48 protein-coding genes and 1 pseudogene (1 of these 49 running past the window's edge) are annotated in these 57,671 nt (G+C 71.4%); 27 read left to right on the forward strand and 22 right to left on the reverse strand.

What is annotated here, in order from left to right:
* Positions 1-730: pseudogene (locus AC1DE0_RS19525) on the forward strand (HNH endonuclease signature motif containing protein); the annotation flags it as partial.
* Positions 731-751: 21 nt separating this feature from the next.
* Here AC1DE0_RS19525 and AC1DE0_RS19530 read toward each other — a convergent pair.
* Positions 752-1,210, reverse strand: coding sequence for a hypothetical protein (locus AC1DE0_RS19530; RefSeq protein ID WP_478104454.1), 459 nt, complete (start codon positions 1,208-1,210; stop codon positions 752-754).
* A gap of 86 nt (positions 1,211-1,296) precedes the next feature.
* A complete protein-coding gene (locus AC1DE0_RS19535; RefSeq protein WP_478104458.1) occupies positions 1,297-2,562 on the reverse strand; it encodes a DUF4921 family protein in 1,266 nt (421 codons plus the stop codon).
* Positions 2,563-2,593: 31 nt separating this feature from the next.
* On the opposite strand from AC1DE0_RS19535, the gene AC1DE0_RS19540 reads away from it, so the two are divergent.
* Genes AC1DE0_RS19540 through AC1DE0_RS19550 form a run of 3 tightly spaced genes read left to right on the forward strand, consistent with a single transcriptional unit; the run spans position 2,594 to position 6,710 of the window.
* On the forward strand, positions 2,594-4,915 hold the full coding sequence (locus AC1DE0_RS19540; RefSeq protein WP_478104462.1) for an exo-beta-d-1,3/1,6-glucosidase: 2,322 nt from the start codon (positions 2,594-2,596) through the stop codon (positions 4,913-4,915).
* The gene (locus AC1DE0_RS19545) at positions 4,915-5,883 is read left to right on the forward strand and encodes an NADPH:quinone oxidoreductase family protein (protein ID WP_478104466.1); all 969 of its coding nucleotides are present in this window, start codon (positions 4,915-4,917) and stop codon (positions 5,881-5,883) included. The genes AC1DE0_RS19540 and AC1DE0_RS19545 overlap by 1 nt, the downstream gene beginning before the upstream one ends.
* A 32-nt stretch (positions 5,884-5,915) precedes the next feature.
* A complete protein-coding gene (locus tag AC1DE0_RS19550) occupies positions 5,916-6,710 on the forward strand; it encodes an SDR family NAD(P)-dependent oxidoreductase (protein WP_478104471.1) in 795 nt (264 codons plus the stop codon).
* 4 nt (positions 6,711-6,714) lie between these two features.
* Here AC1DE0_RS19550 and AC1DE0_RS19555 read toward each other — a convergent pair whose 3' ends face one another.
* Together AC1DE0_RS19555 and AC1DE0_RS19560 are read right to left on the reverse strand one after the other, a co-directional pair.
* Positions 6,715-7,221, reverse strand: coding sequence for a TY-Chap domain-containing protein (locus AC1DE0_RS19555; protein ID WP_478104474.1), 507 nt, complete (start codon positions 7,219-7,221; stop codon positions 6,715-6,717).
* On the reverse strand, positions 7,218-7,694 hold the full coding sequence (locus AC1DE0_RS19560; protein ID WP_478104478.1) for an acyl-CoA thioesterase: 477 nt from the start codon (positions 7,692-7,694) through the stop codon (positions 7,218-7,220). The genes AC1DE0_RS19555 and AC1DE0_RS19560 overlap by 4 nt, the downstream gene beginning before the upstream one ends.
* A gap of 67 nt (positions 7,695-7,761) precedes the next feature.
* Between AC1DE0_RS19560 and AC1DE0_RS19565 the strand changes: the two genes are divergently transcribed.
* From AC1DE0_RS19565 to AC1DE0_RS19575, 3 genes are all read left to right on the forward strand, one after another.
* A complete protein-coding gene (locus AC1DE0_RS19565; RefSeq protein WP_478104483.1) occupies positions 7,762-11,199 on the forward strand; it encodes a DEAD/DEAH box helicase in 3,438 nt (1,145 codons plus the stop codon).
* Between the two features lie 43 nt (positions 11,200-11,242).
* Positions 11,243-11,713, forward strand: a complete 471-nt coding sequence (locus tag AC1DE0_RS19570; RefSeq protein WP_478104487.1) for a heme-degrading domain-containing protein — start codon at positions 11,243-11,245, stop codon at positions 11,711-11,713.
* A gap of 129 nt (positions 11,714-11,842) precedes the next feature.
* Positions 11,843-12,487 (forward strand): superoxide dismutase, encoded by a 645-nt coding sequence (locus AC1DE0_RS19575; RefSeq protein WP_478104491.1) that lies wholly within the window; start codon positions 11,843-11,845, stop codon positions 12,485-12,487.
* A 339-nt stretch (positions 12,488-12,826) separates the two neighbouring features.
* Here AC1DE0_RS19575 and galK read toward each other — a convergent pair whose 3' ends face one another.
* Genes galK through AC1DE0_RS19595 form a run of 4 tightly spaced genes read right to left on the reverse strand, consistent with a single transcriptional unit; the run spans position 12,827 to position 17,884 of the window.
* Positions 12,827-13,984, reverse strand: coding sequence for a galactokinase (gene galK / locus AC1DE0_RS19580; RefSeq protein WP_478104798.1), 1,158 nt, complete (start codon positions 13,982-13,984; stop codon positions 12,827-12,829).
* Complete coding sequence (galT, locus tag AC1DE0_RS19585) at positions 13,984-15,111, reverse strand: galactose-1-phosphate uridylyltransferase (protein ID WP_478104495.1); 1,128 nt, start codon at positions 15,109-15,111, stop codon at positions 13,984-13,986. Before galT ends, galK begins: the two co-directional genes overlap by 1 nt.
* Positions 15,108-15,887 carry a DeoR/GlpR family DNA-binding transcription regulator gene (locus AC1DE0_RS19590; RefSeq protein WP_478104497.1) on the reverse strand — a complete coding sequence of 260 codons (780 nt, stop codon included), beginning with the start codon at positions 15,885-15,887 and terminating at the stop codon, positions 15,108-15,110. Before AC1DE0_RS19590 ends, galT begins: the two co-directional genes overlap by 4 nt.
* 2 nt (positions 15,888-15,889) lie before the next feature.
* Positions 15,890-17,884, reverse strand: coding sequence for a beta-galactosidase (locus tag AC1DE0_RS19595; protein ID WP_478104499.1), 1,995 nt, complete (start codon positions 17,882-17,884; stop codon positions 15,890-15,892).
* 358 nt (positions 17,885-18,242) lie between these two features.
* Between AC1DE0_RS19595 and AC1DE0_RS19600 the strand changes: the two genes are divergently transcribed.
* From AC1DE0_RS19600 to AC1DE0_RS19615, 4 genes are read left to right on the forward strand one after another with little or no spacing between them, the layout of a single operon-like run.
* Positions 18,243-19,595: an ABC transporter substrate-binding protein gene (locus tag AC1DE0_RS19600; RefSeq protein WP_478104502.1), complete on the forward strand. Its 1,353-nt coding sequence runs from the start codon at positions 18,243-18,245 to the stop codon at positions 19,593-19,595.
* 13 nt (positions 19,596-19,608) lie between these two features.
* Positions 19,609-20,502: a carbohydrate ABC transporter permease gene (locus tag AC1DE0_RS19605; protein ID WP_478104504.1), complete on the forward strand. Its 894-nt coding sequence runs from the start codon at positions 19,609-19,611 to the stop codon at positions 20,500-20,502.
* Position 20,503: 1 nt separating this feature from the next.
* The gene (locus AC1DE0_RS19610; RefSeq protein ID WP_478104506.1) at positions 20,504-21,439 is read left to right on the forward strand and encodes a carbohydrate ABC transporter permease; all 936 of its coding nucleotides are present in this window, start codon (positions 20,504-20,506) and stop codon (positions 21,437-21,439) included.
* 1 nt (position 21,440) lies between these two features.
* Positions 21,441-23,642 (forward strand): alpha-galactosidase, encoded by a 2,202-nt coding sequence (locus AC1DE0_RS19615; RefSeq protein WP_478104509.1) that lies wholly within the window; start codon positions 21,441-21,443, stop codon positions 23,640-23,642.
* On the opposite strand, the gene AC1DE0_RS19620 is transcribed toward AC1DE0_RS19615, so the two are convergent.
* The 5 genes from AC1DE0_RS19620 to AC1DE0_RS19640 form a co-directional block, all read right to left on the reverse strand.
* Positions 23,615-23,872: a hypothetical protein gene (locus AC1DE0_RS19620; RefSeq protein ID WP_478104514.1), complete on the reverse strand. Its 258-nt coding sequence runs from the start codon at positions 23,870-23,872 to the stop codon at positions 23,615-23,617. The two genes, AC1DE0_RS19615 and AC1DE0_RS19620, sit on opposite strands and share 28 nt — an antisense overlap.
* A 75-nt stretch (positions 23,873-23,947) precedes the next feature.
* Positions 23,948-24,445 (reverse strand): Fur family transcriptional regulator, encoded by a 498-nt coding sequence (locus AC1DE0_RS19625; protein ID WP_478104518.1) that lies wholly within the window; start codon positions 24,443-24,445, stop codon positions 23,948-23,950.
* 46 nt (positions 24,446-24,491) lie between these two features.
* Entirely contained in the window at positions 24,492-25,181 is a 690-nt protein-coding gene (locus AC1DE0_RS19630) for a response regulator transcription factor (protein WP_478104523.1), read from the reverse strand.
* Positions 25,178-26,914: a sensor histidine kinase gene (locus tag AC1DE0_RS19635; protein WP_478104527.1), complete on the reverse strand. Its 1,737-nt coding sequence runs from the start codon at positions 26,912-26,914 to the stop codon at positions 25,178-25,180. The genes AC1DE0_RS19630 and AC1DE0_RS19635 overlap by 4 nt, the downstream gene beginning before the upstream one ends.
* 71 nt (positions 26,915-26,985) lie before the next feature.
* Positions 26,986-29,502: a hypothetical protein gene (locus tag AC1DE0_RS19640; protein ID WP_478104531.1), complete on the reverse strand. Its 2,517-nt coding sequence runs from the start codon at positions 29,500-29,502 to the stop codon at positions 26,986-26,988.
* 193 nt (positions 29,503-29,695) lie between these two features.
* Between AC1DE0_RS19640 and tdh the strand changes: the two genes are divergently transcribed.
* Together tdh and AC1DE0_RS19650 are read left to right on the forward strand one after the other, a co-directional pair.
* Positions 29,696-30,733, forward strand: coding sequence for an L-threonine 3-dehydrogenase (tdh, locus tag AC1DE0_RS19645; RefSeq protein WP_478104535.1), 1,038 nt, complete (start codon positions 29,696-29,698; stop codon positions 30,731-30,733).
* 11 nt (positions 30,734-30,744) lie between these two features.
* A complete protein-coding gene (locus AC1DE0_RS19650; protein ID WP_478104539.1) occupies positions 30,745-31,416 on the forward strand; it encodes an alpha/beta fold hydrolase in 672 nt (223 codons plus the stop codon).
* A gap of 29 nt (positions 31,417-31,445) precedes the next feature.
* On the opposite strand, the gene AC1DE0_RS19655 is transcribed toward AC1DE0_RS19650, so the two are convergent.
* Positions 31,446-31,823, reverse strand: coding sequence for a hypothetical protein (locus AC1DE0_RS19655; protein WP_478104543.1), 378 nt, complete (start codon positions 31,821-31,823; stop codon positions 31,446-31,448).
* A 144-nt stretch (positions 31,824-31,967) separates the two neighbouring features.
* Between AC1DE0_RS19655 and AC1DE0_RS19660 the strand changes: the two genes are divergently transcribed.
* Positions 31,968-32,522: a dihydrofolate reductase family protein gene (locus AC1DE0_RS19660; RefSeq protein ID WP_478104547.1), complete on the forward strand. Its 555-nt coding sequence runs from the start codon at positions 31,968-31,970 to the stop codon at positions 32,520-32,522.
* A gap of 40 nt (positions 32,523-32,562) precedes the next feature.
* On the opposite strand, the gene AC1DE0_RS19665 is transcribed toward AC1DE0_RS19660, so the two are convergent.
* The gene (locus AC1DE0_RS19665; RefSeq protein WP_478104551.1) at positions 32,563-32,967 is read right to left on the reverse strand and encodes a TIGR03668 family PPOX class F420-dependent oxidoreductase; all 405 of its coding nucleotides are present in this window, start codon (positions 32,965-32,967) and stop codon (positions 32,563-32,565) included.
* A gap of 76 nt (positions 32,968-33,043) precedes the next feature.
* On the opposite strand from AC1DE0_RS19665, the gene AC1DE0_RS19670 reads away from it, so the two are divergent.
* Positions 33,044-34,237: a glycine C-acetyltransferase gene (locus AC1DE0_RS19670; protein WP_478104554.1), complete on the forward strand. Its 1,194-nt coding sequence runs from the start codon at positions 33,044-33,046 to the stop codon at positions 34,235-34,237.
* A gap of 204 nt (positions 34,238-34,441) precedes the next feature.
* Here the strand turns inward: AC1DE0_RS19670 and AC1DE0_RS19675 are convergent, their stop codons facing one another.
* Positions 34,442-34,900 (reverse strand): pyridoxamine 5'-phosphate oxidase family protein, encoded by a 459-nt coding sequence (locus AC1DE0_RS19675; RefSeq protein ID WP_478104556.1) that lies wholly within the window; start codon positions 34,898-34,900, stop codon positions 34,442-34,444.
* Between the two features lie 193 nt (positions 34,901-35,093).
* Here AC1DE0_RS19675 and AC1DE0_RS19680 point away from each other — a divergent pair, with 193 nt between their 5' ends.
* Both AC1DE0_RS19680 and AC1DE0_RS19685 read left to right on the forward strand, forming a co-directional pair.
* Complete coding sequence (locus tag AC1DE0_RS19680) at positions 35,094-37,136, forward strand: NAD(+) synthase (protein ID WP_478104558.1); 2,043 nt, start codon at positions 35,094-35,096, stop codon at positions 37,134-37,136.
* 10 nt (positions 37,137-37,146) lie between these two features.
* On the forward strand, positions 37,147-37,647 hold the full coding sequence (locus AC1DE0_RS19685; RefSeq protein WP_478104562.1) for an N-acetyltransferase family protein: 501 nt from the start codon (positions 37,147-37,149) through the stop codon (positions 37,645-37,647).
* Positions 37,648-37,660: 13 nt separating this feature from the next.
* On the opposite strand, the gene AC1DE0_RS19690 is transcribed toward AC1DE0_RS19685, so the two are convergent.
* Both AC1DE0_RS19690 and AC1DE0_RS19695 read right to left on the reverse strand, forming a co-directional pair.
* The gene (locus AC1DE0_RS19690; protein ID WP_478104566.1) at positions 37,661-39,814 is read right to left on the reverse strand and encodes a DEAD/DEAH box helicase; all 2,154 of its coding nucleotides are present in this window, start codon (positions 39,812-39,814) and stop codon (positions 37,661-37,663) included.
* A gap of 249 nt (positions 39,815-40,063) precedes the next feature.
* Positions 40,064-40,801 (reverse strand): VIT1/CCC1 transporter family protein, encoded by a 738-nt coding sequence (locus AC1DE0_RS19695; RefSeq protein WP_478104569.1) that lies wholly within the window; start codon positions 40,799-40,801, stop codon positions 40,064-40,066.
* Positions 40,802-40,894: 93 nt separating this feature from the next.
* Here AC1DE0_RS19695 and AC1DE0_RS19700 point away from each other — a divergent pair, with 93 nt between their 5' ends.
* Positions 40,895-44,137: a response regulator gene (locus AC1DE0_RS19700; RefSeq protein WP_478104572.1), complete on the forward strand. Its 3,243-nt coding sequence runs from the start codon at positions 40,895-40,897 to the stop codon at positions 44,135-44,137.
* Positions 44,138-44,252: 115 nt separating this feature from the next.
* Here AC1DE0_RS19700 and AC1DE0_RS19705 read toward each other — a convergent pair whose 3' ends face one another.
* Positions 44,253-45,056: a hypothetical protein gene (locus AC1DE0_RS19705; protein WP_478104574.1), complete on the reverse strand. Its 804-nt coding sequence runs from the start codon at positions 45,054-45,056 to the stop codon at positions 44,253-44,255.
* Between the two features lie 140 nt (positions 45,057-45,196).
* Between AC1DE0_RS19705 and AC1DE0_RS19710 the strand changes: the two genes are divergently transcribed.
* From AC1DE0_RS19710 to AC1DE0_RS19725, 4 genes are all read left to right on the forward strand, one after another.
* Positions 45,197-45,934 (forward strand): response regulator transcription factor, encoded by a 738-nt coding sequence (locus AC1DE0_RS19710; RefSeq protein ID WP_478104576.1) that lies wholly within the window; start codon positions 45,197-45,199, stop codon positions 45,932-45,934.
* On the forward strand, positions 45,912-47,651 hold the full coding sequence (locus AC1DE0_RS19715; RefSeq protein ID WP_478104578.1) for a sensor histidine kinase: 1,740 nt from the start codon (positions 45,912-45,914) through the stop codon (positions 47,649-47,651). The genes AC1DE0_RS19710 and AC1DE0_RS19715 overlap by 23 nt, the downstream gene beginning before the upstream one ends.
* A gap of 235 nt (positions 47,652-47,886) precedes the next feature.
* Positions 47,887-49,890, forward strand: a complete 2,004-nt coding sequence (locus tag AC1DE0_RS19720; protein WP_478104580.1) for an ArnT family glycosyltransferase — start codon at positions 47,887-47,889, stop codon at positions 49,888-49,890.
* An 8-nt stretch (positions 49,891-49,898) separates the two neighbouring features.
* Positions 49,899-50,369 carry a GtrA family protein gene (locus AC1DE0_RS19725; protein ID WP_478104582.1) on the forward strand — a complete coding sequence of 157 codons (471 nt, stop codon included), beginning with the start codon at positions 49,899-49,901 and terminating at the stop codon, positions 50,367-50,369.
* Positions 50,370-50,524: 155 nt separating this feature from the next.
* Here the strand turns inward: AC1DE0_RS19725 and AC1DE0_RS19730 are convergent, their stop codons facing one another.
* Together AC1DE0_RS19730 and AC1DE0_RS19735 are read right to left on the reverse strand one after the other, a co-directional pair.
* A complete protein-coding gene (locus AC1DE0_RS19730; RefSeq protein WP_478104584.1) occupies positions 50,525-51,622 on the reverse strand; it encodes an MBL fold metallo-hydrolase in 1,098 nt (365 codons plus the stop codon).
* 124 nt (positions 51,623-51,746) lie between these two features.
* On the reverse strand, positions 51,747-53,063 hold the full coding sequence (locus AC1DE0_RS19735; RefSeq protein WP_478104585.1) for an MBL fold metallo-hydrolase: 1,317 nt from the start codon (positions 53,061-53,063) through the stop codon (positions 51,747-51,749).
* 115 nt (positions 53,064-53,178) lie between these two features.
* Here AC1DE0_RS19735 and AC1DE0_RS19740 point away from each other — a divergent pair, with 115 nt between their 5' ends.
* The 5 genes from AC1DE0_RS19740 to AC1DE0_RS19760 all read left to right on the forward strand — a co-directional run bounded on the left by AC1DE0_RS19740 (position 53,179) and on the right by AC1DE0_RS19760 (position 56,106).
* Positions 53,179-53,730, forward strand: coding sequence for a toxin-antitoxin system HicB family antitoxin (locus tag AC1DE0_RS19740; RefSeq protein ID WP_478104589.1), 552 nt, complete (start codon positions 53,179-53,181; stop codon positions 53,728-53,730).
* Positions 53,731-53,813: 83 nt separating this feature from the next.
* Positions 53,814-54,683, forward strand: coding sequence for a DUF4097 family beta strand repeat-containing protein (locus tag AC1DE0_RS19745; RefSeq protein ID WP_478104593.1), 870 nt, complete (start codon positions 53,814-53,816; stop codon positions 54,681-54,683).
* Entirely contained in the window at positions 54,680-54,967 is a 288-nt protein-coding gene (locus tag AC1DE0_RS19750; RefSeq protein ID WP_478104597.1) for a hypothetical protein, read from the forward strand. The genes AC1DE0_RS19745 and AC1DE0_RS19750 overlap by 4 nt, the downstream gene beginning before the upstream one ends.
* Positions 54,968-55,055: 88 nt before the next feature.
* Entirely contained in the window at positions 55,056-55,679 is a 624-nt protein-coding gene (locus tag AC1DE0_RS19755; protein ID WP_478104600.1) for an FMN-binding negative transcriptional regulator, read from the forward strand.
* A gap of 118 nt (positions 55,680-55,797) precedes the next feature.
* Positions 55,798-56,106 (forward strand): hypothetical protein, encoded by a 309-nt coding sequence (locus tag AC1DE0_RS19760; protein WP_478104604.1) that lies wholly within the window; start codon positions 55,798-55,800, stop codon positions 56,104-56,106.
* Positions 56,107-56,112: 6 nt separating this feature from the next.
* On the opposite strand, the gene AC1DE0_RS19765 is transcribed toward AC1DE0_RS19760, so the two are convergent.
* Positions 56,113-57,671 carry the 3' portion of an NAD(P)/FAD-dependent oxidoreductase gene (locus tag AC1DE0_RS19765; RefSeq protein WP_478104608.1) on the reverse strand. 127 nt of this gene lie beyond the right edge of the window, so the window shows 1,559 of its 1,686 coding nt (coding positions 128-1,686); the start codon falls outside the window, past its right edge; the stop codon is at positions 56,113-56,115.

Consider the following 57,671-nt stretch of genomic DNA (forward strand, 5'->3'; position numbering starts at 1 on the left):
GTGTCTGAGCTTGACGGCCGATGCGGGCACGGTCGCGGCGATCCTGGACCGGCTCGACACCCGTGCTCGCGCCGCGCGAGGCGGAGGAGACTCGCGGACCCTGGACCAGCTGCGCTGCGACCTGGCCACCGAGGCCCTGCTGCGTGACGTCCTCGCCGATGCGTGTGACGGGCCTGCGCCTGCGCCGGCCACCGGTGATGCGGCGGCGCGGGTGTGGCTCGTCGTGCCGTTCGAGGTCGCCATCGGGGACTCGGACGCGGGGTGTGAGCTGCCCGGGCACGGTTGGGTCACCGCCGCCCACGCCCGCGAGATCATGACCCGCCCGGGCTCGGTCTGGCAGACCCTGCCCGTCGACATCCGCGACGGCCACGCGATCACCCGCCCCACCAAGAGCTACCGGCCCACCAAAGCGATGGTCGAGCACGTCCAGGCCGTCGACGGCACCTGCCGCGGCCCCGACTGCCACGTCCCCGCCACCCGGTGCGACCTCGACCACGAGATCCCGTGGCCGGCGGGCGAGACCTGCGTCGACAACTTCTACGCCAAGGAGCGACGGCACCACAACGTCAAGACCCACGGCATCTGGACCAGCACCCCCGTCGCCGACGACGGCCTCGAGTGGACCACGCTGCCCGGCCGCAGCTACACCACCTACCCCAAGGACTGGCGCGAAGCACTCGGCCCGCCACCGGATCCCGCGCCACCAGAGAGTGACCCACCGCCGTTCTAGACGATCGTCACGGGGCCGGGGTCACGGGACTGGAGCGGCCGTAACGGCGTAGTCGAGCTGGCGATCGGGGTTGTCGTCACGAGGGCCCACGAGGAGGCGCTCCGTCGACGGCGGCTGTCCAGGCAGCTCGTAGCGGACCTCGACCGACCACCACACAGCGGAGACCATCATCTCGACGCTCACCGTCGTCGCCGTCGACGGTCGCCCGGCGTGACGTGCGACGAGCGCATCGTGCGTGGGCCCCTCCGCGACCACCGACTCGAGGGCGTCACGGTCGCCGGCGCCGACGGCCGCGGTGTAGCTGTCGATCGCGGACCAGAGCGTCGGGTGGTCGGCCGCCCATGCGCGCCAGGTGACGGCAGCGGCACCCGCCAGCACGATCACGGCAATGACGAGGCCGGCGACGAGCACCTGAACGCGCCGGCGCCGCAGCGTGGGCGAGGTGACCCCGTCCTCATTCTCGACGGTCGGTGTCGTCACGGGGACATCATGCTCGCTGCGTGTGCGACCGGCGTGAAACGACGCGAACCCCGCCGGCGTCGTCCGGAGTGGCCCGAGCGCCGCGCTCAGCCGATCGTGATCCGGGCAGAGACGAGACCAGCATCGGCGAGCTCGCGCAGTCGCGTCACGGCCCGCTCGCGCACCGTCCACGGGTCGATCGTGTTGACGTAGATGTTCGTGCCGCCCTCGAAGCCGGCGAGCGTCGAGATGCGCCACTTGAGCACCGCCCGCAGCGGCATCGGCTGGTCGACCGACGGTGGCCGGTGGTGCCACTCCTCGTTCGACGGCACGTGGACGCCCGTCGCGGCGTGGCAGGCGTGCACGAGGTCCGAGAAGTCGCGCACCTGATCGGGGCTCAGCTCCCACGGGCAGCCCTCATCGTCGGTCACGTGCACGACGAGCGCGGGGTAGCGGTGGCCGACGCCTGCGAACGCCACCGCGTGCTCGGTGCGCGCGACCACGAGACCCTGCTCGGCGGCATACCGGAGACCCCAGCGCGCGTACATGTCGGGCTCGGTCCGCAGCCGTTCGATCTCGCCTTCCTTCTGCGCGCCGAGCTCGTCGATCGCGACGATCTGCTTGTGCAGGTGGTCGAACGACGCGCCGGACGCCGAGAGCCAGTTCTGGAAGACGGACACGTAGCGCGTGCAGTCGTTGTCGCGGTAGAGGTCGCGCATCGCGCGGATCGTGAGCTCGGTGAACGCCCGGTGCTCGTCGGGGGTCAGCGTGCCCGACCCCGCGAGCTGCGTGTCGTCGGTGGCGTCGTCGACGTAGTGGCGTCGGGCGATGACGACCTGGTGGTTCCCGGCGAACAGTCCCACCGCCTCGCGCGAGAGGTCCGTCTCGGCGAGCGGCTCGGCGTCAGCACCGGCAGCGCCGCGGGCTCGCATCCTGATGCGGGCGAGGGTCGTGAGGTGCTCACGGCCCTGCGGCGTGCCGAGGTATGCCGTCCGGTGCGCCTGCGACGCGGCCGTCGGTTCGAAGCCGTGGCTGAGGTGCCAGTAGTCGTAGCTGAGGATCTCGAAGAGGTTCGGGATGAGCCGGAACTCCGGCACGGTCTGCTCGAGGGACTCCGCGAGCACGCCGCGGAGGTCGCGCCAGCCGTCACCGTCGTGGATGACGCGCGCGATCTCCGGGGTCGTCTCGAGCATGCGGGCCCAGCAGAAGGCGCAGTGCCGGTCGTGGTCGTCGGGGTCGAGGGGCAGCGGGTGGTGGCTCGGCAGCCCGAAGGGCCTCGCCGCCCGTCCCGGCAACGTCCAGACCTTCGTCCCGGTGAGCGGGTTGACCTGTTTGATGGTGCCGTCGGGCAGGCGGACCAGGGGCTCGACCACGCTCCCAGCCTAGGTGGGTTAGCGTCGCACCGTGGCCGATGACGACACTGCCGACCTTCCCTTCCGCGACTCGACGCGGCCGGTCGAGGAGCGCCTCGAGGACCTCCTCGCCCGCATGACGCTGCCCGAGAAGGTCGGGCAGATGCTCCAGCTCGACGCCCGCGGCGACCTCGACGACATCGTCAGCGCCAAGCTCGCCGGCTCGATCCTGCACACGGCCCCCGAGGACATGCCGCGAGCCATCGAGCTCGCCGCCGCGACCCGCCTCGGCATCCCCCTGCTCACCGCCGACGACTGCATCCACGGCCACTCGTTCTGGCCCGGCGCGACGATCTTCCCGACCCAGCTCGGCATGGCCTGCGCCTGGGACCCCGACCTCGTCGAGAAGGCCGCTCGCGTCACCGCAGTCGAGGTCTCGGCCACGGGCATCCACTGGACCTTCTCGCCCGTGCTCTGCATCACCCGTGACCTGCGCTGGGGCCGTGTCGGCGAGACCTTCGGCGAGGACCCCCACCTCATCGGTGAGCTCGGCGCCGCCATGGTGCGCGGCTACCAGGGCGAGGGCCTCGCCGACCCGACCGCGATCCTCGCCTGCGCGAAGCACTTCGCCGGCTACTCCGAGACGCAGGGCGGCCGCGACGCGAGCGAGGCCGACCTCAGCCCTCGCAAGCTGGCCTCGTGGTTCCTCCCGCCGTTCGAGCGCGCGGTGCAGGAGGGCTGCCGCACCTTCATGCTCGGCTACCAGTCCATCGACGGCGTCCCGGTGACCGCCAACGGCTGGCTGCTCGACGACGTGCTCAAGCAGCAGTGGGGCTTCACCGGCACCCTCGTCACCGACTGGGACAACGTCGGCCGCATGGTGTGGGAGCAGAAGGTCTGTGCCAACGACGTCGAGGCAGCCACCGTCGCCGTCCGTGCCGGCAACGACCTCGTCATGACGACGCCGGCCTTCTTCGAGGCGGCGCAGGAGGCCGTGGCCCGAAACCTGTTGGACGAGAAGCAGATCGATGAGGCCGTGCGGCGCATCCTCCGGGTCAAGCTCGAGCTCGGGCTCTTCGAGAACCCGCGCCCGCCGGACCCCGACCGCCAGGCCGCCGTCGTCGGCTCGACCGGGCACGCCCAGCTCAACCTCGACGTCGCGCGCCGGTCGCTCGTCCTGCTCACGAACGACGGCACCCTCCCGTATGCCGCAGGCCCCGCCGATGCGTTCGACGCCCCCGCCCGCGCGGTTGCCGTGATAGGGCCCAACGCCGACGACCCGCAGGCCAACCTCGGCGACTGGGCGGGTGCGTCCGGCCAGGTCGACTGGATGCCCGACGGACACCCGCGCGAGACGGTCGAGACGGTGCTCGACGGCTTCCGGGCCCTCGTCCCGGACGGCTGGGCCGTCACCCCCGCCCGCGGCGCCGAGATCGAGCGGCTCGTGCCCGACCCCGACGGTCCGCTCCTCCCCGACGGGCAGCCGCGACCGCCGGTCTCGGTCCCAGCCCCCGTCGACGCCGACCAGCTCGCGGAGGCCGTGGACGCCGCCAGCGCCGCCGACCTCGCCGTCGTCGTGCTCGGCGACACGATGGCGCTGACAGGAGAAGGCTGCTCGACCGCGTCGCTCGAGCTGCAGGGCGGTCAGGTCGCCCTCCTCGACGCGGTGGTCGCCACGGGCACCCCCACCGTCGTGGTCCTCCTCCACACCAAGCCCGCCGTCCTGCCACCCAGCGCCCTCGCGGCAGCCGCGGTCATCGAGGCCTTCAGTCCGGGCATGCGGGGCGGTCGCGCGGTCGCCGAGCTCGTGCTCGGCCACATCGAGCCGTCCGGCCGCCTGCCGCTCTCGATCCCGCGGCACGTCGGACAGCAGCCCACCTACTACAACCAGGTGCGGGGCCAGCACGGCCACCGCTACGCCGACCTCACGCAGGAGCCGCAGTTCGTCTTCGGCGAGGGGCTCACCTACACGACGACCACGTGGTCCGACCTCACCCTCACCGGCGGCGCCGACCTTACCGAGGCCGACACCGTTCGGGCGCAGGTGACCGTCACCAACGAGGGCGAGCGTCCCGCGCACGAGGTCGTCCAGACGTACGTCCACGACGTGGTCACCAGCGTCACGTGGGCGACCAAGGAGCTCAAGGCCTTCCGCCGGGTCGTCGTGCCACCCGGCGAGTCGGTCACCGTCGAGATCGAGGTCCCGGTGGCCGCCTGCACGATCGTCGACGCCCAGGCGCGCCGCGTCGTCGAGCCGGGCGAGTTCGAGCTGCTCGTCGGCCCGAGCTCGCGCGACGCCGACCTCCTCCGAGTCCCGTTCACCGTCCGCCACGCCACCCGCCACCCCACCCGCCACCCCACCCCAGGAGCATGATGCGCGCAGCACGAGTCACCTCCCTCGACGGGCCCGGCAGCCTCGTCGTCGAGGACGTGCCCGAGCCGACCCTCGAGCCGGGCCACGTGCTCGTCGACGTCCACGAGGCCGGGGTCAGCTTTCCCGACGTGCTGATGAGCAAGGGGCTCTACCAGATGCGCCCCGACCTGCCGTTCGTGCCGGGGGCCGAGTGCGCCGGTGTCGTGCGCGAGGCAGTCTCCGGCAGCGCCTTCCGCCCCGGCGACCGCGTCGCTGCGTTTCCGGTGCTCGGCGCCTTCGCCGAGACGGTGGCTGTGCCCGAGGCGATGGTCTTCCCGCTACCCGATGCCGTGTCGTTCGCGGCCGGCGCGGCGCTCCCGATGAACTACCTGACCGTCCACTTCGCCCTGACCCGCCGAGGCCAGCTCGACCGTGGTGAGGTCGTGCTCGTCCACGGTGCCGCAGGCGGCATCGGCACGGCCGCGATCCAGCTCGCGAGAGCCATGGACGCCCGCGTGATCGCCGTCGTCTCCTCTGCCGATAAGGTCGCCACGGCCGAGGCAGCCGGTGCCCACCACGTGGTGCTCGCCGACGAGTTCCTCACGCAGGCCAAGCAGCTCACTGACGGGTGCGGAGTCGACGTCGTCGTCGACCCCGTCGGCGGCGATCGCTTCACCGACAGCCTGCGCAGCCTCGCCCCCGAGGGCCGGCTCCTCGTCATCGGTTTCACCGCAGGCCAGATCCCCGAGGTCAAGGTCAACCGCCTGCTGCTGAACAACATCAGCGTCGTCGGCGTCGGCTGGGGTGCCTTCTGGATGCCCGACCCGAGCTACCTGCGCACCCAGTGGGACGCGATCCTCCCGCTCCTCGAGAGCGGCGCACTCGACCCGCCGATCGGAACCCGCCACCCGCTCGACGACGTCACCGCGGCCCTCACCGAGATCGACGAGCGTCGCGCGCACGGCAAGGTGACGCTCACGCTCCGGTGAGGGCAGTCCCCGCACCCCCTAGGGTCAGCCGTATGCCGCCTCGTTCCCCCAGCCGTGTCCTCGTCACCGGTGCCGCGTCGGGTCTCGGCCTCTCCCTCGTGCGCGCCTTCGTCGCCCGCGGCGACCACGTGCTCGCGACGGACGTGCCGGCCGAGAGGCCGGACGTGCTCCCAGCCGCTGCCGCCTACCTGGCCCTCGACGTGCGCAGCGACGAGGCGTGGGCGGCGGCCCTCGCCCACGTGCAGCAGACGTGGGGCGGTCTCGACCTGCTCGTCAACAACGCCGGTGTCGCGGCCGGAGGGCGCATCGACGTCGCGAGCATGGACGAGTGGCACTGGATCGTCGACGTCAACCTGCTCGGCGTCGTGCGCGGCTGCCGCACCTTCACGCCCCTCCTCAAGGAGCAGGGCAGCGGCCACATCGTCAACACGGCCTCGCTCGCCGGGCTCGTGCACGCCCCGGGCATGTCGGCCTACAACACGGTCAAGGCCGGGGTCGTCGCGCTGAGCGAGACGTTGTCCCACGAGCTCGCACCGCACGGCGTCGCCGTCTCGGTCGTCTGCCCGTCGTTCTTCCGGACCAACCTCGGCGCCTCGTTCCAGGGCGCCGACACCGAGATGGAGGACGCCGGCAAGAAGATGGTGAGCGGCTCGCGGCGTTCGGCCGACGAGGTCGCAGCCGTCGTCGTGCGCGGCATCGACGCCCGCAAGGACGTCATCCTCACTGATCGGGACGGTCAGATCGCTTGGCGGGCAAAGCGGTTCGCGCGACCTGTCTACACGGCGGTCATGAAGCGGGCAGCCCGACGGGTCGCGCAGGGACGCTGACCCGCTAGCGGCGCGGTGCCCGCCGCACGTCGACCTCGGCAGGCGTGGGCGCGCCCAGCACGCCCTCGAGGGTCGCCCGCAGCAACCGCGCGGCGCCGGCGTCGTCGAGGTCGAAGGTGCGGCTGAGATCTGGGTCGTCGTCGGCCTCCCAGCCGAGCTCGACGAGGGCCCGCTGCTGCTCGCGGGTCAGGTCGGTGAGGCCCTCGAACTCCGTGTCGGCGATGCACTCGAGGGCGACGACGTCACCGAGGCGGCGGGCCTGAACGAAGATGTCGGGCACCCGCGCCGGCTGACCGTGCGGCGTGGCCACGCGTGGTGTGAACACACGGCGCCACCCGTGCGGGCTCGAGCGAGACCGATCGTGCTCAGCGGCATACCTGCTCGATGCCTGCGACTGCAGGTGGACAGTGAAGGTCACCCACTCCTCTTCGTCGAGCGCGGCGAGGTCTGCGGCCACCCGGGTGGTCCACGCCTCCCACGTCTCATCGAGGGGATCGAGCGGGTCGGTCATGCCGTCACCGGCACCGCGGTCTCCATGAGGGCACGCAAGTGGTCCGGGATGGGGGTGGAGCGGCGCGTCGTGGCGTCGATCTCGACGTGGACCCAGTGGCCGAGCGCCTTGATGGACGCGTCGGTGGCGGCCCCGCCGGCCTGGTCCGGGTCGACGAACAGGCCGAGCTGGTAGGTGACGCTGCTCGTGCCGATGCGCGTCACCCGGATGCCGACGACGAGCGGTGCCGGGAAGGCGACCTCGGCGTAGAAGGCGCAGCCGGACTCGGCGACGACGCCCTGGGTCGCGTCGTTCAGGGGGTCGACCGTCACGTGCTCGGCCTGCCAGCCGTTGATCGCCGAGTCGAACAGCTCGTAGTAGACGGCGTTGTTGAGGTGGCCGTACATGTCGTTGTCGGACCACCGGGTCGTGACCTGCCGGTGGACCGGGAAGTCCGCGAGCGTCAGGTCGCGGGGGTCGGGCGCGCTGGGCATGCCCCCATCCTGCCCGAGCCTGTGGACGAGGCCCGGCCGTGTCGGTGCGCGAACGTAGAGTTCAGAAGTGGCGTGGAGCGTGGGGCGGGCGACGTGGGTCGGTGAGGTCACCGATCCCGACATCTCGCAGCAGGTCGGCACGCGCACCTTCGATCGCGGCCAGGCGTATGCCGCCGAGCGCCGGGTGCGCTCGCTGGCCACCCGGCCCGACGGGCTGATGCTCCTCGGTACCATCGAGGGCAGCGGGTCCGAGACCTACCAGACGATCATCGAAGCCCGTCCCCATCCCAAGGGACGCGCCCACCTGTGGAACGGCCGGTGCAGCTGCCCGGTCGGCACCGACTGCAAGCACGTCGTCGCCCTGATGCTGACCGCCCGCGACGTCGCGCGGGGCGTCGTCGTGGGGCCACCCGAGGAGGCGGCGGCCGCCGATGACGCCGCCCTCGCCGTGCAAGCGGTCAGCTCACCCGGCGTCCCGGTGCCCCCGCACTGGGCCGACGTGCTCGGCCACATCCGGCCGCGGCGCGCCGAGCCCGAGCCGACCGGCTCGCGCCCCGAGCCGCGGGGCGACCTCATGCCGGCGGGCCTGTTCGTCGACACCGTCTACCGCGACCCGCGTGGGCGTCGCGGCGTGCCCGAGCTGAGCTACGGCCTGCGACCCACGCGCTGGACCCGCGCCGGCACGTGGCACCGCACCCTGTCCTGGCACGACGCGCTGCCCCAGTGGCGCCCCGGCATCCGCTTCCTGCCCGAGCACGAGCGCATCATGGGCCGGCTGCACGACGTCGCCCGCCACGGCTCCGGGGGCACCACCTACTTCTCCGCAACGCCGCCCCTCTCGCTCGACGCGAGCCCCGAGGTCTGGCCGCTCCTGCGCGAGGCGCGCGCCGTAGGCATCGAGATCCTGCCGGGCGAGGGCGTCACGGGCCCGGTCCACCTCGTCGACGACGCCGCGACCCTCGTGCTGCACGTCAGACGCGCGGCCGACGGCACGGGCGACCTCGACCTCGACGTCGAGATCGACGGGCTCCCGCCCGAGGCCACCGGCGAGCGGCTCCTCCTCGGCGACCCCGTGCACGCCCTGGCCGTCGAGGGGGAGGACGGCGAGCTCACCTTCGTGCCGCTCGAGCAGGAGCTCGACCTCGGTCCGGCCGCGCTCGAGTCGGCGCTCGCCGGCTTGCGGGTGCCCGCCGACGAGCGTGCTCGCTTCCTCCGCTCGGTCGTGCCCGGCCTGCGGCAGCGGCTGCGCATCCGTTCCGAGGTGCCGCTGCCGGCGCCCGAGGTGGCCGAGGCGGCCGCCCCGGAGGTGGTGACGGTGCACGTCCGCGTCGTCAGCGACGTGCCGGGCGAGGTGCGCCTCGACCTCGGCCATGCCTACGACGGACGCCCGCGGCCCTTCACGACCGCGCGTTTCGGCACGGTCGGGGGTCGCGACCGCGACGCCGAGGCAGCGGCAGTGCGGGCGGCGGCGTCCTTGCGCCAAGTGCCCGGCGCGCTGCGCTCCGACCTCGGCGGTCACCCCTACCTCGTGCCGCGCGTCGTGCTCACCGGACTGCAGGCCGCGCGCTTCGTCGGCGACACCCTCGCCGAGCTCGAGTCCGACGAGCAGGTCACCCTCGAGGTCGACGGCGAGCTGCCGCCCTACGAGGAGGTGACCTCCGCACCCGTCGTGCGTCTCGGCACCGGCGAGCCGGAGAAGGAGCCGAGCTCGGACCCCGGCGACTGGTTCGACCTGCACGTCTCGGTCGAGGTCGACGGCGAGGACGTCCCCTTCGAGCCGCTCTTCGCCGCCATCGCCCGCGGCGACGAGATCATGCTCCTCGACTCGGGCTCCTTCTTCCGGCTCGACCGGCCCGAGCTGCTGCGGCTGCGCGACCTCATCGAGGAGGCCCGTGAGATCGCCGATCCCGAGACCGGAGAGCTGCGCCTCAGCGCGCACCACGCCGACCTCTGGGACGAGCTCGTCGCGCTCGGTGTCGTCGACGAGCAGAGCGCGCGGTGGGCCGCCAGCGTCGAGGCGCTCGGGTCGCTCGAGTCCGGACCCCTCGCCGACGTCCCGCCCGACCTCAGGGCCACTCTGCGCCCCTACCAGCTCGACGGCTACCGCTGGCTGGCCCGTCTGTGGGACGCCCGCATCGGCGGCATCCTCGCCGACGACATGGGCCTCGGCAAGACGCTCCAGGTCATCGCGACGCTCGTGCGTGCCCACGACCGTGGCGAGCTCGGGTCGACCGGCACCGGCGCAGGTGCTGACGCCCGCGGCCCCGTGCTGGTCGTGGCCCCGACGAGCGTCGTCGGCACGTGGATGGGTGAGCTGGAGACCTTCGCCCCCCACCTCTCGGCGGTGGCCGTCACCGCGACCGAGCGCAAGCGCGGGGTGCCGCTGGCCGACCTCGTCTCCGGCGCCGAGGTCGTGATCACCTCGTATGCCGTGCTGCGCCTCGACGAGGCGGCGTTCCGAGGCGTGCGGTGGGGTGGCGTCGTGCTCGACGAGGCCCAGTTCGTCAAGAACCGCCAGGCCAAGACCCACCTCGCGGCGCGACGGCTCGGCGCCCCGTTCACCATCGCCGTCACCGGCACGCCGCTCGAGAACTCCCTCATGGACCTCTGGTCGCTGCTGTCGCTCACGGCCCCCGGCCTGTACCCGCGACCCGACGTCTTCACGAAGAGCTACCGCAAGCCCATCGAGTCCGGTGAGCGGCCCGAGCTGCTCGACCTGCTGCGCCGGCGCATCCGCCCGCTGATGCTCCGCCGCACCAAGGAGCAGGTCGCGATCGACCTGCCGCCCAAGCAGATCCAGGTGGTGGCGCTCGACCCGCACCCGGTCCACCGCCACATCTACGACCAGCACCTGCAGCGCGAGCGCCAGCGGGTGCTCGGCCTGCTCGACGACCCCGAGTCCAACCGTGTCGCGATCCTCGCGGCGCTCACCCGTCTGCGGCAGCTCGCCCTCGACCCCGTCCTCGTCGACGAGGTGCACGCGGGCAAGGGCACGGCCTCCAAGATCGAGTTCCTCGTGGACCAGCTGCGCGAGCTCGCCGCCGAGGGCCACCGGGCGCTCGTGTTCAGCCAGTTCACCGGGTTCCTGCGCATCGTCGAGAGCGCGCTGACCCGCGCCGGCATCGACACGGCATACCTCGACGGGTCCACGACCGACCGGCAGTCTGTCGTGCGCGGCTTCCGCGAGGGTGATGCGACGGCGTTCCTGATCAGCCTCAAAGCCGGCGGCTTCGGGCTCACGCTCACCGAGGCCGACTACGTCTACGTGCTCGACCCCTGGTGGAACCCTGCCGCCGAGGCCCAGGCCATCGACCGCGCGCACCGCATCGGCCAGAACCGCCCCGTCACCGTCTACCGCCTCGTGTCGGCGGCGACCATCGAGGAGAAGGTCGTCGCCCTGCAGGAGCGCAAGCGCGACCTGTTCCAGCGGGTCGTCGACGAGGGCGGGTCCCTGTCAGGCGCCATCACCGCCGACGACGTGCGCGACCTGCTCGGCCTGCCCTGAGACGCATGGCGCGCCTCCCCGCGCGAGGGGGAGAATCGGGGCCGTGACCCAGAACTTCACCCTCGACGAGCTCGCGGCCCACGAGTCCACCCTCGTCTTCGACCGGTTCGACGACGACACCGCCTGGCGCCTCGGCGTCGCCCTGCGCGACGCGGCCGCTGCGGCCGGCCACCCGGTGGCGATCTCGATCCGTCGCAACGGCCAGCGCCTCTTCCACGCGGCGCTGCCGGGCGCCTCCGCCGACAACGACGGCTGGCTCGAGCGCAAGAGCGCGGTCGTCGACCGCTACGGCCAGTCGTCCCTGCGCGTCGGAGAGGGGTTCCGGGCAAGGGGCAAGTCGTTCGAGGAGGACTCGCGCCTCGACCCGCGCGCGTATGCCGCCCACGGCGGGGCGTTCCCGGTCACCGTGCGCGACGTCGGCTGCGTCGGCACCATCGCCGTGTCCGGCCTGCCACAGGTCGACGACCACCGCCTCCTCGTCGAGGTGCTGCGGGCGTTTCTCGAGAAGGCCTGAGCCACAAGGATTTGACCTCAAGCAGGGTTGAGGTCCGACGGTGGAGAAGTGGGTACGTGACCCACAGCCCGTGCTCGCGGACACCCCTGTCGACGGCAGTTTGCCCCGGCATAGAGTGGGCGGAGCCGGATGGTCTCCAGAAAGGAACGACAAGTGGCTTACACGCTTCCCGATCTCGACTACGACTACGCAGCCCTCGAGCCCCACATCAGTGCTCGCATCATGGAGCTGCACCACAGCAAGCACCACAAGGCCTACGTCGACGGCGCCAACGCCGCGGTCACCAAGCTCGAGGAGCTTCGCGAGTCGGGTGACTACGCCGCCCTGAACGGCGTCGAGAAGAACCTCGCCTTCCACCTCGGTGGGCACACGAACCACTCCGTCTTCTGGAAGAACATGAGCCCCGACGGTGGCGGCCAGCCCGAGGGCGAGGTCAAGGCCGCGATCGACGAGTACTTCGGCGGTTTCGAGAAGTTCCAGGCGCACTTCAACGCCAACGCCAACGCGATCCAGGGCTCCGGCTGGTCGATCCTGGCCTGGGACACCATCTCCGCGCGGCCGCACATCATGCAGCTGTTCGACCAGCAGGGCAACATCCCCGTGGGCCAGATCCCGCTGCTGCAGCTCGACATGTGGGAGCACGCCTTCTACCTGCAGTACGAGAACGTCAAGGCCGACTACGTCAAGGCCTGGTGGAACGTCGTCAACTGGGAGGACGTCTCGGCCCGCCTCGAGCGCGCCAAGGCGACGTCGGGCCTCATCGTCCCGGCCTGAGCCAGGTAACCAGCAGGACGCACGACAGCTGAGGGCGGCCACCCGATCGCGGGTGGCCGCCCTCCGCCGTGCTCAGGACATCGCGTCGAGGCAGGTCACCGGACCCCGTCCACGAGACGCGGTCCCAGGTGGTCGAGACCTTGCCCTCGTCGGTGTGGCTGACCGGGACCATCGCCGCCCTGCCAGTCGTGGTGCGGTCGGTGTTGGTGAGAGCCACCGTGCGCGAGTGCAGGCCCGCAAGCAATGGCCGACCGCGGCGAGGCCAAGGGCCCGCCTCCAGTTCCCCCTGTGTCTGCGTCATCCGGTGACCCAACGCAGAGGGGCAGCGGGACGGGGCAGTCAGCGGTCTCGGGCTGCCGGCCCCGACGCGGTCACCGTGAACGACGCGGGTGCCGTGAAGCCGGCTTCGGCGAAGGCGGCATCGATGGCCGCGGCCACTGCATCGGCGCGCTCGGCCGGGACGAGCGCGATGCACGAACCGCCGAAGCCACCGCCGGTCATGCGAGCGCCGAGAGCCCCGTGGGCGCGGGCGGTCGCGGTCGCCACGTCGAGCTCGTCGCACGACACCTCGTAGTCGTCGCGCAGCGAGGCGTGCGATGCGTCGAAGAGCCGCCCGACCTCGGTGAGGTCATCGGCCTCGAGGGCACGCACGGCGGCTTCGACCCGCTCGATCTCGGTGACGACGTGGCGCACACGTCGACGCACCTCGTCGGAGCCGAGACGTGCCAGCGCGGCGTCGAGCCCCGACGGGTCGATCTCGCGCAGCGTCTCGACGCCGAGGTCTCGCGCGGCCTGCTCGCACGCGTCGCGGCGCGCGGCGTACTGGCCGTCGACGAGGGCGTGCTCGGCCCGGGTGTCGGTGACGAGCAGCACGTGGCCTTCGCCGCCCAGGTCGAAGGGCACCTGACGCGTGTCGCCCGAACGGCAGTCGAGCAGCAGCGCTGCCCTCTCGTCGCAGAGCAAGGAGGCGGACTGGTCCATGCCCCCGGTCGGGGCGCCGGCGATGGTGTTCTCGGCCACCACGCAGCGCGCGGCGAGGCGGGCTCGACCCTCGGCGGAGTCGAGCAGCCCGAGCTCGAAGAGGTCGCTCGCGGCGGCGGCGACGGCGCACTCGAGCGCAGCGGAGCTGGACAGCCCGGCCCCGAGGGGCACGGTCGAGTCGACGAGCACGTCGAGGCCGCCGACCGGCAGGCCGTCCTTGGCGAGCGCCCACAGCACTCCGGCGACGTACGCGCTCCAGCCCCCGGGCCGTTCGGGCGAGATCTCGTCGAGCGACACCTCGACGACACCGTCCTGCTGGGCGGAAGCCATCCGGAGGACGCTGTCGTCGCGACGGGACACAGCGGCATACGTCCTCTGCGGCAAGGCGATCGGCAGGCAGAGGCCACCGTTGTAGTCCGTGTGCTCACCGATGAGGTTGACCCGGCCGGGCGCCGACCACACCCCGGTCGGGGCGGCGCCGAAGGTGCGCTCGAAGTCGGCTGCCAACCGGTCGATCACGACGCGAGCTCGCGCAACCGGGCGGCCGCGCGCTCGGGCGCGACGTCGTTGACCCAGCCCCCGACGCCCGACTCGGAGCCGGCGAGGTACTTCAGCCGACCCGGGCCGCGAAGCACCGACATCAGCTGCAGGTGCAGGCGCGACACGTCACGACCGGTCTTGGCCGGGGCCTGCTGCCAGGCGGCGATGTACGGCAGCTTCACAGGCGACCCGTCCTCGGCGACGTAGTAGCGGTCGAGCCGCCCGAGCAGGTCGCGGTAGATGACGGCGAGCTCGTCACGCTCGTCGTCGTCGAGGGCGACGAGGTCGGGCACGTCGCGGTGCGGGGCGAGGTGCACCTCGACCGGCCAGCGCGCCGCGAAGGGCACGTAGGCCGTCCAGTGCGTCCCCGAGACGACGACGCGCGAGCCGTCGGCCTGCTCCGCGGCGAGGATGTCGGCCCCGAGCAGCCGGCCGGTGCGCTCGTGGTGGCGACGGGCCGCCTCGAGCAGCGCCTTGGTGCGGTCGGGCACGTACGGGTAGGCGTAGATCTGGCCGTGCGGGTGGGGGAGCGTCACCCCGATCTCGCGGCCGCGGTTCTCGAACGCGAACACGTGCTCGACCTCGGGGATGGCGCCGAGGGCCTCGGTGCGCTGGGCCCACGTGTCGATGACGGTGCGCACGCGCTCGACCGGCAGGTCCTTGAACGAGGCCTCGTGGTCGCTCGTGAAGCAGACGACCTCGCACCGCCCGACGGCGGGGCGGGTGCCGAAGATGCCCGAGGGGTCGGGCACGTCGGCGCCGAGGGAGGTGACGGCATACGACGGGAAGCGGTTCTCGAAGACGACCACCTGGTAGTCGCTCTCGGGGATCTCCGACGGCACCGAGCCGTGGCCGGCGGGGCAGAGGGGGCACTCGTCCTTGGGCGGCATGAAGGTGCGGTGCTGGCGGTGGGCGGCGACGGCGACCCAGTCGTCGACGAGGGCGTCGTGCCGCACCTCTCCCGACTGCACGCGCGGCTCGACGGGACGCTGGTCCTCGGCGGTGCGCTCCGCGGTGCCCGGGTCGTCGACGTAGATGATCTCGCGCCCGTCGGCGAGGTGCCTCGTCGTCATGCGGCTCGACGTGCGGCTCGGGCTGGTCATGAGGCCTCCACGGTCTCGAGGGAGCCGACCGACTCGCGCAGGGTCTCGCGGGCCCGGCCGGGGAGCCCGACGTCGGTGACGAACAGGTCGACCTCGGTGAGGTCGGCAAAGGTGCTGAGGCCCACGGTCCCCCACTTCGAGGAATCGGCGAGGACGCAGACGTGGCGGGCGGACGCGACGAGCGCACGGTTGGTCTCGGACTCGACGAGGTTGGGGGTGGTCAGGCCGCTGCGGTCGTCGACGCCGTGGGCTCCGAGGAAGAGCAGGTCGACGTGGAGCGCGCGAAGAGCGGCGACGGCGACGGGCCCGACGAGAGCGTCGGACGGGGTGCGCACGCCGCCGGTGAGGATCACGGTCTGGCCGGGCGCGCCCGACTCGTGCAGCAGCTGCGCCACCGGCACGGAGTTGGTGACGACGGTCAGCTGCGGCACGTCCTTGACGGCGCGGGCGAGCTCGTAGGTCGTGGTGCCGGCCGAGATGCCGATGGCGCTGCCGGCCTCGACGCGACGCGCCGCGGCCCTCGCGATCGCCTGCTTCTGCGCGAGCTGCAGCAACGACTTGGCGGAGAAGCCCGGCTCCTCGCTGCTGCGGGAGTCGCCCAGCGCGAGAGCCCCCCCGTGGACGCGCTCGAGGAGCCCGTCGCTCGACAGACGCTCGATGTCGCGGCGGATCGTCATGTCGGAGACGCCGAGACGCTCGACGAGGTCGGAGACCTTGACGGCGCCTGACTCCTCGACGAGCTCGAGGATGACCGAGCGTCGTTGGCTGGCAAGCATTTTCACTCCTGCCTGATGACGGCGGTGGCTCCGGCGGCAAGCCGGATGGAGCCGTCGACTGCGGCATCCGTGATGAGGTCGTACCCACTGGCCTCCACGTTCTGCTCCGACTCGGTGTGGTTGAGCAGGAAGAGCCAGGACCTGGTGCCGTCGCTGCGACGGGTCGCCTCGACGCCGAGCGGGAGATCGGCCACGGCGGGCTCGACGGCGGCCGCGGAAAGGACGTCGTCGAGGAGCGCCCCGAGCGTGGCGTCGTCGGGCAGCGTGCTGAGGTACCACGCAGCACCGCCGCCGGTGACGTCGCGACGGGTGACCGCGGGGCGCCCCGCGAGCGGGCCGGCGGCGTACGTGCTCACCACCTCGGTGCCCGGCAGGGTGGTCACGTCCTCACTCCACCACGTCCCGGTGCCGTCGGAGAGGGCGACGTCGGCCCCCGGGCCGAGGGGGAAGAACTCCTCGACGCGGACGCCGAGCAGGTCGCGGAACGCGCCCGGGTAGCCGCCGAGGCGCACGTGGTCGTGCTCGTCGCTGATGCCGGAGAAGTACGTGACGACGACCTGTGCGCCGGCCTCGGCGGCAGCCGCGACTGCGGCCGCGTGGGCGTCGGTGACGAGGTAGAGCTGTGGCACGACGACGACGGAGTATGCCGTGAGGTCGGCTGACGGGTGCACGACGTCGCAGGTGACGCCGCGGTCGTGGAGCAGCCGGTGGGCCGTGTGCGCCGCCTGCTGGGCGTCGAGCTCGGAGCTCGGCATGCACGGACCCTCCGCGGCCCAGATCGCCTGGTAGTCATGGAGGATCGCGACCTTCGCGTCGACGCGGCTGCCGACGGCCTCGCCGAGGCGACCGGCGATGCGGCCGAGCTCCTCGACCTCTTGGAAGCGGGCGCTGTCGGCCCCGGCGTGCGGCACCACAGCGCTGTGGAACTTCTCCGACCCAGCCCGCGACTGCCGCCACTGGAACCAGGCGATCGTGTCGGCGCCGCGGGCGACGTGGGCGAGCGCGTCGCGGATCGTCTGGCCCGGGGCCTTGGCGTGGTTGGTCGGCTGCCAGTTGACCGCGCTCGTCGAGTGCTCCATCAGCATCCACGGCGCGCCACCGGCGAGACCGCGGGTGAGGTCGCCGCTGTAGGCGAGCTCGGAGCGCGGGTGCTCGAGGGTGTCGACGATGTAGTGGTCGGTGCTCACGACGTCGACCGTCGGGGTCCACTGCGAGTAGTCGAGGTGGCGGAAGTGCTGCAGCGTCATGAAGTTCGTCGTCACCGGGACGCCGGGCGACATCTCGTCGAGGACGGCCCGCTCGGCGCGCATGAAGTCCAGGAGGGCGTCGGAGGAGAACCGCTTGTAGTCGAGCACGTGCGTCGGGTTGTTGAACGTCGTCGACCGGCGCGGCGGGAGCACCTGGTCCCACGCGGTGTAGCGCTGGCTCCAGAAGGCGGTTCCCCACGCGTCGTTGAGGGACTCGAGGCTCGTGTAGCGGCGCTCGAGCCAGGTGCGGAAGTGGCGGGCGCACTCGTCGCAGTAGCAGGGCAGGTTGTGGCACGCGTACTCGTTGGAGACGTGCCACATCGCGAGGGCAGGGTGCTCGTGGTACCTCGTCGCCATCTGCCGGGTGAGGGAGAGGGCGTACTCGCGGAAGACGGGAGAGGTCGGGCACCAGGCCTGCCGGCTGCCGGGCCACAGCGTGTGGCCGTCGACGTCGACGGGGAGGATCTCTGGGTGCGCGGCCGAGAGCCACGGCGGCGGGGTGGCGGTCGCGGTCGCGAGGTCGACGGCGACGCCCCCCGCGTGCAGCTTGTCCATGATCGTGTCGAGCCACTCGAACTCGTACTCGCCCTTGGCCGGCTCGAGCCAGCTCCACGAGAAGATCCCGAGGCTGACGAACGAGATGTTCGCGCGCTGCATGAGCTCCACGTCCTCGTCCCACACGGAGCGGGGCCACTGCTCGGGGTTGTAGTCGCCACCGAGTGCCAGGGTCTTCGTCGGCCATGAGCGCATGAGACACAGCGTGTCTGCCCGCGACGGCCGATGTCAACATTTTCAAACATTGATCCGCGGAGGTTGCTGACCGGTCCCATCTGATGGGACGCCGTCCGCGCCGAGGGTCCGAGCGACCCCCGGACAGGCGCCCCGCCGCGGTGAATGCCGTTACAACGGTGTAAAACTGCACGTCAGTCGACACGTTCGGGTCTCGGTTGCGTCTCGGAGGCAATGACCCTCGCCAGATGTCTTGACAGGTGGTGGTGGTCGTGGACATTCTCTGTTTGTTGTTGGAGGTTTCTGGTGGTCGATGTTCGAATGCGTCGCCTCTCGTCACGTCCGACACCTTCCCGGCACAGCGTCAAAGGAGACCGCAATGACCCGCCCCACGAGCGAGGCCGAATACCTCGCGCGCATGGTTCCCCCCTCCGTCCGCGGCGTCGACCGTCGGACCTTGCTGCGCGGCGCACTCGGCGTCGGCGCCCTCCTCGGAGCAGGTGGCCTCGCGGCCTGCGGCAACGGTGGCACCAGCAGTCAGGGCGTCCCGACCGGCGCCGTGACCGGCACGGTGACCGTCGGGTCCAACCAGTCCGACGCCGTGCCGAAGGCGGCCGTCAAGGCCTACATGGACGCGTTCTCCAAGGCGAACGCCGGCACGACGGTCAAGATCAACACCGTCGACCACAACACGTTCCAGGAGAACATCAACAACTACCTCCAGGGCTCGCCCGACGACGTGTTCACCTGGTTCGCCGGCTACCGCATGCAGTTCTTCGCCCAGAAGGGCCTCGTCGGTGACCTCTCAGACGTGTGGGCCAACATGCAGGGCATGAGCGACGCCATGAAGAAGGCGTCGACGGCCGCGGATGGCAAGCAGTACTTCGTGCCGATCACCAACTACCCGTGGGCGATCTTCTACCGGAAGAGCGTCTTCCAGCAGCGGGGCTACGAGGTCCCCAAGACCCTCGACGACCTCAACGCCCTCGGCGCGAAGATGAAGAAGGACGGCCTCGACCCGATCGCCTTCGGTGACAAGGACGGGTGGCCCGCGATGGGCACCTTCGACCAGCTCAACCTGCGGGTCAACGGCTACGACTTCCACGTCAGCCTGATGGCCGGCAAGGAGGCCTGGACCGACCCCAAGGTCAAGAAGGTCTTCGACACCTGGGCCGGGCTCCTCCCGATCCACCAGGCCGACTCGCTCGGGCGCACGTGGCAGGAAGCCGCGCAGTCGCTCCAGCAGAAGAAGTCGGGCATGTACCTGCTCGGCTCGTTCGTCGCACAGCAGTTCACCAAGGGTGCCGAGCAGGACGACCTCGACTTCTTCACCTTCCCCGAGGTCGACTCGACGATCGGCACCGACGCCATCGAGGCGCCCATCGACGGCTACATGATGAGCGCCCGTCCGAAGAACGAGGCTGCGGCCAAGAAGCTGCTCCAGTACATCTCGCAGCCCGAGGCGCAGCTGCTCGCCCTCAAGGCCGACCCCAGCGTCATCGCGACGAACGACAAGGCCGACACGAGCGGCTACACGGCCCTGCAGAAGAAGTCGGTCGAGTTCGTGAAGTCGGCCAAGTCGATCGCCCAGTTCATGGACCGCGACACCCGCCCCGACTTCGCCTCGACCGTGATGATCCCCGCCATCCAGGACTTCATCAAGAACCCGAAGGACATCGACGGCCTCCTCACGAAGATCGAGGCCCAGAAGAAGAGCATCTTCACGTCCTGAGGAGGCACCTGCTATGGCGACCACCCGAAAGTACAAGGGGATCGACCAGCTCTCGGGACGCGACAAGATCGTCGTCGCCCTGATGGTGGTCGTGCCCACCCTCATCGTCCTGTGGCTCGTCTGGCTCCCGGCGATCGGCTCGGTCCTGCTCTCGTTCACCAACTGGGACGGGATCGGGCCGCTCTCCGGCATCAAGTCGGTCGGGCTGAAGAACTACGAGGACATCGCGACGATCTACCCCCCGTTCTGGCCGGCGATCCAGCACAACCTCATCTGGCTCGCGGTGCTGTTCTTCATCGCGACCCCGCTCGGGATGCTCTTCGCGGTGCTCATCGACCGCGGGGCGGCGGGCTCCCGCTTCTACCAGACGAGCATCTACCTGCCCGTCGTGCTGTCCCTGGCCCTGATCGGCTTCATCTGGCAGCTGATCTACTCGCGGGACCAGGGGCTCATCAACGCCATCACGGGCGGGTCGACCGACTGGTACGGCGACCCGAGCGTCAACCTCTGGGCTGCCCTCATCGCGGCGAGCTGGAGACACGCGGGCTACATCATGCTCCTCTACCTGGCCGGCCTCAAGGGCGTCGACCCGTCCCTGCGCGAGGCAGCGAAGGTCGACGGGGCCAGCGAGACGACGACGTTCTTCCGGGTTGTCTTCCCCGTGATGAGACCGATCAACATCATCGTGCTCGTCGTCACCTTCATCGAGGGGCTGCGCGCCTTCGACCTCGTCTGGGTGATCAACAAGGGCCGCAACGGCCTCGAGCTCATCTCCACGCTCGTCACGCAGAACGTCGTCGGCGAGGCGAGCCGCATCGGCTTCGGGTCTGCGCTCGCCACGATCATGCTGCTCATCTCGAGCGTCCTCGTCTTCGTCTACCTGCGCATCGCCATGAAGGAGGACTGAGATGTCCGACCAGACACTGACGTCCAACCCGGTCGACCCGGTGCACGCACGCGAGCAGGCGCTGCTGCGGCCGCGCGAGGGTGGCGCCCGCTCGGGTCGCCGCTGGCTCCTCCCTGTCGTCCTGACGATCGTCTCGCTCATCTGGCTCGGCCCCCTGCTGCTGGCGCTGGTGAACTCGTTCCGTGACTACGCGTACACCGCGAAGAACGGCTACATCTCGTGGGGCGGCTTCACGCTCGACAACTACAAGAACGCCTGGGAGCAGGGCGACTTCGGCCTGCACTTCTGGAACTCCGCGGTCATCACGGTGCCGGCGGTACTGCTGACGCTCTTCCTCTCGGCCTGCATCGCCTTCGTCGTCGCGCGTTTCTCGTGGAAGCTCAACGTGGGCCTGCTCGGCTTCTTCATGGCCGCGAACCTGCTGCCGGCGCAGGCGCTGCTGATCCCCGTCTACCGGATGTTCCGGTCGATCGAGGTGCCGTTCTGGTTCAGCGATTCGGGCACCTTGCTCAACAGCTTCCAGGGCCTCATCCTCGTGAACGTGGCCTTCCAGACCGGGTTCTGCGCCTTCGTGCTCAGCAACTACATGAAGGCGCTGCCCAAGGAGCTCTACGAGTCGGCCGTCATCGACGGGGCGAGCGTGACGCGCCAGTTCTTCCAGATCACGTTGCCCCTGTGCCGCCCGGCGCTCGCGGCGCTCGCGGTGCTCCAGACGACGTGGATCTACAACGAGTTCTTCTGGGCGACGGTGCTGCTCCAGCAGGGTGACAAGTTCCCGGTGACGAGCTCGCTCAACAACCTCCGCGGCCAGTTCTTCACTGACAACAACCTGGTGGCGGCAGGGTCGATGATCGTCGCGATCCCGACGCTGGTGATCTTCTTCGTGCTCCAACGACACTTCGTCGCCGGCCTGACGCTCGGCGCGACCAAGGGATGACGTGACCGACCAGACCACACGCACTGCGCCGTCCATCGTCCACATCGAGTCCGCCGGGACCGCGCTCGTGCTCGAGCCGCGGCCCGGGGGCTCGGGGCTGCCCGAGGTCGTGCACTGGGGCCCGGCCCTGCCGGGAGGGGCGAGCACGTATGCCGCTCTGGCCGCGGTCACGACGGCCCCGGCCCCGCCGAGTGCGCTCGACGAGCCGTGGCCGCTCACGCTGCTCCCGGGCGAGGCCGACGGCTGGTCGGGCACGCGCGGGTGGGCCGGTCACCGGGCCGGCGGCGCCGGCGCGGTGCGCTGGCAGGACGTGACCTGCGAGGCGGAGGGCGCGACGGCGGTCACGCGCGCGAGCTCAGCGGACGGCATACGGCTGGAGCTGCGGCACGCCCTCGACGAGCACGGGGTGCTGCGGGTCGACGCGTCGGTGACGAGCACCTCCGACGACGTGGCACCGCTCGACGTCTCGGCGCTGCGGGCGATCATGCCCCTTCCCCTGCGCGCCGACGAGGTGCTCGACCTCACCGGGCGCTGGTGCCGCGAACGGTCGCCGCAGCGCAGCCGTCTCGACCACGGCACCCACCTGCGCGCGAGCCGTCGAGGCCGCACCGGGCACGACGCCACCCTGCTGATGATGGCCGGCACGCGCGGGTTCGATTGGCGCCACGGCGAGGTCTGGGCGGTGCACACGGCCTGGAGCGGCAACCACGAGCACCTCGTCGAGTCGCTGCCCGAGGGTGCCGGTCGCCACCACGCGGTCCTCGGCGGCGGCGAGCTGCTCGCGCCCGGCGAGGTGCGGCTCGCGGCAGGGGAGACGTATGCCGCCCCGACGGTCGTCTTCGTCCACTCCACCGAGGGCCTCGACGGGCTCTCGCGCCGTCTCCACGGCAGCCTGAGGGCGCGGGCCGGCCACCCTTCGCGGCCGCGACCCGTCGTGCTGAACACGTGGGAGGCCGTCTACTTCGACACCGACCTCGACCAGCTGAAGGCGTTGGCCGACACGGCTGCTCGCATCGGCGTCGAGCGCTTCGTCCTCGACGACGGCTGGTTCGGAGGGCGGCGACACGACCGCGCGGGACTCGGCGACTGGGTCGTGTCCGAAGACGTCTGGCCCGACGGCATGGCTCCGCTCGTCGACCACGTGAAGGGCCTCGGCCTCGAGTTCGGGCTCTGGTTCGAGCCCGAGATGGTCAACGACGACAGCGACCTCGTGCGCGAGCACCCCGAGTGGGTGCTGGGGCCGGCCGCAGGCTCGCCGCGCGAGTGGCGCTGGCAGCAGCTGATCGACCTGACGAACGACGCCGCCTGCGCCCAGCTGCTCGAGCGCATCAGCGCGCTCGTCGCGGAGTACGGCATCGACTACATCAAGTGGGACCACAACCGCGACCTCCTCGAGGCCGTGCACACGGTCGACGCTGGCGGTGCCCGGCGCGTCGACGCCCCCGCCGTCCACGCGCACACGCTCGCCTTCTACCGGCTGCTCGACGACCTGCGAGAACGCCACCCGGGTCTCGAGATCGAGTCGTGCAGCAGCGGCGGCGCGCGCGTCGACCTCGGGGTGCTCGACCACACCGACCGCATCTGGACGAGCGACTGCAACGACGCCCTCGAGCGGGCGAGCATCCAGCGCTGGACGAGCCTGCTCGTGCCGGCCGAGCTCATGGGCACCCACATCGGTCCGGCCAGTGCGCACACGACGCACCGCACCGTCGACCTCGGCTTCCGCATGCTCATGGCGCTGCAGGGCCACCCTGGCCTCGAGTGGGACCTCACGACCTGCTCGGACGACGAGCTCGACGCGCTGACCCGGTGGACGGCGCTGGCCCGTGAGCTGCGGCCACTGCTGCACTCGGGAGACCTGGTGCGCTCCGAGACCCCCGACGGGACGGTGCAGGTGACCGGCACCGTCGACGCTGAGCAGGGGCAGGCGGCATACACCGTGGCCCGCCTCGTGACGGGACGCGATGCGGTGACGGGGTCGGTGCCGCTGCCCGGCCTCGACCCCACGAGGGCGTATGCCGTCCGCGTCCGTCCCGAGGCAGGCCTCCCCGCGGTCGTGCAGAACACCTACCCGGCCTGGTGGGAGGGCGCGCTCGGCGGCGACGGGCTCGTCGTCCCGGGTGCGGTGCTCACCGCGGTGGGTCTCCCGGTGCCCGTCATCGGCCCGGCCCAGGGCTACCTGCTCGACGTCCGCGTGGTCTGAGGGCCGGCGCCGGCGTCGGTCAGGGCAGTGGGGACGGGGACGTCGATGCCGCCCTCGATGGTGAGGTGCGCCCCCGTGCGGCTCGCCCGCACCTGCGCCAGCAGGCTCGTGCTGTCTGCGTCGATGACGGCGAGGTCGCCGGGATGGAGGTGGTCGGTCAGCGCGACGAAGGTGCGCCCGTCGTCGGACCGCACGTCCGGGCCGAGGTTCGTGTCCTGCAACGTCGTCATCGTCGCCTCCTCAGGTGCAGGCGTGGACCAACGTCCCATCGTGACGCCTGTGGGCCGTGAGTGGCAGCAGTCGGATCAGCCGGCGGTGCAGTCGCGACAGGTCCCGAGGAGGGCGGCGTGTCCGGTGTCGAGGACGAAGCCGAGGTCGGCGCGCAGCCGCTCGGCCACCGCGTCGAAGGCGTCCGGCGGGACGTCGAGCACCTTGCCGCAGACGTGGCACTGCACGTGCGCGTGCTGGTGGGAGTGCTCGTGGGGCGCGCCGTGGCTCGCGTGCTCCGCGGCCGGTCCGGCGCTCAGGTGGTAGACGGTCGCCGCGCCGCCGAGGTGCACGTGCGAGAGCACCCCGGAGTCGACGAGCGAGGTGAGCGTGCGGTAGACGGTGGCGCGATGCACGGCAGGCTCGAGGGCGGCCACCCGAGCGCCGATGTCGTCGGCGGTGAGGTGCTCATCGGTGCGGTCGGCTGCGTCGACGACCCGCAGGACGGCATACCTCGCCGGGGTGAGGCGCTCGCCGGCCGCGCGCAGGCGCTCGACGGCGTGCTCGACGCGCGCGCCCTCGGATGGGTTCTTCACGGGGACATCCTCGCCCATGGGGGCAGGTCGGGGCCGACGCGCGCCGTCACGCCTCGCCACCCCCGCTGCGCAGGAAGGCCAGCACCGCCAGCACCCTTCGATTGGTCGTGTTGTCGTCGGACTCGAGCGGCAGCTTGGTGAAGATCGCCGCGATGTGGGCCTCGACGGTGCGGGGCGAGAGGAAGAGGCGCTCGCCGATGCCGACGTTGGACCGGCCCTCGGCCATGAGCGCCAGCACGTCACGTTCGCGCTCGGTCAGCGGGTCGAGCACCGACGTCTGGCGCTGGGTGGTGCTCATCAGCCGGTCCACGACCTCGGGGTCGACGACCGTGCCGCCACGCGCCACGGCCTGGATGCCCTCGACGAGGGAGTCGACGTCGTCGACCCGGTCCTTGAGCAGGTAGCCGAGGCCCGCCGATCCGTCCCGGAAGAGCTGCTGCGCCCAGGTCGACTCCACGTAGGTGCTGAGCACGAGCACGCCGACCTCCGGGTGCGCTGCGCGCGTGGCGATGGCCGCGCGGATGCCCTCGTCGCTGTGGTCGGGCGGTAGGCGCACGTCCTGGACCACCACGTGCGGGCGGTGGCGGGCGATCGCCTCGGGGAGCCCGGTCGCGTCGGGCAGCTCGGCGACCACCTCGAGGCCGCATGCGGTCAGCAGCCCGGAAAGGCCGGTGCGGAAGAGGGCCGAGTCGTCGACGAGCACGACCCGCAGCGGAGACCCCGTCGGCGGCGTCATCGGGACCGCACCACGTCGAGCGGGATCTGCGCGACGAGCTCGCTGCCGTGCCGGTCGGGATGCTCGCTGCACGGGTCGCTGTGCACCTCGAGCGAGCCCTGCAGGGCGGTCAGCCGGTCGCGCAGCCCGACGAGTCCGCCACCGGGCGCGAGGCGTGCGCCGCCGATGCCGTTGTCGGCGACCGTCACGACGAGCGCGCCGTCCCGCTGACGGATTCCGACGCGTACGTCGGTGGCGCTCGCGTGCTTCGCCGCGTTGGCGAGCGCCTCGGCGGTGGCGAAGTAGGCAGCCGCCTCGACCGCGGCACTCGGCCGGGTCGCCGCCGTCGCCGCGTCGACGTCGAGTTCGACCCGGAACGGGGCCGCCTCGCGCAGCGTGTGGATCGCGGGCACGAGCCCGCCCTGCGCGAGGGCCGCGGGATGGATGCCGTGGGCCAGCCGCCGCAGCTCGGCCAGCGCGTCGCGCAGCTGGTGGCGCGCCTCGCCGACGATGTGGCGCGCTTCCACCGCCTCGACGAGGTCGGCGCGGGCGAGCAGGGCCGCCACCGCGAGGAACTGCTGCTGGGCGCCGTCGTGGAGGTTGCGCTCCATCCGGCGGCGCTCGTCGAGGGTGGCGCTGACGATGCGGGCGTTGGCCTCGGTGAGCGCGGCCAGGTTGGCGCGGAGCTCGGCGTTGAGCCGGGTGTTCTCGAGGCCGACCCGCGACGCCTCCAGCGCCGACCGCAGCAGGGCTTCGTCCCCGATCGCCTTGGGGTTGTAGTCGACTCGGATCAGGGCGCGCCCGGAGTCGTCGGTGACGACCGCCCGGGACCGGTCGCCGGACGGGCTGTGGGCGGGCAGGGCGCTGGGCTCCTCGGGCAGGCCCACGACGAGCGACGGGTCGGCGAGTGCGCTGCGCAGGGCCGACTGGAGCTCGAGCGAGTCACCGGAGCGGGCGGCCGCGACGACGCGTTCGGCGATGATCGTCCCGGCCGTCCGGCGCCGGAGCAGGTCGGCGAGCAGCGCGACGGGGATCATGGCCGCGCTGAGGTCGCGGGCGAGGGCTGCGTTGATGTCGGGGACCATCCGTGCCCAGTACGCCTGGTCGAACGCGGCGGCGAACGAGCAGATCGCGGTGACGACGGCGAGCGGCGCGATGGACTGGCGGTCGAGTCCGATGGAGCTGACGGCGCGCCACATGAGGACGACTCCGGTCAGCACGAGCAGGGCTGCGGTCACCCCGCGACCGACCCGGACGAAGGCGACGTCGTGCCAGAACGGGTCGAGCGCTGCGGTCGGGAACCCGTCGGGCCGGTGGAAGCCGTCCTTGAGCGACCCCGTCGTGAACATCGCCCCCGCGCGGCTGAGGATGCTCACGGCGAGCATCGAGACCACGATGAGGCTCTCGCGGCTGCGCAGGCGCTCGCGCGGGTAGCGCAGCACGAGGGCGACGGCGGCCGACAGGTAGACGGGCTCGAGGAGGAAGCCGAGCCACGACAGGCCGTGTTCGGCGTAGTGCGGGTCGTTGAGGTCACCGGGGACGATCGCCCACGCGACCAGCAGGCAGGCCCACCCGTTGATGCGGGGGAGACCCGACGACAGCAGGGTCAGGCCGATGACGACGAACGACAGCGTGGTGAGCCAGGTGATCGCGACGGCCGGGGCCTCGGTGGACAGCCGCGGGGCCGATGTGGCGATCTTGACGACGAGGGCCGTCGTGCCGAAGAGGACCGCCCGGGTCGGGGTCAGACGCACGAACACAAGCGATTCTCCCGCGCGGTGCAGCGCCGAACCACCGAGTTTGGACAGACTCTCCGGTCTGAGTGTCACTTCCATGGGCTGGTCCGCTTGATGTCGCCGAGCGCCAGCTGGGTGACGAGCACGCCCAGCTGACGGTAGGCCTCGAAGTCGAACTCGTCGAACATCTCGAAGCGCTGCAGGGTCGACGGATAGTCGGGGTTGCGCAGCTTGAACGACTGGAGGTCCCACGAGGCCTTCTCCGGAAGCACGCAACGCAGGTAGACGATCGTCGTCGAGCTGTTGTCGTCGTAGCGCGCCGTCCCGACGACATGACTGCGCGGGGGGTACTCCTTGTCCCCACGACACAGTGGTGCAGGGTCGAGGTCGACGGAGACGTCGAGGTCCATGCGGGCGGTCGAGATGACGTCGCCGAGGACGGGGAACTGGTCCTCGGCGTCGCCGGTGCCGTCGAGGACGATGACCTGCTCGGGGCGGAGTCGCAGGCACTCGGTGAGCCCGAGGTTGTCGTAGTGGCCGCCGTCGCTGAGATAGAGGTACGGGTAGTAGATGGATACCCGCCCCCAGGCTTCGTTGACGACGCTGAGGGCGGTTGGTTGGTCCATCCGCATGTTGGTCCTGGCAGACTTCCTGATCTTCTTGAAGGTGCCGCGAGCCACGCCCTGCCGTCGGAACGACTCGTACTTCGGGTTGCGGACCCACGCCCCCAGCCGGATGTTCGCGAAGGCCAGCAGGAGACGATAGGCGCCGATCCGCTTCGACTCCCGGCCCGCTGTCGGAGCAACGGCGGCTCCCGAGAGGGCGACCGCGCTCGCGAGGGTGAGGGGACGCCGGCCAACGGGTTGGTAGTCCTCGACGTCCACGAGCGCGCTGCCTCCCGGAAGCTGCGTCGAGGTGAGACCGACTGTGGCGCCCAGGACGAACGGCGTGCCGCCGCGGCCAGAGGGCAGCACGTCACCCTCCTGGACATTGGCGGTCGCGAGCAGGGTGAGACCCGGCCAACAGCCGTCCTCTCCCGACGCCACGTCCCTCAGCTCGACGTCGTCGCGGGCCTCCTGCGGCATGCCGTCCCAGTGGTCGAGGTAGGCGTACGAGAGCCGGTCCTCGTAGAAGCGTCGTGTCGTCGGCGATCCCGAGGACCCGCACAGACGGAGGAGGACGAGGCCGGCGATGGCGCCGCCGACCCAGAACGGCTGGTTGTTGTGCTGGAGCGCCGAGCTGAGGAACCAGGTCGCGACGATGGACGTCACGGCCACTGCAACCGCCACGAAGAGCAGCACTGCCAGCAGCGGTGCGACAGCCTGTCGAAACGCCACCAGGACCTTGCCGGCCGTCGACGACGGATCCTGGGGCGAGGCGAGTCCCTTCACCGTGCTCGCGACGAGCGCCCACATCGAACCCAGGGTGCCGCCCCCGGCCGCCCACACCGCGGGCATGCTGAACCGCGGCTCCTCACCGGCAACGAACCAGTTGTGGAGCAGCACGGCGCTCGCGGGCATCACGACGCCGAAGGCGAAGGCCGCAGCGGCGAGGGCCAGCAGCCGCGACGGCAGGTTCTCGAGCGCGGTGGTCTTCGTCTCCGGCACGACTCCGACGACCGCCCGGTAGAGCCGGGCTCCCCACGCGTACTCGACCAGCGGCTTCACCGAGACCGTGAGCAGAGGGAGGGCGCACACGAGGGCGATGAGCACGACGACGGCAGCCGGAACGAGGAGCGCGCTGCTGCCGGACCAGTCGGCGAACACACGCGTCCAGGCGACCGTCGGTTCGGGCTTCGTGGAGTGGGATCCGGCGTCCTCGACCTGCGCCTGGATCATGCCGGTGAGCGCCATGTGCTGACCGAGCACGTATGCGACGACTACGACGCCAGCACCCACGATGAGGGCGTTGAGCGCGATGCCGGCGAGGAGTGAGACCACGAGGTCGAAGCGGGTGCGTCCGGGCTGGCCGATGTAGTTCGTCCGCCGTCGCAGCTCCGCGAGCTCCTTGCTGTCCGGGGCGAACGGCATCGTCGTGGTGTCGTGCAGGAAGTGGCGTTTCCGGTAGGCCATGGCGGCGAAGGCCGCCGCTGCGTATCCGCCTCCGCTGACCGCAACCACGTCACGCGCCTTGGCGTACACCCCCGCCTCGTGCAGGACCTGGAGGGCGCCCATGCAGAACGAGGCGGACTTGATCCCGCCACCCGAGCAGCAGATCACGGTGCCGTGGGGCGGATCGAGGACTGAGTCGTGGTCAGGACTCGTTGCCGCCCCACCTTCGCCGCCCCCGCCCCCGCTCACGTGCTCGTCGATCCGGTTGAGGACGCCGCGCCGCCGGATGCCGTAGTTCAGCAGGGTGAGCCCGGTCAGCACGAAGAGCACCACGGCTTCAGGGGAGGTGAAGAACGACCACACGGACCCCTGCGACGAGGGTCGGAACGCGTCCCAGAACGGATTGGTCGGCCGACGAAAGAGGAAGTCGAGGAAGAGGATCGGGATGACGGCGACGGCGACGAGGACGAGCACGACAGCTTGCTCGCTGCGGATCACCGATCCGCGGCCGGCGAACGAGAGGTCGTCGGCCGCGATCGGTTGAGCCTCGCTCATCTCACCCTCCCGGCTCGGCCCCCGCCCCGACGTCCTCGCCGCGCGTGCCCTGCGTGCCACGCGGCGAGGACCCCTTCAACAGAGTGTTGCTCCGCGAGGGCCCCGCGCATCGGGGTTTCCCCGCAAAGGGCGTCGGTCGCGTCGGCCGGCGCCCGGGAGACCGAGTGCGACGGCATACGGCAGACTCTCCTCCGTGCGTGCACTCACCAAGCTGACCGCAGGCCCCGGCCTGGAGCTCGTCGACCGTCCCGAGCCCGAGTGCGGGCCCGCCGACGTCAAGATCCGTGTGATGCGGGCCGGCCTCTGCGGCACCGACCTGCACCTGGCGGGCTGGGACGACTGGGCCGAGTCGGTCGTCAAGCCGCCGCTCGTCATCGGCCACGAGTTCTACGGCGAGGTGGTCGAGGTGGGTGAGGACGTCACCGACGTCAAGGTCGGCGACCGTGCGTCCGGCGAGGGCCACATCGTGTGCGGCACCTGCCGCAACTGCCGCGCGGGCCGGCGCCACCTGTGCATCCGGACGCAGGGCATCGGCGTCAACCGCGACGGCGCGTTCGCCGACTACGTCGTCATCCCGGCGAGCAACGCGTGGGTGCAGCCGGCAGACCTCGACCCTGACCTCGGCGCCGTCTTCGACCCCCTCGGCAACGCGACCCACACGGCGCTGCAGTGGCCGATGGTCGGCGAGGACGTCGTCATCACCGGCGGCGGACCCATCGGTGTCATGGCCGCAGCGATCGCGCGTCACGCCGGAGCCCGCTACGTCGTCGTCAGCGACGCGAGCGACTACCGCCTCTCGCTCGCGGAGGCCGCCGGGGCCGACCTCACGATCAACGTCACTCGCGAGAGCCTCGCCGACGCGCAGCACCACCTCGGCATGAAGGAGGGCTTCGACATCGGCCTCGAGATGTCGGGCGCCGCGCCTGCGGTGACCGACCTCATCGCCAACATGAACCACGGCGGCCGCATCGCGCTGCTGGGCCTGCCGCACCAGTCCTACGACCTCGACTGGGGCAAGGTGATCACCCACATGATCACGCTCAAGGGCATCTACGGCCGCGAGATGTACGACACCTGGTACGCCATGTCCCAGATGATCGCGACGTCCGAGCGCTTCCGGGCCGCCGTCGCCCAGGTCATCACGCACCGCTTCCCGGCCGAGCAGTGGGAGGAGGCCTTCGAGACCGCACGCTCCGGGCAGTGCGGCAAGGTCGTCCTCGACTGGAGCTGAAGGGCTTTCGTATGCCGTCCGGTGCCGACCCGAGCCCCCGTCCCCGTCCGCTCGTCCTCCTGCACGGGCTGGGCCAGTCGCCCATCGCCTGGCAGGACTTCGTGTCGGCCTTCGGCGCCGGGCGGCCGATGAACGCCCCGTGGATGCGCGGGCTCAAGCCCAAGGACCCCGTCGGCTTCGACCTCGCGGCCGCGGCGGCCGGTGTCGCCGACGAGCTCGAGCTGCAGGGCGTCAAGCAGGCCGACATCGTCGGGGTCTCGGTCGGTGCGAGCGTCGCGCTGCGCCTCGCCGTCGAGCGGCCCGAGCTGGTCGGGCGACTCGTGCTCGGTGGCGCGCTCGTGCGTCCGTCGAAGGGCGCACTGCGGATGCAGCGGGTCGCGATGAGGCTCGTGCCCGAGAGCAGGCTCGTCGACGCCGGCGTCTCGCGCCCGCGGATGCTCGCGGTGCTCGAGGCTCTCCGGGGGTTCGACGGCACCGAGTCGCTGCGCCAGGTCACGGCGCCGGCCCTCGTCGTCGCCGGGTCCAAGGACAAGGCGGGGGTCACCGCCGCCCAGCACCTCTCGCAGCAGCTGCCCACCGCGCGGCTGCACGTCGTCGACGGCGCGGGGCCCCTGCTCAACACCGAGTCGGCGCGCGAGCTGGCCGACCTCACCCACGCGTTCCTCGACGAGCCCGACGCCTGAGCGACGGCTCACCTGACGGGCGAGCCGCGTCAGCAGAGGTTGATGCCGCCGGCGTCGAGCAGCTTCGCGACGACCTGCTCGTCGGTGATCGCGGGCACCATCCAGTCCTTGCCGGCGACGGACTTCACGCCCGTCTTGCACTCGAACGTGCTGACCCGGCGGTCGAGTTGCACGGCCTCGTCGTAGAAGGCGGCCTCGAGCGGCTTGCCCTTCGACGTGCACGTGATCTTGTGCTCGGCCAGAGAGCCGGTCGAGTGCCCGCTCGAGGGGCAGACGAGCTCGGCGACGACGGCCCAGCCGGGGTGCGCGGCCGCCTCCGGCGACTGGCTCGGGGAGCCGCCGCTACAGGCGACCAGAGCCAGGGCGCAGGCCGTCACGGCGCAGGCGGGAGTCAGACGTCGGAGCACGGAGCGTTCCCTGTGGGTGGGGGATGGAGGGAGGGTTCAGGGCGGGATCACCGCGCCGGAGCCCGAACAACTGTAGTCCTGCGGTGCGCACGCGCCCCACTCGAAACGACCGCCTTGAGCACGCTTGAGTGACAGAGTCAACATGTGGCCCGACTCCTCTACACGACCATCGCCTCACTCGACGGCTACGTCGCCGACGCCTCGGGCGCCTTCGACTGGGCCGCCCCGGACGCCGAGGTGCACGCCTTCGTCAACGACCTCGAGCGCGACGTCGGCACCTACCTCTGTGGCCGCCGCCTCTACGAGGTGATGACCTACTGGGAGAGCGCACCCACCGACGGTGACGGCATCGAGCATGACTACGCGCGCATCTGGCAGGCGGCCGACAAGATCGTCTACTCGCGCACCCTGACCGAAGTGACCTCAGGGCGCACGACCCTCGAGCGCGACTTCGACCCCGCCGCGGTCGCCCGGTTCGTGGCCGGGGCCGAGCGTGACGTCAGCGTCGGCGGGCCGACGCTCGCAGCCGAGGCGCTGCGCGCCGGCATCGTCGACGAGCTGGCCCTGCTCAGGGTGCCGGTCGTGGTGGGCGGCGGCACGGCGAGCCTGCCCGACGGCATACGCCTCGACCTCGAGCTGCTCGACTCCCGACGCTTCAGCGGTGGGACGACGTACGCGAGGTATGCCGTCAGGCGATGACCGTGCCGACGGCGCCCCCACCGCCGCCGTGCTGCCCGTGCTACCCGTGCTGCCACGACGACCAGCGCCGCACGTCGACCCGGACCAGCGGGCCGTCGGGTCGGTCGGTGGCGTACTGCGGGTACTTCGCCGCGAGGTCGTCGAGCACGGCGTCGGTGCCGGGCGAGCCACCCTCCACGACGGTCGCCCGGCCGTCTGCCCTCACCCACCAGAGCCGGGTCCAGTCGTCGTCGTAGTGGTCGACGAGGAGGCTGACCTCCGGGTTGCCGCGGATGTTGCGCAGCCGCTTCAGGTCATAGGTCGACTTCGGCTTGTGGTCGACGGCGCTCCAGAGTCCATCGTCCCGCACGACGAAGACGACGGGCACGAGGTGCGGCGCGCCGTCGGCACCGACCGTTGCCAGCCTGGCCACGCGGGCTGCAGCGAACCTCGCCCGCTCGTCCATCGCACCATTCTGGGCGGCATACGCTGGGTGGCGCCACAAGCCCCCAGCCATCCGACCCCACCCGCGAAGGACACCGATGTACGGCTCAGTGAAGGACGAGATCACCGCGACGCTGCAGGAGATCCGCGACGCCGGCCTCTACAAGAGCGAGCGTGAGCTGACCTCGCCCCAGTCGGCGCACGTGACGACGCTCAAGGCGGAGGCGCTCAACTTCTGCGCCAACAACTACCTCGGTCTGGCCAACGACGCCGGTGTCGTCGAGGCCTCGAAGAAGGCCCTCGACGAGTGGGGTTTCGGCATGGCCTCGGTGCGCTTCATCTGCGGCACGCAGACGCTCCACACGGCGCTCGAGGCGAGGATCAGCGAGTTCCTCGGCACCGAGGCGACGATCCTCTATTCGTCCTGCTTCGACGCCAACGGCGGTGTCTTCGAGGTGCTCTTCGGCGCCGAGGACGCCATCATCAGCGACGAGCTGAACCACGCCTCCATCATCGACGGCGTGCGCCTCAGCAAGGCGATGCGCTACCGCTACAAGAACGCCGACATGACCGACCTGAGGGCCCAGCTCGAGGCCGCCGTCGCCGCCGGTGCGAAGCGCAAGGTCGTCGTCACCGACGGTGTCTTCTCGATGGACGGGTCCTACGCGCCGCTGGACGAGATCTGCGACCTGGCAGAGGAGTTCGGCGCGATGGTGTTCGTCGACGACTCGCACGCGGTCGGCTTCGTCGGCGACGGCGGCCGGGGCACGCCCGAGCTCTTCGGCGTCATGGACCGGGTCGACATCGTCACGGGCACGCTCGGCAAGGCCCTCGGCGGCGCGAGCGGTGGCTACGTGGCGAGCCATCGCGAGATCGTCGAGCTGCTGCGCCAGCGCTCGCGCCCCTACCTCTTCAGCAACGCGGTCGCCCCGGCCGTGGCGGCGGGTTCGATGGCGGCGCTCGAGCTCGTCGAGGGCTCGGCCGAGAAGCGCGAGACGCTCAAGGCCAACACGGAGCTGTTCCACACGCTGATGACCGAAGCCGGCTTCGAGCTGCTGCCCGGCACGCACCCGATCCGTCCGGTCATGTTCCCCGGCGAGGACGGCGCTCGCCGTGCGGCCGAGATCGCCGACCACATGCTCGGCAACGGCGTCTACGTCATCGCCTTCAGCTTCCCGGTCGTGCCGCGCGGCAAGGCGCGCATCCGCGTCCAGCTCTCGGCAGCGCACTCCGAGGCCGACGTACGCGCGTGCGTCGACGCCTTCGTCGCCGCCCGCGACGCCGTCGGCTGACGAGAGCGCGATCGCGAGCCAGCCCGCTACGTCAGTGTTGCGCCCGGTGCACCATTGACGTGGCGAGCCGGAGGTGCGCCTTCCGACAGAAGTGCGGGTCTCCTCCACGGGTGGGGGGAGGCCACTCGTGCGCCATCGGTTCTGAGGCTCGAAGGTCGGCTGCGGATGTGGACCCGGGGCGGCGGTCACCGCCCAAGCCCAGGTCTAGACGGGCGGGTCGGCCGGCAGGTCTCGCATCCACGGCCTCGACAGGGGGAAGCGGCGGCCGGAGATCTCGTCGACCTGGATGGCGACGACGACGGTCTTGGGTGTGCCGACCCACGGCCGCACCGGGAGGCGCTCGGCGACGTAGGCCGCCTGGCCCTCGAGGATGTGGGCGCGGCCCCGGCAGATGACGCTCGTCGCGTGGTCACCCGAGACCTCGTCGACCTCGAAGGCCACGTCGCTGTTGGACGTCACCCCGAAGAGCTTGCTGCCCTCCGCCGTCATGAAGACGAGGCGCTCGCCGTCGACGGCGTAGTTGATCGGCACGATGTGCACCTCGCCGACGAGGTGGAAGGCCAGCCGCCCGAACTCACGCTCGCGCAGGAAGCCCCACGACTGCTCGGGGTGCAGCTCCTGGACCATGTTGCTGAACGGGTCGGTGTGCATGGTGTCGGACATGGTGGCCTCCTCCGGGTCGCATCGGGCGAGAGCTCGACTACTACGAATTGTAGGAGATGTCGGCCCGTCGGGACCCCCGTCGTGGCGAGGATCGCGTCACACGTGGCGTGACACCTGCGTGACACCGGCCTGACACCGGGCGTCCCTCGTGCGGGGTCCCCGTGTGCCGTCTCCGGTGCGATTGACTGGGGCCATGGACTTCTACAGCTCCTACGCCCAGGGGTTCGCCCGCGTCGCCGCGTGCACGCTGCCGATCGTCGCGGTCGACCCCGAGCGCAACGCCGACGCGGTGGTCGCCGAGGCCCGCGACCTCGCCGACGAGGGTGTGGCGCTCGCGATCTTCCCCGAGCTGTGCCTCTCCGGCTATGCCATCGACGACCTGTTCCTGCAGGACCCCCTGCTCGACGCCGTCGACGACGCGCTGGCCCGCATCGCCGAGGCCACTGCCGACCTCACGACCGTGCTCGTCGTCGGCGCACCGCTCGAGAAGGGCTCGCGCGTCTACAACTGCGGTGTCGTCATCCACGCCGGCCGCATCATCGGTGTCGCGCCGAAGTCCTACCTGCCCACGTACCGCGAGTTCTACGAGCGGCGGCACTTCGCGCCGGGCGACGACCAGCGCGGTCAGACCATCGACGTCGCGGGTGACCGCGTGCCCTTCGGCCCCGACCTGCTGTTCAAGGCCACCGACGTGCCCGGCTTCGTGCTGCACGTCGAGGTCTGCGAGGACATGTGGGTGCCGGTGCCGCCCAGCCACGAGGCGGCGCTCGCCGGGGCCACGGTTCTGACGAACCTGTCCGGGTCGCCGATCACGGTGAGCCGCGCCGAGGACCGTCACCTGCTCGCCCGGAGCGCGTCGGCCCGCTGCCTCGCCGCCTACCTCTACGCCGCGGCCGGCGAGGGCGAGAGCTCGACCGACCTGTCGTGGGACGGCATGACGATGGTCTACGAGAACGGCGCGCTGCTGGCTGAGAGCGAGCGCTTCCCGGAGGGCCCGCGCCGGTCCGTCGCCGACATCGACCTCGACCTGCTGCGCCAGGAGCGACAGCGCCAGGGCACCTTCGACGACAACCGCCGCACGCTCGCCGACCGCACCAACGGCTTCCGCACCGTCGAGATCGAGCTCGCGCCGCCCGCGGGCGACATCGGCCTGTGGCGCAAGGTCGACCGCTTCCCCTTCGTGCCCGACGACGCGGAGCGGCTCGCCCTCGACTGCTACGAGGCGTACAACATCCAGGTCTCCGGGCTGGAGCAGCGGCTGCGCGCCATCGGCCAGCCGAAGATTGTCATCGGCGTCAGTGGCGGCCTCGACTCGACCCACGCGCTCATCGTCGCGGCCAAGGCGATGGACCGCCTCGACCGCCCACGCAGCGACATCCTCGCGTTCACGATGCCCGGCTTCGCGACGAGCGACCACACCAAGGCCAACGCGATCGCGCTCATGGAGTCGCTCGACGTGACGTGGGAGGAGCTCGACATCCGGCCGGCCGCGACGCAGATGCTGACGGCGATGGGCCACCCGTTCGGCCGGGGAGAGGAGGTCTATGACGTGACCTTCGAGAACGTCCAGGCCGGCCTGCGCACCGACTACCTCTTCCGCATCGCCAACCAGCGCGGGGGCATCGTGCTCGGCACGGGCGACCTCTCCGAGCTCGCCCTCGGTTGGTGCACCTACGGCGTCGGCGACCAGATGAGCCACTACGGCGTGAACTCCGGCGTGCCGAAGACCCTGATGCAGCACCTCATCCGCTGGGTCGTCTCCTCGGGCCAGTTCGAGGAGCACGTCGGCGAGACGCTCACCTCGATCCTCGACACCGAGATCTCGCCCGAGCTCGTGCCGGCCAAGGAGGGAGAGAAGCCGCAGAGCACGCAGGCGAAGATCGGGCCGTACGCGTTACAGGACTTCACGCTCTTCCACGTGCTCCGTCGCGGCTACCGTCCGTCGAAGATCGCGTACCTCGCCTGGCACGCCTGGCACGACAGCGAGGCGGGGGAGTGGCCCGCCGGCTACCCCGAGGCCGACCGGACGGCATACGACCTGGCGACGATCCGGCAGTGGCTGGAGGTGTTCGTCAAGCGCTACTTCGCCAACCAGTTCAAGCGCTCGGCGCTGCCCAACGGGCCCAAGGTCGTGGCCGGGGGCTCGCTCTCGCCGCGCGGCGACTGGCGAATGCCGTCCGACGCGACATCGGTGACGTGGCTCAGTGAGCTCGACGCGAACGTGCCTGAGAAGTAAGGAAACTCGAGTGGCAAATGCAGTGACGGTCCGCGACTACGCCGAGGCGGACTGGGTGCAGGTGTGGCCCATCATCGAGCAGGTGGTCCGGGCCGGTGACACGTTCCCGTTCCCCCTCGACCTCTCAGAGGCCGACGCCCGGGCGATCTGGCTGGAGAACGGCCCCGGCGGCCGGGCGAGCGTGGCCGTCGACGGCGACCGCGTGCTCGGCACCGCGAAGATGGGGCGCAACCGGCCCGGTCCCGGTGCGCACGTCTCGACCGCCAGCTACATGGTCGCCGCCGATGCACGGGGCCTCGGTGTGGGTCGTGCTCTGGTCGTGGACTCGATCGACTGGGCGCGCGAGTCCGGCTATGCCGCAATGCAGTTCAATGCCGTCGTGGCGACGAACAAGGGCGCGGTGCGGCTCTACGAGAGCCTCGGCTTCACGGTGATCGGCACGGTGCCGCGGGCCCACGAGCTGCCGTCGGGCGAGCGCGTGGGCCTCAGCATCATGCACCTCGACCTCTGAGGTCGACCCTCGGTCAGACGTCGGCGAGCGAGCGGCGCAGCAGCTCGACGAGCGCGTTGAGCTGCACGGTGTCGCCGCTCGCGACATCGACGTCCGAGCCGTCGAGCGCGCGGGCCGCGAGACCCTGCTTGGCGTCGATGAGCTCGGCGATGCGCGAGTCGATGGTGCCCGCGGCGAGCAGGCGCCAGGCCGTCACCGGCTCGTCCTGCCCGATGCGGTGCACGCGGTCGATGGCCTGCTGCTGCTCGGCCGCGGTCCACGACAGCTCGGCGAGCACGACGTTGGAGGCGGCGTGCAGGTTGATGCCCACACCGGCCGCGAGCAGCGAGCAGACGGCGACCGAGACCTCGGGGTCCTTCTGGAACCCGTCGATCGCCTCGGTGCGCTGCTTCGTCGTCTGGTCGCCGCGGATGGAGACGGTGCGCAGCCCTGCGTCGGCGAGCACCTGCTCGGCGGTGTCCATGACGTCGATGTGCTTGGCGAAGAGCACGACCTTGCCCACCGAGTGCGACAGCTGGGCCGCGTAGTCGGCGGCGAGGCGCGACTTGGCCTGGCCGATGCGGCGCACGAGGCTGAAGACGCTCTCGGTGTTCTTGCCGTCGGACTTCTCACCGGCGCCGGCCCGCAGCTCTCCGGCGGCGACACGGCGCATGAGCGCCTCGTCGGGCTCGCCCGGGATCTCGGTGGCGTTGGCCTCGGCGAGGAAGGCGCGGTAGCGGCGGGCGAGCTTGTCGCCCAACGCCTTCTCGGCTGCGCGGATCGAACGGCCGAGGTCGTCGTCGAGCTCGACGGTGATGTCGGCGATGCGCTTGTCGGGCAGGTCCTTCGCGACGTCGACCTTGCGGCGGCGCACGATGCCCTGGTCGATGACGACCTGTCGGGCCTCCGGGTAGAAGCCGCGGTCGGCCGGCGTGAGGCCGATGCCGTCGAGCCGCCGCACGATCTCGGGTGCGGGCTTGCCGTCCTTGATCCAGCCGAGGAAGCGCCAGATCGCGTCGAAGTCCTTGACGTCGTTGATGAGCGGCGTGCCCGTGAGGGCCATGAGCAGCGGGTCGCCGCCCGGCGTGCTGGCCCGGAGGCGGTCGCCGAGGGCGAGGACCTGCTGCGACCGCTGCGAGCCGAGGTTCTTGATGAAGTGGGCCTCGTCGACGACCATCGACCGGAAGCCGAAGCTCGACAGCCAGGCGAAGTGCCGGTCGAGGATCTCGTAGTTGACGACGAAGACGTCGGCGAAGGCGTTGACGTCGTTGCCGTCGCCGTGGATCACCGTGACGCGGCGCTGCGGCGTCCACCGCTCGACCTCGCGAGCCCAGTTGATCTTCACGACGTTGGGCACGACGGCGAGCATCGGGTAGGCGCCGGCGATCGAGGCCGCCATCACCGACTGCGCCGTCTTGCCGAGGCCGGGCTCGTCGGCGAGCAGGAACGTGCGGTGCCCCTCCTGGACGCTCTGGAGGAACCGCGACTGGTGGACCATGAGCTGCGACCCGGGCGGTGAGAAACGGTCGATCTGCGGCTTGGCCGGCAGGTCCATCGAGGCCGCCTCACCGCCGGCGCCCTGCTCGAAGGCGCGGTAGAGCGGGCTCAGCAGGTCCCACCCGGCGAGGCGCCCCGGCAGGTAGTCGTGCTGCGCGCGTCCGAGGTCGGGCGTCAGGAAGGGGTTGGCGAGAGCGCGCGACGGCACCGACTGCGGCATGACCTGGCGCGCCGCGATCTGCGGGGGCACCACGGGTCGGGGCGGCTCGGGGGCCTGGATGACGAGGTCGTCGTCGGCGAGCTCGGCGCCCGACTCGAGCAGCCAGTCGCGGCGCATCTGCTGGGCAGCCGGCCCGGGCTTGGCATTCGCGTCGAGCAGCGTCAGCAGGCTCGTGTCGCGAGCCGCGATCTGCGCGAGGATCGTCGCGATGCCGTCGAGGCGCTTGAGCAGGTCCGCGCGCGTGCCACCCGCGATCGAGGCGTCGTCGCGCACCCGGGCGCGCTCGGAGCGCATGAGCAGGGCCACGACGAGGAACTTGGTCCGGTTCGTCGGGCTGGCCTTGCCCTTGCTCGACACCCGCGACTCGACCTCGCGCACTCGACGTGCGAGCACGGGGATGAGCGGCGCCGGGTCGTCCTTGCGCTGGTTCTGGCCCTGGCCGTCGGGTCGGCGGCGGACGCGCGTTGCCATGTTCCTCCTGATGACGCGGCGGACGCGGGTCCGATGTCCGGAACGACGCCGTGACCCAGATCGAACAGGTGACGCGATGTCGGCGGCGGACTCGGCCCGAGTCCCGGCGGACGCGCCATCGCGCGCCCGACGTCCCCAGCCGGATCCGGCATTGGCGCCACGGACGGGCGCTGGGACACCTCGACTGTACAGCCCGCTGGGCGTGGTCGGTGCCGTATGCCGTGTGCGCCGTGGCGTCGGAGGGCGCGCTCAGCCCAGGCTGACCCCGACGAGCGCGCCGATGGCGTACGTGACCGCCATGGCCGCAAGACCCCCGGCGACGTTGCGCGCGATGGCCCGCGGCACCGGGCTGCGACCGAGCCGGGCGCTGACCCAACCGGTGACCGCGAGGGCCGCCACGACGCTGACGACGGTCACGTGGATGCGTACGTTCTCGGGGCTGAGGGTGATGGTCAGCAGCGGCAGGATCGCGCCGACCACGAAGGCCACCATCGAGGCTGCGGCAGCGTGCCAGGGGCTGGTGAGGTTGTCGGGGTCGATGCCGAGCTCGGCCTCGGCGTGCGCTGCCAGGGCGTCGTGAGCGGTGAGCTCGCGCGCCACGTCGGTGGCCAGCCCACGGCTCAGTCCCTTCGCCTCGTAGAGCTGCGTCAGCTCCTCGAGCTCGCCGTCGGGGTCGTCGTGCAGCTCCTGCCTCTCGAGCTGGATCAGGGCGCGCTCGGAGTCGCGCTGGGTGCTGACGGAGACGTACTCGCCCGCGGCCATGGACATCGCCCCCGCGGCGAGGGCGGCGATGCCGGCGAGCACGATGGCCCCGCGGTCGTTGCTGGCGCTGGCGAACCCGACGACGACACCTGCCGTCGAGACGATGCCGTCGTTGGCGCCCAGGACGCCGGCCCGCAGCCAGTTGAGACGGGCGCCGACGCTGTCGTCGTGCGGCTCTTCCCGGTCGTCGATGACGGGCTCGGTGCCATCGGGGGAGTCGGTCACGCGGGCTCCGATCAGAGGGGGCGGGTCGTCCCGATCGTAGGTCTGCGGCGCGACATCCGGGCGCGCGGCCCCGGAATGGGCGAGGATCGGGTCATGTCGGAAATTCCGGACCGGGGCGGCGCTGCGGAGAACGACCTCTTCCGCTGGATGGTGGCCGCGTCCCCGGACGGTCTGTGGGTCTTCGACGAGCAGGGCCGCACGCTCTACGCCAATGCCCGGATGGCTCAGCTGCTCGGTCGCGAGCCCGACGACATGGTGGGCTTCTCCGTCTTCGACGCGGTCGACGACGTCGGCAAGGTGCAGTTCCGCCAGCACCTCGACGAGCTCGCGACCCGGGGCGAGCCCGGCGACAACCTCGAGTGCAGCCTGCTCGACTCTCGCGGCGAGCGCTTCTGGGCGCTCGTGTCACACACACCGCTCGTCGACGAGTCCGGCCGGCGGCGCGGCTGGATGCACCGGGTCAGCGAGCACAGCGCCCAGCGCAAGCTGCTCGACCAGCTGGCCGAGGCGCAGACCATCGCCAAGCTCGGCAGCTGGGAGTGGGACGTCTCCAGCGACCGCGTGTCCTGGTCCGACGAGCTCTACCGCATCTACGGGATGGACCGAAGCGAGCTGGCACCGACCTACGAGGGCTTCCTGGCCCGCATCCACCCCGACGACCGGCCCCACGTCGCAGAGACGGTCGGTGCGGCGGTCGCGTCGGAGGACTCGTTCGAGTTCGACGCGCGCGTGCTGCGCACGAGTGGCGAGACCGGCTGGATCCGCGGACGAGGGCTCGTCACGCGCGACGCCGAGGGCAATGCGATCCGGATGGGCGGCACCGCACACGACATCACCGAGCAGAAGGACGCCGAGCAGGCCTTGGGGCTCGTCACGGCGATGGCAACGGCCGCCAACGAGTCGGCGACGTTGGCCGAGGCCCTGCCCGCCGTGCTCGTCGAGGTGGCCCGGCACACGACGTGGCGGCCGGTCCTCGCGACGATCGTCGACGCCGCGGGTGGCCTCGGGGAGCCCATCGTCGCCGCCGACGGCACGGAGGCCAGCCACCTCCCCGTCGAGGTGGGCATGGACTTCGCCTCCCGCGCCGCCGCCGACTGCACGATCGTCGCCGATGCCTCGCCCTCGGGAACGATGATCGTGGCTGTGCCGGTGGTCGCCGAGGACCGCGTCGCCTGCGTGGTCGTGCTCGACATGCGCAGCTCGGCGCCCCCGGCCGCCACCGACGCCGCGACGATCTCGCAGATCACGGCGCTCTTCGCGAGGGTCGCCGACCGCGAGTGGACGGCCCAGCGGCTCGCCCACGCCCGCGACGCGGCCATGGAGGCCTCGCGCGCCAAGTCGGCCTTCCTCGCCACCATGAGCCACGAGATCCGCACGCCCCTCAACGGCGTCATCGGCCTCTCCGAGCTGCTCGGCCGCACCGAGCTGACGCCCCACCAGCGCCGTCTCTCCGACGGCATCGACCAGGCGGGCCGCGTCCTGCTCGAGCTCGTCAACGACATCCTCGACCTGTCCAAGATCGAGGCCGGTCGCCTGGAGCTCGAGTCCGTCGACTTCGACCCCGCGGCCGTCCTCGAGCGTGGGGTGGCGCTGCTCGCCGAGCGAGCCCGCGCCAAGTCGCTCAACCTGTCGGTGACCCACTCCGCCGACGTGCCGCTCATGGTCTCGGGCGACCCGGTGCGCTTCGGGCAGGTCGTCGCCAACCTCACGACCAACGCCGTGAAGTTCACCGACTCGGGCAGCGTCTCGGCCCACCTCTCGCTCGAGCGACAGACACCCGCCGGTCCCGTGCTGCGCGTCGAGGTCCATGACACGGGGCCGGGCATCTCGCCGGAGGTGCGCTCGCGGCTCTTCGAGTCCTTCTCTCAGGGGGACTCATCGACGACGCGCGAGTACGGCGGCACGGGTCTGGGGCTGGCCATCAGCCGGCAGATCGTCACGGCCTTCGGCGGTGAGATCGGCGTCGACAGCGAGCCGGGCCACGGCAGCACGTTCTGGTTCACCGCCACCTTCGCCGCCGCCTCGACCGGGGGCCTCGGCCGCACCGAGTCGCAGGTGGCGGCCGTGTCGGGCCTGCGCGCGCTCGTGGTCGGCGCCAACGCGGCGCACCGGCAGCGCGTCGAGGAGCAGCTCGCCACCTGGTCGATGTCGGTGGCGTCGGCAGCGACGGGCGTCGACGGGCTCGTGCAGCTCGACCGTGCCGAGCGCGGCGGTTCGCCGGTCGACGTCGTCGTGCTCGACGATCCGGGCACGGGCGCCGGAAGCCTGCAGGTCGCCCGGATGATCCGCTCCGACGAGCGGTTCGCGGGCGTGCGCGTCGTGCTCGTCTGCGCCCACGTGCCGCCGCCTGACGCGACCACCCTGACCGAGTCCGGCGTCGACTCGACGCTGACCGCCCCGGTCATGCCGTCGGCGCTCTTCGACACCATGTCCGACGTCGCGGGCCGGCACCTCGGGCCCGGTGTTGCGGGCGCGATAGCCGCCGTCGCCCGGGCCGCGGCCACCAGGGGCGTCGTCCCGCCCGCCGGCGAGGGCCACCTCGGAACCATCCTCGTCGTCGAGGACAACGAGATCAACCAGCTCGTCGCCAAGGGCATCCTCGAGAGCCTCGGGTATGCCGTGGTGCTCGCGGGCAACGGCGTCGAGGGAGTGGCCGCCCACCGCGAGCACGGCAACGAGCTCGCCGCGGTGCTCATGGACTGCCAGATGCCCCAGATGGACGGCTACGAGGCGACGCGCGCGATCCGGGCTCAGGAGCCGGACGGGCGACGACTGCCCGTCATCGCCATGACGGCCTCGGCGATCGCGGGCGAGCGCGAGCGATGCCTCCAGGCCGGCATGGACGACTTCCTGACCAAGCCCATCGACGTCGCGCTGCTCGCCTCGACCCTGCAGCGGTGGACCGGCGCGGCGCGCGTTCGGCCTTCGCAGCGTGTCGCTCTTGCGCAGACTGAGTCGTCCAGTGTGACCGAGCCGACTGCCGTGCTCGACGACCGGCGCCTGGCCGAGCTGCGCGACCTCGAGCCGGAAGACCCCTCGCTGCTGCTCCGTTTCATCGACCGGTTCGGCGAGGGTGCCCGCAAACGCGTCACCGACCTGCGCACCGCCCACACCGAGGGCGACGCCGAGAACCAGGGCCGCATCGCCCACGGCCTCAAGGGGTCAGCGTCGAACCTCGGAGCCGCCGTGCTGGCCGAGGTGTGCAAGCAGGTCGAGGACCTCGGCGCCGCCGGCCGTCTCGCCGACGAAGCCCTCGTCGCCCGGGTCGAGGACGAGGTCGACCGAGCGACGAGGGCGCTCGAGGGGTACGCAGCCGAGATCCGCGCGCTGCGCTGAGTCTCTGTCTGTCGAGTGCTCATCTCCCGACGCAGGAAGGTGGGCACTCGATGGGCGCTGTCTGTCGAGTGCTCAGTTCCCGACGCAGGAGTGGGCACTCGATGGGCTTTGTGGCTCAGGTGGTCGTCACGGTGCCGGTTCCGGAGTCCGTGCCCTGACCTGAACCGGAGCCGTCTGTGCCGTCCGAGCCGCCCGTGCCACCCGAGAACGGGTCGATGCCCTGGTTCAGCTGGTTGAGCAGGTCCTGGGGGTCCAGCTGGCTCAGCTGGTTCGGGTCGATCCCGGTCAGGCCGCCGCCGGGCACGCCGTTCTGGAGGTTGGGCAGCTGCTGGTTCTGCTGGCCGTTCTGGTTCTGCCGACCGAACCCGCCCTGGCCGTTGCCGCCCGGGAACTGGAAGCTGCGCCCGCCACCCGGACCGCGGAACGAGTCGCCGCCGTTCGAGCCGGCCGGCATGGCAGCCGCGGCGCCGATCGCGCCGGCGGAGGCCAGCACGATGGCCAGGCCTGCAGTGACTGCGGTCTTCTTCGCGCTCCAGCGGGGACCGTCGGAGTCGACGGGCACACCCGTGCCAGCCGTGGCAGTCTCCCGACCCCCGAACAACGCACCGAAGCGCTGCCCGAAGGAGGCGGCCGGACCCGCCCGGTGCGGCAGGCCGGTCGCGGCGAGCGGCACCGACGGACCGGCCACAGGCACGGCACCCTCGGAAGCCGGCATGCCGGCATACGCGTAGGGCGTGCTCGGCGGGGTGACGGGCAGCGCGCTCGTCGTCGCGGTGGCCGACAGCGTCTGCGTGTCATCGGCGAACTGGGCCGCGGGAGCGGTTGGCACGATCTGGGTGTCCTGCGAGGCAGGGTCGAACTGCGGCAGGCGCAGCCGCGGCCGCTCTGCCGGGCCCGGGGTGGTGGACTCGTTGCTCATGAGAGCCACGGTCGAACCGCTGGCTGTGCGCGTGCTGTGGCTGACCCGTCGGAGGGCTGGGACTTCGAGACAGAGGGTCCACAGGATTCGCACAGGGATGTACTGGTCATCGCACAGTCCCAGCGGCTTCACTGGATGACATGAGCGAGAAGACCAAGCCCGCAGCGGCCCGCCTCCAGCGCCTCGACGGCTCCCCGGTGCGGGTGCTCGTCGTCGACGACGAGGCCAACCTCACCGAGCTGCTCGGCATGGCCCTGCGCTACGAAGGGTGGGACGTGCGCGCCGCCGGCACCGGCATGGAAGCCGTGCGCGCCGCCCGCGAGTTCGACCCCGACGCCGTCGTGCTCGACATGATGCTGCCCGACTTCGACGGGCTCGAGGTGCTGCGGCGCATGCGCGCCGACAACAGCAACGTGCCCGTCCTCTTCCTCACCGCGAAGGACGCCGTCGAGGACCGCGTCTCGGGCCTCACCGCGGGCGGCGACGACTACGTCACGAAGCCGTTCTCGCTCGAGGAGGTCGTCGCCCGGGTCCGCGCCCTCATGCGCCGCACCACCGTCGCGGTGTCGTCCTCGGACTCGATGCTCGTGGTCGGTGATCTCACCCTTGACGAGGACAGCCACGAGGTGATCCGCGCCGGTGACGAGATCCACCTGACCGCAACGGAGTTCGAGCTCCTGCGCTATCTCATGCGCAACCCCAAGCGCGTGCTGTCGAAGGCGCAGATCCTCGACCGTGTCTGGAACTACGACTTCGGCGGGCAGGCCAACGTCGTCGAGCTCTACATCTCGTACCTCCGCAAGAAGATCGACGCGGGGCGCGACCCGATGATCCACACCATGCGAGGAGCTGGTTATGTCCTCAAGCCGGCCGTCTGACGCCTTCGTCGACCGCCCGGACCCCGCGGACCTTCCGGACGCCGAGGGGGCGCCGACCCCTGACCTCGGGGCCCCGGAGGTCGGCTTCACCGACGAACCCGACGAACCCGACGAGCCCGACGACACGCGTACGTATGCCGTCCCCCTCGCTCCCGCCGCCGGGTTCCCTTCCGAGGCCGGCTCGTCTGGTGACGATGAAGAGGACGCCGAGACCTACGACCGCAGCCTGCGACAGCGGCTCTCGGACGCCCAGGACCGGGTGCGGCCGTGGTCGGCGTGGACGCTGCGCGCCAAGCTGGTCGCCTCGATGCTCGTCCTCTTCTCGGTCATCAGCATCGCGATGGGCACCTTCACCGTCGTTGCCCTCAGCCGCCAGCTGACCAGCCAGGTCGATGACCAGCTCAGGACCTCGATGGCCCGTCAGCTCTCCGACCCACGGGGGGTCGACTTCGGCACGCGTCAGGACGACCACGGGCCGCGTGGGCCCGGCGACGAAGGTCTCGTGGCGCTCCTGCCCACCTCGACGAAGACCATCCCCCAGGCCCTGGGGCGTGTGAGCACCGACGCCCAGCAGCCCGTCCCCCTGACGGCTGCGCAGCTCGCCGAGCTGCAGAGCGCCGGCCTTCGTGGCGACGCGGCCAACATCGAGATCACCGGTCTCGGCACCTACCGTGTGCAGGCCCGTACGGTCTTCGTCGACAGCTCGCCAGTCGGCGTTTTCGTCGTCGGTCTGCCGATGGACCCCACCGAGCGCACGATCGGCCAGATGGTGCTCGTCGCCGCGATGACGGTCGGGGCCGGCATCATCCTCGTCGCACTGCTCGGCACGTGGCTGGTCCGCCGCAACCTCGAGCCGCTGCGGCGTGTTGCCGCGACCGCCACGAAGGTGTCGCGGATGCCGCTGCACTCGGGCAAGGTCGCGCTCGCCGAGCGCGTCGATGCTGCCGACACCGACACCCGCACCGAGGTGGGCCAGGTCGGCGCCGCCTTCAACGAGATGCTCGACCATGTCGACGAGGCCCTCAACTCGCGTCACCAGAGCGAGCAGCGGGTGCGCCAGTTCGTGGCCGACGCGTCGCACGAGCTGCGCACGCCGCTGGCCTCGATCAAGGGCTATGCCGAGCTGTCGCGTCGCGAGCCCAACGCGGTGCCCCAGACGGTCACGCACGCGATGGGCCGCATCGAGTCCGAGGCCAACCGGATGAGCTCGCTCGTCGAGGACCTCCTGCTCCTCGCACGCCTCGATGCCGGGCGTCCGCTCGAGGAGGCGCCCGTCGACGTCTCGATGCTCGTCATCAACGCCGTCAGCGACGCCCATGCTGCCTCGCCCGGTCACCGCTGGGACCTCGACCTGCCGCCCGAGCCGGTCGAGGTGCGCGGTGACGCCGCCCGGCTGCACCAGGTCGTCGCCAACCTGCTCGGCAACGCCCGCACGCACACGCCCGACGGAACCCGCGTCACGACCTCCGTGCGGCCTGAGGGCGAGTGGGTTCGTGTTGCGGTCCACGACGATGGTCCCGGCGTGCCGGATGCGCTGCAGCCCAACGTGTTCGAGCGTTTCGCCCGCGGCGACGACGCCCGCGTCCGGGCCGGTGGCAGCACCGGTCTCGGCCTGTCGATCGTGGCCGCGGTGAGCAAGGCCCACGGTGGTCGGGTCGAGCTCGACAGCCAGCCCGGCGACACGACCTTCTCGCTCCTGCTTCCCGCGACGGTCTGAAACTCGAGCCACGCCCCTGGGACTGCACCACGGCGCAGTTCCAGGGCTTTGGCGCGTCCCGGAGGACGCGAAAGTGCGCCCTGGCGCGGTTCCGTGTCCGGTTGGCAGCAGAACACGACCCGAAAGTGCGCCGTGGCGGAGCTCGCGCGCTTGACGAAAGCCGGGCGGCGTACCTCATTCCCGCACCAAAGTCGGGACATAGGAACGGCACAGCCGCGGCCCCGAACGTTGAGCCATGGACACGATGACCCTCACCACCACGGGCACGTCGGGCAGCTCCGCAGCGGCGCCCTCGGGGCCGGCCGACCCGAGCCGCCAGACCACTCCGACGCCCGCCGCAGCTCGTGCGGGTCGTCCGAACCGCCTCCGGCGACTGTGGCGCGGCCCCGGTGCCGACCCGGGCTGGGCGCGCCCGGCGATGTTCGGTCTGCTCCTCGCGACGCTGGTGCTCTACACGTGGAACCTCACGGCGAGCGGCTACGCGAACTCCTTCTACTCCGCGGCGGTCCAGGCCGGGTCGGACAGTTGGAAGGCCTTCTTCTTCGGCAGCTCCGACGCCGCCAGCTCGATCACCGTCGACAAGCCCCCGGCCTCCCTCTGGCTGATGGCCCTGTCGGTGCGCCTCCTCGGCCTCAGCTCGTTCGCGATCCTGCTGCCTCAGGCCCTGATGGGCGTCGCCACGGTCGGTGTCGTCTACGCGACCGTCAAGCGCCAGTTCGGCGCGGCCGCCGGCCTCATCGGTGGCGCCGTCGTCGCCCTGACGCCGGTGGCGGCCCTGATGTTCACCTTCAACAACCCCGACGCGCTCCTCACGCTCCTCATGGCGCTCGGTGCCTGGGCGACCGTCAAGGCCATCGAGCAGGCGTCGCCCAAGTGGATGATGATCGTCGGCGTCTTCATCGGCCTCGGCTTCCTCACCAAGACCCTGCAGGTGCTGCTCGTCGTGCCGTTCTTCGGGCTCGCCTACCTCATCGCGGCCCCGACGACCCTGCGCAAGCGGATCATCCACTCCCTGCTCGCCGTCGGCGCAATGGTGCTCTCGGCCGGCTGGTGGGTCGCGATCGTCGAGCTCATCCCCGCGTCGGCACGCCCCTACGTCGGCGGCAGCCAGACGAACTCGTTCCTCGAGCTGACCTTCGGCTACAACGGGCTCGGCCGCATCAGCGGCGACGAGACCGGCTCGGTCGGCGGGGGCGGCGGCGGTGGCGGCAACTGGGGCGCGACCGGCCTGTTCCGGATGTTCTCTTCCAGCGTCGGCGACCAGATCTCGTGGCTCATCCCGAGCGCGCTCGTCCTGCTCGCCACGGGCCTGTGGTTCCGGGGCCGTCGCCCGCGCACCGACCTGCGCCGTGCGGCCTACCTCGTCTGGGGCGGCTGGCTCGTCGTCACGATGCTCGTCTTCTCGTTCATGGCCGGCATCTTCCACGAGTACTACACCGTGGCCCTCGCTCCCGCGATCGGCGCCCTCGTCGGCATGGGCGCGGTCGAGGCCTGGCAGCGCCGCGCCAACGGGGTCGGCACGATCGTCCTGTCGGTCGCGACGGCGGCGGCTGCGACCTGGAGCTTCATCCTCCTGTCGCGCACCACGGCATACGGTGACTGGCTGCGCATCTCGGTGCTCGCGGTCGGCATGGCGGCCGCCCTCCTCATCCTCGCCACGCGCTGGATCCACGTGCGTGCCGTGCCGCTCGTCCTCGCCGGAGCGCTCGTGGCGGGCCTCGCCGGCCCGGGCGCGTATGCCGTGTCGACCACGGCCCAGGGGCACACCGGGTCGATCGTGACCGCGGGACCCGCCGGCTCGAGCCGTGGACCCGGTGGTGGCGGGTTCCAGGGCGGCCCGCAGGGCGGTGGCGGCGCCGGCGGCCTCCTCAACGCCGAGACACCCAGCACCGCCGTCGTCGCGGCCCTGTCGGCCAGCGCCGACACGTACACGTGGGTCGCAGCAGCCATCGGCTCGCAGACGGCGGCCGGCCTCCAGCTCGGCACCCAGCTGCCCGTGATGGCGATCGGCGGGTTCAACGGTTCGGACCCGGCCCCCACGCTGGCCCAGTTCCAGCAGTACGTGGCGAACGGCCAGATCCACTACTTCACCAGCGGTGGCCGCGGCTTCGGCAACCAGAACGGTGGCAGCAGCGCCTCGTCCGAGATCAGCTCGTGGGTCCAGGCGAACTTCACCTCGGTCGAGATCGACGGTTCCACCTTCTACGACCTGACCCAGCCCGTATCGTCGGCGCAGTGAGTGCGGGGATGACTGACATGCACACCGGCGAGGCCACCACCGCGGCCCCGCCGGTGGCGCGGATTCGTCTCTCGCGACAGGTCATCCGGTTCGCCGGGGTCGGCGTGCTCTCGACGGTGCTGCACCTCGGACTCTTCGCGGGGCTCGAGCACGCAGGTCTCGGAGCGCAGGTCGCCAACGGCGTCGCGCTCGTCGTCGCAACGGTGTTCAACACCGCGGTCAACCGGGCCTGGACGTTCGGCGTCACCGGGCGAGAGCGCATGGTGTCGCACCACGGCCAGGCTCTCGTCATCTTCGCGATCACGTATGCCGCGTCCTCCCTCGCGCTCGCGGTGCTCGGTCGGGTGGCCCCGGACTCCGGCACGGTCGTGCAGACCGGTGTCGTCGCCGTCGCGAACGTGTTGTCGACGGCGGTGCGCTTCTTCGCGATGAAGCGGTGGATCTTCCGGCCGGCCGAGCCGGCCGCAGCCGACGCCTGACCACCACACGGCAGTCGAGTGCCCACTTCCCGACGTGCGGAACGGAGCACTCGACGGGCCATCCGATCGAGAGAACGCTCCGTCACCTTTCGTGCGTGACGGAGCGTTCTTTCGATTGACGGGTGGGGTGCCCTCTGTGGATTGGTGACAGCGGGTCAGTCGCGGTCGGCGTCGGCCGCGCAGGACTCCCACCAGGGCTCCTGGTGCTCGGCGACGACCTCGTCGATGTCGTTGCCGCTCAGCTCGATCCGCGTGCCGACCTTGGGAGCGACGAGGCGGACGCCGCTGTCTGCCGCAGCGCGGCGGGCCCAGCGGATCGGCTCGCTCCACCAGTGCGTGGCGAGGTTGAAGGTGGCCCAGTGGATGGGCAGCATCACGGAGTCGGTCTCGCCCTTGTTGACGTCGAGGTGGGCCTCGATCGCCTGGGCGGGGTCGAGGTGGATGTCGGGCCAGTGCACGCTGTAGGCGCCGATGGGGATGATCGTGAGGTCGAACGGCCCGAGGTCGGCGCCGATGTCGGCGTATCGATGGGTCGGACCGGAGTCGCCACCGAAGAAGACCGCGTGCCGCGGCCCGCGCAGCGACCACGCGGCCCAGAGCGTCTGGTTGCGCACGAACCCGCGACCGGAGAAGTGCCGCGCCTCGCAGCAGGTGAGGCGGATGCCGGCGATCTCGGTCTCCTCGCGCCAGTCGAGGCTGGTGATCCGGCCGGTCGGCACGCCCCACGACCGCAGGTGCTCGTCGACGCCGAGAGGCACGACGTAGTGCGGCCGGTGGGTGCGCTCGAGCTCGCGGATCGACGGCTCGTCGAGGTGGTCGTAGTGGTCGTGGCTGATGACGACGGCGTCGAGGTGCGGGATCTCGGCGATGGGGCCGGGCACCGGATGCAGTCGCTTCGGGCCGGCGACGACCGACGGCGACGCACGGTTGCCGAAGACGGGGTCGAGCAGGAACCGGCGGCCGTCGAGCTCGACGACGCTCGTCGCGTGGCCGTACCAGGTGACGGCGAGGTCGGCCGGCTCGTGCGGGTGACGCGGTGGGACGAGCGGCACCGTGCCCCGTGGTCTTCCCCGGCCGAACTCGCGCACCATGGTCATGAGCATGCTTCCGGGGCCCTCGGCCTCGGGCGATGCGACGACGTGCGTCGGCTCGTGCGAACGGAACTCGCCGTCGCGGTAGTTGGGCGAGCCGGCGGCGCGGCTGCGCTGCGTCTCGGTCGAGGCGCCCATGCGGCGAAGGATCGGGAGCTGCACTGGCTTCTCCTGCCTGTCGTGCATCACGGTCGGCGGCCCAGGGGCGGGCCACCGTCATTCTCGTCCAGCGACGGGGGAGGCGCCCGAGTTCCCCTGTGGAGATCCGGTGACGCCCGGATGAACGTCAGTCGCGGTCCTCGGCGGCGGAGCAGACCTCCCACCACGCGTCGGAGTGGCCCTTGGCGACGGTCTGGGCGTCACCGGTGCTGAGGTCGACCCGCTGGCCCACCTGTGGGAAGGCGACGGGCACCCCGGCCTCGGCAGCGGCACGGCGCAACCGGCGTACGGGCTCGGCCCACCAGTGCATCGACAGGTTGAAGGTGGCCCAGTGCACGGGCACGAGCAGCGACTCGCGGGCAGCGGTGCGCACCGTGCGGGTCGTCTCGGTGGGCTCGCCCTCCTCGTGCCTGCCGCCAGGCGTGTCGATGCGCTGGTCGCCCTCGATGAACCCGTCGGCGACGCCGGCCTCGTCGGCCACCAGCGCCTCGGCGTCGTCGCCGATGCGGTTCACGTCGCGGTGGGCCGCGAGGGCCTGCTCGGGGTCCATGTGGATGTCGGGCCAGAACGGGTCGTAGGCGCCGACGGGCATGATCGTGAGGTCGAAGGGGCCGAGGTCGGCGCCGATGGCAGCGAAGCACTTCGACGTGCCGGAGTCACCGGGGAAGTAGGCCGAATGGGCCGGACCGCGCAGGGCCCAGCCGGCCCAGAGGGTCTGGCTGTCGACGAGGCCGCGGCCGGAGTTGTGGCGAGCCTCGGTGCACGTCAGACGGATGCCGGCCACCTCCGTCTCGCCGCGCCAGTCGAGGGCGGTGATGCGCTCCTGGGCCACGCCCCACGCGAGCAGGTGGGCGTTGACGCCGAGTGGCACGACGTAGTGGGGGCGGTGGGTCTGCTCCAGCCGGACAATCGAGGGCTGGTCGAGGTGGTCGTAGTGGTCGTGGCTGATGAGGACGGCGTCGATGCTCGGCAGGTCGGCGATGGAGCCCGGAACCGGGTGGGCGCGGCGGGGGCCCACATGCCGGATCGGTGACACACGCTCGCTGAAGACCGGGTCGATGAGGAACCGCGCTCCGTCGATCTCGAGGACGCTGGTCGCGTGGCCGTACCACGTGACCGCGAGCTCACCCGGGTGCTGCGGGGGGTCGGCGGGCACCACAGGCACCGTGCCCACCGGCTCGCCGCGTCCGTGCACGCGCATCATGGCGAGCAGGGCACTCGTCTGGGCCTTGATCCTCGGGCGCAACGAGGGCTCCTGGCCCTCGAACCGCCGGTTCTTGAAGTTGGGGGAGTCTTGGACGAAGGGCAGGATCTCGGCCGGGGAGGCGCCCATCCGGTGCATGACACGGACGAACTGGCGCGACCGGCTGCGCGACGAGACCGTCTCGATGGCGTGCGAGAGGGCCCGGACGGACGGGCGGTCTGAGGTGCCGAGGCTGCGCATCGGTGACCTTTCGAGGGGTGTTCGAGGGGTGGGGTCGTGCTCCGGAAACCTACTCCCGAAGGTCTGCGTCGACATGGTGTTGACGTGACACCACAGTGGTGTCATAGTGATGCACATGGACATCACCGAGTACGTCGACGCACTGCGTCGGGATCTCGCCCAGGCGGCCAGGGCGATGGGTCCGGAGACCGAGCAGGCCGCCGAGCGCATCGGCTTCGCGCTGGACTCCTCCGCCCGCCTGGCGCTCATGGACGCCCTGTCGCACGCTGCGGCCGAGATCACCAACGAACTCGACGGCACGTCGGTCGAGGTGCGGCTGCAGGGCCGTGAGCCCGTCTTCGTCGTCGTCGGGGGTGGCCCGGCCGCGCTCGCCGACGACACGCAGGCCATCCACACCGATGACACCACTGCGATGTCAGCCGACGACGAGGGCCCCGAGACCGCCCGCATCACGCTCCGGCTCCCCGAGGTCCTCAAGAGCCGCGCCGAGGAGCTCGCGACGGGCCGCGGCCAGTCGCTCAATACGTGGATCGTCAACGCCGTCCGGGCGGCCACCTCGTCCGGCATCACCGTCAACATCGGCGCCCAGCTCGGCCCGCAGTTCGGGCCCGGCGCACCGGGGCGCAACCGCTCCTCCAACAAGCGGGTCCAGGGCTGGGTTCGCTGACGCGAACCCGCCCACGACCGACCGCACCGGCACGACAGCACCAGCCACACGGCATACGCACTCTTCGAGACAAAGGACATCCCATGAGCACCAACCTCGAGACCCGCTTCGACACGACGGGTCCGATCAACCTCAAGGTCGAGCTCCTCGTCGGCGACGTCACGCTGAAAGCGGGCGAGGCAGCGACCACCACCGTGCGGCTCGTCCCGCGCGGCCGCAACGGCAGCGAGATGGCCGAGAAGTTCACGGTCGAGGCGCGCGGCAATGACGTCGTCGTCATCGCCCCCAAGCTGCGCGAGGGCTTCTTCACCCTCGGCAGCAAGGGATCGGTCGACGTCGAGGTCGAGCTGCCGGCGAGCAGCACCGTCGAGGCCAAGACCGGCGCCGGCGACGTCGCGGGCACCGGGCTGCTCGGTGACGTGCGGGTCAGCACCGGCGCCGGCGACCTCAGCTTCCACGAGGTCGGCTCGGCCCACCTCAAGTCCGGGTCGGGCGACCTGACCCTCCAGTCGAGCCGTGGCGACGTCAACGCCAAGACCGGTTCGGGTGATGTCTCCATCGGTTCGGCCGGCGGCCGCCTCGACCTCGTCTCCGGCAGCGGCGACATCGCGATCCGCCGCACCGACGCCGGCGTCAAGGCCCGCACGGGTTCCGGCGACCTGCACATCGACGCGAGCACCGGGGACCTCGAGCTGATGACCGGCACGGGCGACGTCGTGCTGGGCGCCGTGCACGGCGGCCAGGTCCAGGCCAAGACCGGCACCGGCGACGTCAGCATCGGCATCGCCAACGGCGTCGCGACCTACCTCGACCTCAACAGCGTGACGGGCGACGTCGACGTCGACCTCGACAGCACCGACGGCCCCGGCGAGTCCGAGGCCCGCGCCAGCCTTTCCGTCAACTCCGGCAGCGGAGACATCCGCGTCAAGCGAGCGAAAGTGAGCCTCTCATGAGCACCTACACCAGCACCGTCAGCCTGTCTCCCCAGGAGACCCTCGCCCGCGACCTGATCATCGAGCGAGTCGCCGCACGACACCACGCCCCCAAGGCCGCACGCGTGCGTCGCACCGCACGGGCCGCGCTGCTCCTGCGCAGCCTCGCCGAGCGCCTCGACCCCTCCGCCGCACGCCAGGCCACCGCATCGGCGGCGCCCCTGCCGCCTCACGCTGGCAGCCCGCGGCCGTGGTCGGCGCAGCAGCGACCGGCCGCCCGACGCGCCCCGCACCGCCACAGCTGACCGCCCCTCCACGCCGGAGCCCGCCGCCCCCTCCCTGCGGCGGGCTCCGTGCTGTCAGCCTCGGAGGCCGCGTGCGACGATCGGGAGCATGTACGTCCCCCAGGCCTTCGCCATGGGCGAGCCGGAGCTGCGAGACTTCCTCGAAGCGCAAGCGTCCGCCCACCTCGTCACGGTCGGCGCCGACGGGCGACCCGACGCGACCCTCCTGCCGATCATCGTCGACGGCGACCGCGTGCTCGGCCACCTCGGGCGCAAGAACCCGCAGTGGGGGCGCATCGCGCCCGGCTCGCCCGGCCTCGTCGTGGTGTCGGGGGCCGACGCCTACGTCTCCCCGAGCTGGTATGCCGCCAAGGTCGAGCACGGGCGTGTGGTGCCCACGTGGAACTACACCGAGGTCCACCTGCGAGGAGCGGTGACGGTGCACGACGATCCGGACTGGGTGCTCGACGTCGTCACGCGGCTCACCGAGCGCCACGAGTCCCACCGCGACCAGCGGTGGCACGTCAGCGACGCACCCGAGAAGTACCTACGCGGACAGCTGCTCGGCATCGTCGGCATCGAGGTGCTCGTCGAGTCGGTCGAGGGCAAGGCGAAGCTCGGCCAGAACCGGTCGGACGCCGACAGGTCGGGTGCGGTCCAGGGACTACGGGCCGAGCCCGGCGCCTCGTCACACGTCGTGGCCGATGACATGGAGGCCGCGCTCGAGCGGTGACGCTCGAGCGGTGACGCGTCTGCGCTGACGGCGTCGCGGGAACCGTTGCGGTGCAACGCTTGCCGAACGCATGCTGCCACCACAGTCGCCGCACAGGCGCCGACCCGAGGCTCGAGTCATGGACACGACACCCCGCCCCGCTCGTCCCGTTCCCCCGCCCTCACGCGCTGGCTACCGCGGCATGCTGCGCCGCGGTCTCGGCGCCGCCGGTGCGGCCGTCGCCGTGGCCTTCGTCGGCACCGCTGCCCTCGGCGCCGGTCAGGCGCATGCCGCCGGGGTGGCCGGTGGACTCACGCCCGTGAAGTTCGAGACGCAGCCGACGCCCCACCCGCACCGTCACGGTGCAGCGCACCCGGCCAACCTGCCGGCGGCGACGACGGCCGCCTACCGCTACTCGTTCCGCGACGGGCAGCTCATCGAGCTCTGACCGGTCTCAGCGGCTCGGGTCGAGCCAGGCGTGCACGAGCGGCACGACCGAGGCGCCCTCGCCGCTCGCCGCCGCCACGCGCTTCATCGACCCGGCACGGATGTCTCCGGCGGCGAAGACCCCGGGCACCGTCGTCTCGAGGCTCTCGGGAGGCAGGCCGTGCCGCCAGTGGTCCTGCGGAACGTCGCGACCGGTGAGCACGAAGCCGCGCTCGTCGCGGGCGACATCGTCGGGCAGCCAGTCGCAGTAGGGTTCTGCGCCGATGAGCAGGAACAGGCCCCGGCACTCGCGCCGGGTCTGGGTGCCGTCCCGGACGTCGCGGGTGGTGACCCAGCCGAGCCGCCCGTCGTCGCCGGCCCCGCCCTCGACGACCTCGGAGCAGGTCTGGACCGTGATGCGCGGGTTGTAGCGGATCTCGCCGACGAGGTAGCTCGACATCGTCTCGGCGAGGCTCTCGCGGCGCACGAGGATCGTCACCGACCGGGCGAACCGGGCCAGGTGGATGGCGGCCTGGCCGGCGGAGTTGCCGCCGCCGACGACGATGACGTCGGACCCCTCCATCTCGCGGGCGGCGGTCATGGCGCTGCCGTAGTGCACGCCGAGTCCGACGAGCCGCTCGATGCCCGGGGCGTCGAGCCGGCGGTACTTCACTCCCGCGGACACGACGACGGCGCGGGCTCGCACGTCGCCGCCCTCGGTGCAGAGGCGGTGCGGCTCGGGGTTGCCCTCGTCGTCGACGCCGCCGGCGACGAACGAGGTGACCGGCCAGCCGGTGAAGAACTGGGTGCCGAAGCGGATCGCCTGGTTGCGCGCCCGCTGGGCGAGCCGCATACCGCTGATGCCTCTCGGGAAGCCGAGGTAGTTGCGGATCATCGACGACGTGCCTGCTTGTCCGCCAACGGCTTCCGCCTCGAGCACCACAGTGCTGAGACCCTCCGACGACGCGTAGACCGCCGCGGCCAGACCAGCCGGTCCGGCCCCGACGATCGCGACGTCGACGACGCGGTCGACGTCGACGTCGGCGGGCCGACCGTAGATGCGCGAGGCGACGTCGCGCACGCTCCTCGCGCTGCCGACGCGCTTGGCCATGTCCATGACGAGCGGGAACTCCGGCTCGCCTCCCTCGGCCGCGAGCAGCTGCAGCACGTGCTGGCCCTTCTCGCTGTCGGGGGCGTAGACGCGGTTGGGCATGCCCATGCGGTCGAGGTAGTCGCGGATGCCGAGCGTGAGCGCGTCCTCGACGGGGGAGACGATCGCGACGGCGACGACCTCGGGCTCGGCGACGGTCGAGCCCCAGTCGGAGAGCAGCTCGCAGATGGCCGTGTGGAACTCCTCGTCGCGGGCGCCGCGCGGCATCAGCAGGTACGCGTCGTACTTGCCCTTCGCCATGCCGCCGCGAAGGCGCTCGGCGTCCTCCCGGAAGGTCGACACGTGGGCGGCGATGACGCGGCGCGCGGTCGGCACTGTCTGGCGCCACCAGTGGAAGGCCTGGTGCACATCGCCGTCGGGCAGGCGCGACTCGGTGACGAACATCGCCACCTGGCCTCCGTCGGCGACGACGCGCT

This window comes from Terrabacter sp. 05T424 (assembly GCF_056396225.1).

Coding starts and splice junctions, on each gene's coding strand:
- AC1DE0_RS19740 (WP_478104589.1), top strand. CDS start 53,179: ATGGACATCACCGAGTACGTCGACGCACTGCGTCGGGATCTCGCCCAG.
- AC1DE0_RS19605 (WP_478104504.1), top strand. CDS start 19,609: ATGGCGACCACCCGAAAGTACAAGGGGATCGACCAGCTCTCGGGACGC.
- AC1DE0_RS19630 (WP_478104523.1), bottom strand. CDS start 25,181: ATGACGCCGCCGACGGGGTCTCCGCTGCGGGTCGTGCTCGTCGACGAC.
- AC1DE0_RS19550 (WP_478104471.1), top strand. CDS start 5,916: ATGCCGCCTCGTTCCCCCAGCCGTGTCCTCGTCACCGGTGCCGCGTCG.
- AC1DE0_RS19575 (WP_478104491.1), top strand. CDS start 11,843: ATGGTCTCCAGAAAGGAACGACAAGTGGCTTACACGCTTCCCGATCTC.
- AC1DE0_RS19680 (WP_478104558.1), top strand. CDS start 35,094: ATGGACTTCTACAGCTCCTACGCCCAGGGGTTCGCCCGCGTCGCCGCG.
- AC1DE0_RS19710 (WP_478104576.1), top strand. CDS start 45,197: ATGAGCGAGAAGACCAAGCCCGCAGCGGCCCGCCTCCAGCGCCTCGAC.
- AC1DE0_RS19595 (WP_478104499.1), bottom strand. CDS start 17,884: ATGCGCTCATGGCCGACGAAGACCCTGGCACTCGGTGGCGACTACAAC.
- galT (WP_478104495.1), bottom strand. CDS start 15,111: ATGACCAGCCCGAGCCGCACGTCGAGCCGCATGACGACGAGGCACCTC.
- AC1DE0_RS19560 (WP_478104478.1), bottom strand. CDS start 7,694: ATGCCCAGCGCGCCCGACCCCCGCGACCTGACGCTCGCGGACTTCCCG.
- AC1DE0_RS19735 (WP_478104585.1), bottom strand. CDS start 53,063: ATGCGCAGCCTCGGCACCTCAGACCGCCCGTCCGTCCGGGCCCTCTCG.
- AC1DE0_RS19705 (WP_478104574.1), bottom strand. CDS start 45,056: ATGAGCAACGAGTCCACCACCCCGGGCCCGGCAGAGCGGCCGCGGCTG.
- AC1DE0_RS19690 (WP_478104566.1), bottom strand. CDS start 39,814: ATGGCAACGCGCGTCCGCCGCCGACCCGACGGCCAGGGCCAGAACCAG.
- AC1DE0_RS19720 (WP_478104580.1), top strand. CDS start 47,887: ATGGACACGATGACCCTCACCACCACGGGCACGTCGGGCAGCTCCGCA.
- AC1DE0_RS19725 (WP_478104582.1), top strand. CDS start 49,899: ATGACTGACATGCACACCGGCGAGGCCACCACCGCGGCCCCGCCGGTG.
- AC1DE0_RS19760 (WP_478104604.1), top strand. CDS start 55,798: ATGGACACGACACCCCGCCCCGCTCGTCCCGTTCCCCCGCCCTCACGC.
- AC1DE0_RS19620 (WP_478104514.1), bottom strand. CDS start 23,872: ATGACGACGTTGCAGGACACGAACCTCGGCCCGGACGTGCGGTCCGAC.
- AC1DE0_RS19545 (WP_478104466.1), top strand. CDS start 4,915: ATGCGCGCAGCACGAGTCACCTCCCTCGACGGGCCCGGCAGCCTCGTC.
- AC1DE0_RS19665 (WP_478104551.1), bottom strand. CDS start 32,967: ATGGACGAGCGGGCGAGGTTCGCTGCAGCCCGCGTGGCCAGGCTGGCA.
- AC1DE0_RS19610 (WP_478104506.1), top strand. CDS start 20,504: ATGTCCGACCAGACACTGACGTCCAACCCGGTCGACCCGGTGCACGCA.
- AC1DE0_RS19675 (WP_478104556.1), bottom strand. CDS start 34,900: ATGTCCGACACCATGCACACCGACCCGTTCAGCAACATGGTCCAGGAG.
- AC1DE0_RS19640 (WP_478104531.1), bottom strand. CDS start 29,502: ATGAGCGAGGCTCAACCGATCGCGGCCGACGACCTCTCGTTCGCCGGC.
- AC1DE0_RS19750 (WP_478104597.1), top strand. CDS start 54,680: ATGAGCACCTACACCAGCACCGTCAGCCTGTCTCCCCAGGAGACCCTC.
- AC1DE0_RS19600 (WP_478104502.1), top strand. CDS start 18,243: ATGACCCGCCCCACGAGCGAGGCCGAATACCTCGCGCGCATGGTTCCC.
- AC1DE0_RS19700 (WP_478104572.1), top strand. CDS start 40,895: ATGTCGGAAATTCCGGACCGGGGCGGCGCTGCGGAGAACGACCTCTTC.
- AC1DE0_RS19755 (WP_478104600.1), top strand. CDS start 55,056: ATGTACGTCCCCCAGGCCTTCGCCATGGGCGAGCCGGAGCTGCGAGAC.
- AC1DE0_RS19590 (WP_478104497.1), bottom strand. CDS start 15,887: ATGCTTGCCAGCCAACGACGCTCGGTCATCCTCGAGCTCGTCGAGGAG.
- AC1DE0_RS19670 (WP_478104554.1), top strand. CDS start 33,044: ATGTACGGCTCAGTGAAGGACGAGATCACCGCGACGCTGCAGGAGATC.
- AC1DE0_RS19715 (WP_478104578.1), top strand. CDS start 45,912: ATGTCCTCAAGCCGGCCGTCTGACGCCTTCGTCGACCGCCCGGACCCC.
- AC1DE0_RS19650 (WP_478104539.1), top strand. CDS start 30,745: ATGCCGTCCGGTGCCGACCCGAGCCCCCGTCCCCGTCCGCTCGTCCTC.
- AC1DE0_RS19555 (WP_478104474.1), bottom strand. CDS start 7,221: ATGACCGACCCGCTCGATCCCCTCGATGAGACGTGGGAGGCGTGGACC.
- AC1DE0_RS19745 (WP_478104593.1), top strand. CDS start 53,814: ATGAGCACCAACCTCGAGACCCGCTTCGACACGACGGGTCCGATCAAC.